General features: G+C 55.2%; 40 protein-coding genes. 20 read left to right on the top strand and 20 right to left on the bottom strand.

The window, feature by feature from the left end; genetic code table 11:
• Positions 1-241: 241 nt before the first annotated feature.
• Positions 242-1,600: a glycoside-pentoside-hexuronide (GPH):cation symporter gene (locus HX884_RS11540; protein ID WP_048972790.1), complete on the bottom strand. Its 1,359-nt coding sequence runs from the start codon at positions 1,598-1,600 to the stop codon at positions 242-244.
• Positions 1,601-1,965: 365 nt separating this feature from the next.
• Here HX884_RS11540 and HX884_RS11535 point away from each other — a divergent pair, with 365 nt between their 5' ends.
• Complete coding sequence (locus tag HX884_RS11535; RefSeq protein ID WP_178328182.1) at positions 1,966-3,651, top strand: alpha,alpha-trehalase; 1,686 nt, start codon at positions 1,966-1,968, stop codon at positions 3,649-3,651.
• Between the two features lie 67 nt (positions 3,652-3,718).
• Here HX884_RS11535 and HX884_RS11530 read toward each other — a convergent pair whose 3' ends face one another.
• Together HX884_RS11530 and HX884_RS11525 are read right to left on the bottom strand one after the other, a co-directional pair.
• A complete protein-coding gene (locus HX884_RS11530; RefSeq protein WP_029882291.1) occupies positions 3,719-5,821 on the bottom strand; it encodes a TonB-dependent siderophore receptor in 2,103 nt (700 codons plus the stop codon).
• 113 nt (positions 5,822-5,934) lie between these two features.
• Entirely contained in the window at positions 5,935-6,189 is a 255-nt protein-coding gene (locus tag HX884_RS11525; RefSeq protein WP_013096161.1) for a GlsB/YeaQ/YmgE family stress response membrane protein, read from the bottom strand.
• Between the two features lie 206 nt (positions 6,190-6,395).
• Between HX884_RS11525 and HX884_RS11520 the strand changes: the two genes are divergently transcribed.
• On the top strand, positions 6,396-7,127 hold the full coding sequence (locus HX884_RS11520; RefSeq protein WP_023621730.1) for a flagellar brake protein: 732 nt from the start codon (positions 6,396-6,398) through the stop codon (positions 7,125-7,127).
• A 38-nt stretch (positions 7,128-7,165) separates the two neighbouring features.
• On the opposite strand, the gene emtA is transcribed toward HX884_RS11520, so the two are convergent.
• Entirely contained in the window at positions 7,166-7,777 is a 612-nt protein-coding gene (gene emtA, locus HX884_RS11515) for a membrane-bound lytic murein transglycosylase EmtA (RefSeq protein ID WP_023621731.1), read from the bottom strand.
• A 96-nt stretch (positions 7,778-7,873) separates the two neighbouring features.
• Between emtA and ldcA the strand changes: the two genes are divergently transcribed.
• Together ldcA and HX884_RS11505 are read left to right on the top strand one after the other, a co-directional pair.
• Positions 7,874-8,788, top strand: coding sequence for a muramoyltetrapeptide carboxypeptidase (gene ldcA, locus HX884_RS11510; RefSeq protein ID WP_178328181.1), 915 nt, complete (start codon positions 7,874-7,876; stop codon positions 8,786-8,788).
• A gap of 97 nt (positions 8,789-8,885) precedes the next feature.
• Positions 8,886-10,619, top strand: a complete 1,734-nt coding sequence (locus HX884_RS11505) for a potassium/proton antiporter (RefSeq protein ID WP_178328180.1) — start codon at positions 8,886-8,888, stop codon at positions 10,617-10,619.
• Between the two features lie 47 nt (positions 10,620-10,666).
• Here HX884_RS11505 and dadX read toward each other — a convergent pair whose 3' ends face one another.
• Both dadX and HX884_RS11495 read right to left on the bottom strand, forming a co-directional pair.
• Positions 10,667-11,737 (bottom strand): catabolic alanine racemase DadX, encoded by a 1,071-nt coding sequence (dadX, locus tag HX884_RS11500; RefSeq protein WP_063427275.1) that lies wholly within the window; start codon positions 11,735-11,737, stop codon positions 10,667-10,669.
• Positions 11,738-11,746: 9 nt separating this feature from the next.
• The gene (locus tag HX884_RS11495; RefSeq protein ID WP_014832348.1) at positions 11,747-13,045 is read right to left on the bottom strand and encodes a D-amino acid dehydrogenase; all 1,299 of its coding nucleotides are present in this window, start codon (positions 13,043-13,045) and stop codon (positions 11,747-11,749) included.
• Positions 13,046-13,365: 320 nt separating this feature from the next.
• On the opposite strand from HX884_RS11495, the gene HX884_RS11490 reads away from it, so the two are divergent.
• A complete protein-coding gene (locus HX884_RS11490; RefSeq protein ID WP_013096153.1) occupies positions 13,366-14,898 on the top strand; it encodes a SpoVR family protein in 1,533 nt (510 codons plus the stop codon).
• Between the two features lie 81 nt (positions 14,899-14,979).
• Here HX884_RS11490 and fadR read toward each other — a convergent pair whose 3' ends face one another.
• The gene (gene fadR, locus HX884_RS11485; protein ID WP_013096152.1) at positions 14,980-15,699 is read right to left on the bottom strand and encodes a fatty acid metabolism transcriptional regulator FadR; all 720 of its coding nucleotides are present in this window, start codon (positions 15,697-15,699) and stop codon (positions 14,980-14,982) included.
• Positions 15,700-15,900: 201 nt separating this feature from the next.
• Between fadR and nhaB the strand changes: the two genes are divergently transcribed.
• Positions 15,901-17,439 (top strand): Na(+)/H(+) antiporter NhaB, encoded by a 1,539-nt coding sequence (gene nhaB, locus HX884_RS11480; RefSeq protein WP_045903159.1) that lies wholly within the window; start codon positions 15,901-15,903, stop codon positions 17,437-17,439.
• Between the two features lie 46 nt (positions 17,440-17,485).
• Complete coding sequence (gene dsbB, locus HX884_RS11475) at positions 17,486-18,016, top strand: disulfide bond formation protein DsbB (RefSeq protein WP_028028084.1); 531 nt, start codon at positions 17,486-17,488, stop codon at positions 18,014-18,016.
• Positions 18,017-18,137: 121 nt separating this feature from the next.
• Here dsbB and HX884_RS11470 read toward each other — a convergent pair whose 3' ends face one another.
• The 3 genes from HX884_RS11470 to HX884_RS11460 all read right to left on the bottom strand — a co-directional run bounded on the left by HX884_RS11470 (position 18,138) and on the right by HX884_RS11460 (position 19,653).
• A complete protein-coding gene (locus HX884_RS11470; protein ID WP_178328179.1) occupies positions 18,138-18,578 on the bottom strand; it encodes a YcgN family cysteine cluster protein in 441 nt (146 codons plus the stop codon).
• Between the two features lie 92 nt (positions 18,579-18,670).
• Positions 18,671-19,330 carry a fumarylacetoacetate hydrolase family protein gene (locus HX884_RS11465; RefSeq protein WP_029882294.1) on the bottom strand — a complete coding sequence of 220 codons (660 nt, stop codon included), beginning with the start codon at positions 19,328-19,330 and terminating at the stop codon, positions 18,671-18,673.
• A gap of 47 nt (positions 19,331-19,377) precedes the next feature.
• Positions 19,378-19,653, bottom strand: coding sequence for a YcgL domain-containing protein (locus HX884_RS11460; protein ID WP_013096146.1), 276 nt, complete (start codon positions 19,651-19,653; stop codon positions 19,378-19,380).
• Positions 19,654-19,776: 123 nt separating this feature from the next.
• Here HX884_RS11460 and minC point away from each other — a divergent pair, with 123 nt between their 5' ends.
• The 3 genes from minC to minE are packed head-to-tail and all read left to right on the top strand — an operon-like array spanning position 19,777 to position 21,593.
• Complete coding sequence (minC, locus tag HX884_RS11455; protein ID WP_129252455.1) at positions 19,777-20,484, top strand: septum site-determining protein MinC; 708 nt, start codon at positions 19,777-19,779, stop codon at positions 20,482-20,484.
• A gap of 23 nt (positions 20,485-20,507) precedes the next feature.
• Complete coding sequence (minD, locus tag HX884_RS11450) at positions 20,508-21,320, top strand: septum site-determining protein MinD (RefSeq protein ID WP_013096144.1); 813 nt, start codon at positions 20,508-20,510, stop codon at positions 21,318-21,320.
• A 3-nt stretch (positions 21,321-21,323) separates the two neighbouring features.
• Positions 21,324-21,593: a cell division topological specificity factor MinE gene (gene minE, locus HX884_RS11445; protein WP_008500504.1), complete on the top strand. Its 270-nt coding sequence runs from the start codon at positions 21,324-21,326 to the stop codon at positions 21,591-21,593.
• Between the two features lie 73 nt (positions 21,594-21,666).
• Here the strand turns inward: minE and rnd are convergent, their stop codons facing one another.
• The 5 genes from rnd to HX884_RS11420 all read right to left on the bottom strand — a co-directional run bounded on the left by rnd (position 21,667) and on the right by HX884_RS11420 (position 28,046).
• On the bottom strand, positions 21,667-22,794 hold the full coding sequence (rnd, locus tag HX884_RS11440) for a ribonuclease D (protein WP_029882295.1): 1,128 nt from the start codon (positions 22,792-22,794) through the stop codon (positions 21,667-21,669).
• 71 nt (positions 22,795-22,865) lie between these two features.
• The gene (gene fadD, locus HX884_RS11435) at positions 22,866-24,551 is read right to left on the bottom strand and encodes a long-chain-fatty-acid--CoA ligase FadD (protein WP_072193822.1); all 1,686 of its coding nucleotides are present in this window, start codon (positions 24,549-24,551) and stop codon (positions 22,866-22,868) included.
• 203 nt (positions 24,552-24,754) lie between these two features.
• Complete coding sequence (locus tag HX884_RS11430) at positions 24,755-25,336, bottom strand: Slp family lipoprotein (RefSeq protein WP_013096141.1); 582 nt, start codon at positions 25,334-25,336, stop codon at positions 24,755-24,757.
• A 37-nt stretch (positions 25,337-25,373) separates the two neighbouring features.
• Positions 25,374-26,069 carry a tRNA (adenosine(37)-N6)-threonylcarbamoyltransferase complex dimerization subunit type 1 TsaB gene (gene tsaB / locus HX884_RS11425; protein ID WP_013096140.1) on the bottom strand — a complete coding sequence of 232 codons (696 nt, stop codon included), beginning with the start codon at positions 26,067-26,069 and terminating at the stop codon, positions 25,374-25,376.
• 66 nt (positions 26,070-26,135) lie between these two features.
• Positions 26,136-28,046: an ATP-dependent DNA helicase gene (locus HX884_RS11420; RefSeq protein WP_178328178.1), complete on the bottom strand. Its 1,911-nt coding sequence runs from the start codon at positions 28,044-28,046 to the stop codon at positions 26,136-26,138.
• A gap of 132 nt (positions 28,047-28,178) precedes the next feature.
• Between HX884_RS11420 and HX884_RS11415 the strand changes: the two genes are divergently transcribed.
• The gene (locus tag HX884_RS11415; RefSeq protein ID WP_013096138.1) at positions 28,179-28,523 is read left to right on the top strand and encodes a RidA family protein; all 345 of its coding nucleotides are present in this window, start codon (positions 28,179-28,181) and stop codon (positions 28,521-28,523) included.
• A 5-nt stretch (positions 28,524-28,528) separates the two neighbouring features.
• Here HX884_RS11415 and HX884_RS11410 read toward each other — a convergent pair whose 3' ends face one another.
• Positions 28,529-28,711 (bottom strand): YoaH family protein, encoded by a 183-nt coding sequence (locus HX884_RS11410; RefSeq protein ID WP_178328177.1) that lies wholly within the window; start codon positions 28,709-28,711, stop codon positions 28,529-28,531.
• 61 nt (positions 28,712-28,772) lie between these two features.
• Here HX884_RS11410 and pabB point away from each other — a divergent pair, with 61 nt between their 5' ends.
• From pabB to HX884_RS11390, 4 genes are all read left to right on the top strand, one after another.
• Positions 28,773-30,101: an aminodeoxychorismate synthase component 1 gene (pabB, locus tag HX884_RS11405; protein WP_178328183.1), complete on the top strand. Its 1,329-nt coding sequence runs from the start codon at positions 28,773-28,775 to the stop codon at positions 30,099-30,101.
• A 3-nt stretch (positions 30,102-30,104) separates the two neighbouring features.
• Entirely contained in the window at positions 30,105-30,683 is a 579-nt protein-coding gene (locus HX884_RS11400; RefSeq protein ID WP_013096136.1) for a CoA pyrophosphatase, read from the top strand.
• Between the two features lie 184 nt (positions 30,684-30,867).
• The gene (sdaA, locus tag HX884_RS11395) at positions 30,868-32,232 is read left to right on the top strand and encodes an L-serine ammonia-lyase (RefSeq protein ID WP_038419892.1); all 1,365 of its coding nucleotides are present in this window, start codon (positions 30,868-30,870) and stop codon (positions 32,230-32,232) included.
• A gap of 130 nt (positions 32,233-32,362) precedes the next feature.
• The gene (locus tag HX884_RS11390) at positions 32,363-33,961 is read left to right on the top strand and encodes an EAL domain-containing protein (RefSeq protein ID WP_178328176.1); all 1,599 of its coding nucleotides are present in this window, start codon (positions 32,363-32,365) and stop codon (positions 33,959-33,961) included.
• Positions 33,962-33,967: 6 nt separating this feature from the next.
• Here HX884_RS11390 and yoaE read toward each other — a convergent pair whose 3' ends face one another.
• Together yoaE and HX884_RS27640 are read right to left on the bottom strand one after the other, a co-directional pair.
• Entirely contained in the window at positions 33,968-35,527 is a 1,560-nt protein-coding gene (yoaE, locus tag HX884_RS11385) for a CNNM family cation transport protein YoaE (protein WP_013096133.1), read from the bottom strand.
• The gene (locus tag HX884_RS27640; RefSeq protein WP_372588456.1) at positions 35,515-35,673 is read right to left on the bottom strand and encodes a hypothetical protein; all 159 of its coding nucleotides are present in this window, start codon (positions 35,671-35,673) and stop codon (positions 35,515-35,517) included. The genes yoaE and HX884_RS27640 overlap by 13 nt, the downstream gene beginning before the upstream one ends.
• 315 nt (positions 35,674-35,988) lie before the next feature.
• Between HX884_RS27640 and manX the strand changes: the two genes are divergently transcribed.
• The 5 genes from manX (at position 35,989) to mntP (ending at position 40,141) form a co-directional block, all read left to right on the top strand.
• Positions 35,989-36,954: a PTS mannose transporter subunit IIAB gene (gene manX / locus HX884_RS11380; protein ID WP_038419895.1), complete on the top strand. Its 966-nt coding sequence runs from the start codon at positions 35,989-35,991 to the stop codon at positions 36,952-36,954.
• A gap of 47 nt (positions 36,955-37,001) precedes the next feature.
• The gene (manY, locus tag HX884_RS11375) at positions 37,002-37,802 is read left to right on the top strand and encodes a PTS mannose transporter subunit IIC (protein ID WP_003859914.1); all 801 of its coding nucleotides are present in this window, start codon (positions 37,002-37,004) and stop codon (positions 37,800-37,802) included.
• 12 nt (positions 37,803-37,814) lie between these two features.
• Positions 37,815-38,666, top strand: a complete 852-nt coding sequence (locus tag HX884_RS11370; RefSeq protein WP_006175979.1) for a PTS mannose transporter subunit IID — start codon at positions 37,815-37,817, stop codon at positions 38,664-38,666.
• 54 nt (positions 38,667-38,720) lie between these two features.
• Positions 38,721-39,179, top strand: a complete 459-nt coding sequence (locus tag HX884_RS11365) for a DUF986 family protein (protein WP_013096131.1) — start codon at positions 38,721-38,723, stop codon at positions 39,177-39,179.
• 395 nt (positions 39,180-39,574) lie between these two features.
• A complete protein-coding gene (mntP, locus tag HX884_RS11360) occupies positions 39,575-40,141 on the top strand; it encodes a manganese efflux pump MntP (RefSeq protein ID WP_013096130.1) in 567 nt (188 codons plus the stop codon).
• On the opposite strand, the gene rlmA is transcribed toward mntP, so the two are convergent.
• On the bottom strand, positions 40,138-40,953 hold the full coding sequence (rlmA, locus tag HX884_RS11355) for a 23S rRNA (guanine(745)-N(1))-methyltransferase (RefSeq protein WP_013096129.1): 816 nt from the start codon (positions 40,951-40,953) through the stop codon (positions 40,138-40,140). The genes mntP and rlmA overlap by 4 nt on opposite strands.
• Positions 40,954-41,020: 67 nt before the next feature.
• The coding region (gene ftsI / locus HX884_RS11350) for a peptidoglycan glycosyltransferase FtsI (RefSeq protein ID WP_178328175.1) at positions 41,021-42,644 on the bottom strand (1,624 nt) is incomplete at its 5' end.

Raw genomic sequence — 42,644 nt, 5'->3', positions numbered from 1 at the left:
GATGCGTGATCTGATCCTTCAACTCAGCAAAAGTTCGATTTATTCAACAAAGTCCAGTTTATCTTCCAGACGTTGGGTATCATTTGCTGCCATTGCTGCGGTAGAACAAAACGCACTGACGAGCAGTGCAATATTTTTCACTTTCATCGACTCCATCCTCGTGAGTTAATCATTATTTCCTGACGGACACAGAGAACCTCACCGATAATTCAAATGAATTATCGGCTTACTGCTTCAACTATTAAGAGTTAGCGAATTCGCCTTTGTTTAAATCACTCACCACGCCATTCATGACGTTTTCAGTTAATTTATAAAATTTGATCGAGAATGCGGTGAGTAAATAAAAGAGTGATGGGATTAACGTGAACAATAAAATAACGCCCTGAATGGCGGATTCTGACTGTACTGTACTGTTCGACTGGTAATTAAACCAGGCCAGCACCCAACCCAGAATGGCACCACCGACGGCGACACCCAACTTAATCACGAAAATATTGGCCGCAACATTCATACCTGTAATACGACGTTGGGTTTTCCATTCACCGTAATTATTTGCATCAGTGATCATTGACCACTGCAACGCGCCGTTACCGCCCTGGACAATCTGAATGAGCACATGGGCAATCAGTGGAATGCCCCAGAACTCCAGCGGCAGCCAGAAGCAGGCCACGCCTAACGCAGCGTTGAGAATATTGATCCAGAACGAGAGTTTAACCTTGCAAAAACGGGTACCGAACGGCTGCGCCAGAACCGAACCAAACATCGAGGCCAGCATCCCGCCCAGCATAAAGAACGAGATGACGTCAGCCCCCTTGTTGAGAACAGTGTTCACGTAATAGACCACTGCGCCACCGCGGATCACCACCGCCACCAGCATCATAAAGTTGTAGATCGAGAGAATGCGCCACTGATCGTTACGAAAGAGGATTTTAACGTCCCGGGCGATGTTCAGATTTTCCTCTTTGATCGGCTGGACACGCTCTTTGGTGGTAACAAAACAAATGATAAACATCACGCAGCCGATTGCGCCAAAAAGCGCCATCGCCACCTGGATGCCGGTCGCCCTGTCGCCGGGGTAGAGATAGTCCGCCAGGGGCAGAATCAGCGCGGTGCCGAGCGCCCCGCCAATTGGCGTAATGGCAAAGCGCCAGGACTGCAACGAGAGGTTTTCACGCGGATCGGACGTTAGCGCCGCCCCCAGAGAACAATACGGGATATTTATGGCGGTATACATCAGGGTCATAAATATATACGCGCCAACGGCATAATAAATTTTCCCGGTTTCAGTAAAATCAGGTATGGAATATACCAGCACGCAACTCACCGCAAAAGGAACGCATATCGCCAGCAGCCAGGGACGAAAACGTCCCCAGCGTGTGGATGTTGCATCGGCAATCGCTCCCATAACGGGGTCGGTAATGGCATCTAATAAGCGGACCAAAAGAAACATGGTTCCCATTACGGCCGGGGGTAAGCCATAAATATCCGTATAGTAATACGCCAGAATGGCGACCGAGGAGTCAAAAACAATATGACTCGCGGCATCTCCAAGGCTGTAGCCTATTTTTTCCCGGACCGGAATTTTTTCACTCACTGACATCACGTTACTCCTTATTGATGAAACCGGTTTCTGCTTTGGCAATAATTTCGCCTGAGCGCAACGAGGCGATCCATTATGTTTTTTCACCATGAAGTTATGTTTTTTGCTTTATGTGATCGGGATAATTAAAAGAAAGCCTTTATCCGGAAAATTATGCGTAACGGATCGCAATTTATTTTCTCGCCTACAGCCATTCACAATATCAATATTTCAGCCGCGCCACCGGGGCATTAAACGCAACGGTAAATTGTCTGGATTTGTGCAAAGTGCGATGTTCGACACGCGAAGCGCGGAATATTCGACTAAGGTTTTCTGGTGAATGATTACAGCGTGACCGCTGCTCAGCGAAATAAGGAGAAGCACCGATGATAACACCTCAAAAGCTGCGCCCTCGCCTCTTACCTCTGGTTCTGGGCAGTGCGCTGCTCGCGGTTGCCGCGACAGGCAACGCGGAAGAGATGAACTCTGGCCAGACAAATTCACCGGATATCTTGCTCGGCCCTCTTTTCAACGATGTCCAGAGCGCCAAACTCTTCCCCGATCAAAAAACCTTTGCCGATGCCGTACCAAAAAGCGATCCCCTGACGATCCTGGCCGACTACCGCATGCAGCGTCGTCAGTCCGGGTTTGATTTACGCCATTTTGTTGATATGAACTTCACGCTTCCCGCGGAAGGGGACAAATATGTTCCTCCTGCGGGGCAGAGCCTGCGTGAGCATATTGACGGGCTGTGGCCTGTGCTGACGCGTACCACCGATAAAGCCAGTAACAAATGGGATTCACTCCTGCCCTTACCGAAATCCTACGTCGTGCCGGGCGGGCGTTTCCGCGAGGTCTACTACTGGGACAGCTATTTCACCATGTTAGGGCTAGCGGAAAGCGGCCACTGGGACAAAATCAGCGATATGGTGGACAACTTTGCCTACGAGCTGGATACATGGGGGCACATTCCGAACGGCAACCGCAGTTACTATCTGAGCCGCTCCCAGCCGCCATTTTTCTCGCTGATGGTGGAACTGCTGGCCACGCACGACAGCGAGGCGCTGAAGAAATACCGTCCGCAGATGGAAAAGGAGTACGCCTACTGGATGGAGGGCGCAGATGCGCTGCAGGCCGGAGAGGCCAACAAACGCGTGGTGAAGCTGGAGGATGGCTCGCTGCTTAACCGCTACTGGGATGACCGCGACACGCCGCGTCCGGAGTCGTGGCTTGACGATATCACCACCGCCAAAAGCAACCCTAACCGCCCGGCAACCGAAATCTACCGCGATTTGCGCTCTGCGGCGGCCTCAGGCTGGGACTTCAGCTCCCGCTGGATGGACGATCCGCAAAAGCTGGGCACCATCCGCACCACCAGTATTGTGCCGGTGGATCTGAACGCCCTGATGTTCAAGATGGAAAAACTGCTCGCCCGGGCAAGCCAGGAGAGCGGCGATGCCGCCAGCGCGAGCAAATATGAAGCCCTGGCCACGGCGCGCCAGAAGGCGATGGAGAAGTATCTGTGGAACGATAAAGAGGGATGGTATGCGGATTACGACCTGAAGAGTAAGAAGGTGCGTAATCAGCTCACGGCTGCAGCGCTCTTCCCGCTGTATGTGAAGGCCGCGGCACAGGATCGCGCGGATAAAGTGGCTGCAGCGACGTCCTCACGTCTGCTGAAACCGGGCGGCATCACCACCACCACCGTCAACAGCGGCCAGCAGTGGGATGCCCCCAATGGCTGGGCGCCACTGCAGTGGGTAGCCACGGAAGGGTTGCAGAATTATGGACAGGACAAGGTCGCGATGGATGTCACCTGGCGCTTCCTGAAAAATGTTCAGCATACCTACGATCGCGAGCAGAAACTGGTGGAGAAATATGATGTCTCCTCCACCGGTACGGGCGGTGGCGGCGGTGAGTATCCGCTACAGGATGGATTCGGCTGGAGCAACGGCGTGACGCTGAAGATGCTGGATCTGGTCTGTCCGAAAGAGAAACCATGTGACAGCGTGCCGCAGAATCAGCCTGCGGCGAATGATGAGGCTGCGCCGGTGAAAAGCACGGCGCAGTAAGTGAACAATGCCGGGGGGCGCTAACGCCTACCCGGCCTGCATTCCCTTCGGGAGAGGGAAACGATAATCAGAAGCTGTAGCTCGCCCCCAACTGATACGTCCGGTCACGCCCAATCCAGCAGTTTGTCGCGTCGTAGCAGGTCAGCGTCTCTTTGTTGGTGATGTTTTGCGCGCTGGCTTTCAGCGTCAATCCCTCCAGCGACGGCAGGATTTCCCCCATACGATAGGAGGCCGCCAGATCGTACTGCATGGTGCCGCCCAGTTTGCCCGCATCGTTGTTCGGTGAAATTTCCATTGGACCGGTGTAGCGCGCCCCTGCCCCCAGCATCAGCCCTCTCAGCGGCGTGTTGTCAAAGGTGTAATCCCCCCACAGGTTGAACGCGTTCTCCGGTACCTGCGTTGGCCGTTTGCCCTGGTATTTGTCATCTTCGGTATTGATCAGATGGGTGTAGGCATAGTTGGCAATCAGGGTCACGTTATCCGCTGGGCGGCTGACGATTGAGAGCTCAGCCCCTTTAGATTCCACTTCTCCGGTCTGGCTGTAATTCAGGAAGCCCGGATCGGAGGTGACGACATTTTTCTGACGGATATTAAATACCGAGGCGGTAAAGGTTGTGGCGTAATCCGCCAGCAGGTATTTCACCCCGCCTTCCACCTGCTTGCTGGTGGTTGGCTTCACATCTTTAGCCGTGAGCGTACCCTGCGGCGACACCGGGGCAAACCCTTCGGAGTAGCTGATGAACGGTGAAAGCCCATTCTCAAACGCGTAAAGCGCGCCCAGGCGTTTGGTCACGCGGTCCTGCGAGACCCACGCCTTGTCGCCATTCTGCATATAGTTGGTGGTTACCGAGCGGTAATCGTCATAACGCAGGCTGGCCAGCAGATTTAATCCGCCAAACTCCACCTGATCCTGCAGGTAATAGCCGTTTTGCTGATAGCTCAGACGATTTTTTTGCCCCGTATACAACCCGAGATCGCGTTCATTGATCTGCGAATAGTCAGGATTTCGCATATCGATGCCAGGCGTTGTTGAGGCATAACGGTAGTAGAAGTGAGAGTCCATCTTTTGATAGTCAAACCCGGCCAACAGGTGGTGTTTCCACTCTCCCAGCGCCACGGTTTTGGTTACCTGGTTATCGATGTTGAAGCTCTTCAGATCTTCATCCGTGGTGTAAGCAAACCGGTTAAGCTGGTAGACCGCGCTCCCCGTCCCCGTGGCATAAACGCTGCGCTGGTGGGTGTCGACATCAAAGTACCGTGCCTTCTGGTTAAAGCCCCAGCCACTGTCAAACTCATGTTCAAAGCTGTAGCCCAGCATCCACTGACGCTGTTTGAAACCGCTCCACTCATCCCCGGCATAATCCCGGCGGTCGGCATATTTCGAGCGCAGATAAGCAAGCGGCAACGGGTTGGATGGAGACAGGCTCGGGGAGTTTTGCGCCAGTGCATCAACCGTAAGACGCGTTTTGCTGTCCGGCTCCCAGGTCACGGACGGGGCAACCAGATAATTTTCATAGCGCGTGGTATGGGGCTGATCGTCATTTTCCGTGGCTTTGCCCAGCAGGCGGTAGTTCCAGTCGCTGTCGGCAATTTGTCCTGTCGAGTCGAGATAACCCTCCTTCAGATTGCGATTGCCGGTGTTGAAACCCAACTCGGTATGGGCGGTTTTTTGTGGCTTTTTACCCTGAATATTCACCAGCCCCCCCGGGGAGCCACCGCCGTAGAGCACAGAAGATGGCCCTTTGAGGATATCAACGCTTTCAATCAGCAGTGGATCGATGCGTGCTTTGGTATTTCCGGTGACGTTATACGGCAGTTGCAGTCCGTTGTAGAACTCCTGGTCAACGGAAAAACCACGGATTTTATATTCGCTCATGTAGGTGGTATTGCCACGCAGCTCTGTCGAAACACCCGGAACATAGCGCAGGATTTCGTTCACGGAGTTGGCATGGCGTTGCGCGATCTGCTGCGCAGAGACGGTATCGATCACCTGCGGCGTTTTACTTTCGGCAACGGCCGATTTGGTTGCGCTGTTTGTCCATGCGGGGAGAACGCTGCCCTGCTCAGAGCCGGTGACAAGAATGGTGGATTCTTCAGCAAATGCCTGTGCCTGTAATGCCAGCGTCACGGCTCCTGCCAACGCGCATACTGCAAAACGTGAGGTGTTCATAATGTCGTCTTGTGATTATATGTAACTAGGAACAACAATTATTATCATTTCGATTAGCAAATCAATATCACGACAAAAAAAACGGCCCTGTCGCGAGAGCCGTTTTGTGTCATCTATGCCCGTCGGAGCAACCTGAATATGCCCAGGACAACAATGGCGCCCACCACAGCCACAAGGAAACTGTGCAGGTCGAATCCACTAATGTCGCCCCCAAAGCCAAACATGGTCGCCAGCCAGCCGCCGACAACCGCACCAACAACCCCGAGCACACAGGTCAATATAAAGCCGCCGCCATCATTTCCCGGCATGATGAGTTTAGCGATAGCCCCGGCAATAAGACCAAAGATGATCCACGCGATAATACCCATAGCGATGCCCTCTTGCAGGTTTAACGCATGCGCAGAAAACCCTCCGCGCAGGTAACGTAAGTATAGGTCATCACGGTAAAACCGATTTCATCTCACCGACTTAACTTCTCTGTACTGCGAAAAAAACTCACCGGTTTGTATTAAGTTTCGTTTCACGCTGCCGATAACGCAGAGACAGTCTGTCATTTATCAAGGAGCCATCCGGCGTGAGTAATTACAGTGAGCAGTTCCTGAAGCAAAATCCGCTGGCTGTATTAGGGGTATTGCGCGACCTGCAAAAAGGCGAGGTGCCGCTGCGCATCAGCTGGTCAAACAATCAGTTCATCAGCAAGATCCTGGATGCTTCTGCAGAGAGGCTGGTCATTGACCTGGGCAGCCAGGAGCATGAAAACCGCGCCGCGCTGCGGGCGGAGAAAATCTCGGTGATGGCAGAAACGCACGGCGCAAAAGTGGAGTTTGTCCTGCCGCGCCTGGAGTTGAGCGAATACGGTGGTCTTCCGGCGTTTGTCACCCCGCTGCCGGCCAACCTCTGGTTTGTTCAGCGCCGTGAATATTTTCGTATCAGTGCCCCGCTTCACCCTGCCTATTTTGGTAAGGCCAAAATGCCGGACAAAAAAGAGATCCGCTTTCGCCTTTTTGACCTCTCCCTGGGCGGCATGGGTGCGCTGATGGATACGCCAAAGCCTGACGGACTGGTTGAAGGCATGCGATTTACCCAAATCGAACTGGATATGGGGGGCTGGGGGCGTTTTTACTTTGATGCGCAGCTGATAGCCATCAGCGAGCGTAAGGTGGTCGACAGCAAAAATGAAACGATCGTCACGCCGCGTCTGAGCTTCCGCTTCCTGAACGTCGGGCCGGGCGCAGAGCGTGAACTGCAGCGGATTATCTATTCTCTGGAGCGAGAGGCGCGGGAGCGGGCGAATAAAGTGTTGTGACAGGAGCCGGGCAGCAAACAGGCCGCCCGACAACGGCATTACATGGCATCCATTGCTTTCTGAACTTTCCAGATATAACGCGGAGCCTGTGGTGCCGGATGATTTTTCACCACGTGTTCAAAGAACTCGTCTTTGTCCATGTCGTTGATCTCTTCTATCGCCTCTTTACGGTCCGATGAGAACGTCCTGAGCAGCGCACCCGCACCGTTCACGTAAGAGACCACCAGCGCATACTGCATCACTTCAGGATCCTCGATTCCCTTCAGCACGCCGTGTTCCAGAATGCTCAAATAGGCCGTGCCCATGGAGATGTTGCGTTCCGGGTTTTTCAGCTCGCTGGTTGACGGCTGACCACGCCAGCCCATATAGCGGTAGACCTCTCTCCCTGCGGTTGAGGCCTTAAGCTGCATCAGCCCCACGGCGTTAGATTTGCTGACAAGCGTTGGGTTACCGCCGGATTCCACGGCAATGATCGCCGTGATCAGTCGCGGGCTGACGCCCCAGGCCTTGCCTGCCTGTTCACTGATCGGCATCCACTGCATGGCCCGTTTTACAGGCACTTCCGGGTTCCATGCCGGGTTTTGATAGTCATGTTTTGAACTACAGCCAGCCAGCAACACAATCAAAAAAGCAAACCATCTCAATTTCACGTCATCTATCCTTATAGCCGGTCATCGCCCTTGAAGCAGGCAACGTATAAGCGGCATGATATAGACAATTAGATTCTCATTCAGCAAGGAATTGCCATGTCTCAGTTTCATCTTATCGCGCCGTCCGGGTACTGCATCAACCAGGAGGCGGCACAGCGGGGCGTTGAGCGCTTACTGGAACTCGGTTACCCGGTAGAAAATCAGACAATTATCCCCCGCCGCCAGCAGCGTTTTGCCGGTACGGAAGCGCAAAGGCTGAATGATATCAACAGCCTGGTGAACCTGCAGGGTGAGAACAATATCGTGCTGGCGGTGCGCGGCGGCTATGGTGCGAGCCGGTTGCTGGAGAGTATTGACTGGCAAGGGCTGGCAAAGCGTCAGCAGCAGGATCCGCTGCTTATCTGCGGCCACAGCGACTTTACCGTAATCCAGCTCGGGCTGCTCGCGCTGCATAACGTGGTGACCTTCAGCGGCCCGATGCTGGCCGGTAATTTCGGGGCACCCGAGCTTGATCCATTTACGGTGGAACACTTCTGGCGCGCCCTGAAAAACCCGACCTACAGCGTTGAGTGGCGGGGCAACGGGCCGCACTGGTCGTGTGAAGGACAACTCTGGGGCGGAAATCTGGCAATGCTGGTGTCGCTCATCGGGACGCCATGGCTGCCGCAAATTGACGGCGGCATTCTGGTGCTGGAAGATATCAATGAACATCCGTTCCGCGTCGAGCGCATGTTATTGCAGCTGTATTACGCCGGTATTCTGGAACGTCAATCCGCGGTTATTCTTGGCAGTTTTACCGGTGCCGCGCCGAATGACTATGACGCAGGATACTCGCTGGAAACGATGGTCGATTTCATCCGCTCACGCCTTGATATTCCTGTTATTACCGGGCTGGACTTCGGCCACGAGCAGCAAACCGTCACCCTGGCGTTAGGCGCGCAGGCCATCCTGAAGCATGATGAAACGGGCAGTCGTTTAACGATTGGGGGTCATCCGGTCTTAAAGGCATAAAAAAGCCGTTAATCCCCCTCAATAAACCGCTGTTTCCGTCGTTAATATGTTAGGGTTTTAGTAACAGCATTAACATTGAGGTGGGAGTAAGACAACATTGGATGCCACAGCGATAATCAGTCTTTTCATTCTGGGTTCTGTGCTCGTAACCTGTAGTATTTTATTAAGTTCATTTTCATCGCGTCTCGGCATACCTATTCTTGTTATTTTCCTTGCCATCGGCATGCTGGCGGGTGTCGATGGTATCGGCGGTATTCCTTTCGATAACTACCCTTTCGCTTACATGATCAGTAACCTTGCGCTGGCGGTGATCCTGCTCGACGGCGGGATGCGCACCCAGGCGAGCTCATTTCGCGTGGCGCTGGGGCCCGCCCTGTCGCTGGCGACGGTCGGGGTGTTAATTACCTCCGGTCTGACCGGCATGATGGCGGCGTGGCTGTTCCATCTCGATCTGATGGAAGGTTTACTGATTGGCGCGATTGTTGGCTCAACCGACGCGGCGGCGGTGTTTTCCCTGCTGGGGGGCAAAGGGTTGAACGAACGCGTCGGCTCCACGCTTGAGATTGAATCCGGCAGTAACGATCCGATGGCTGTATTTCTCACCATCACGCTGATAGAGATGATCCAGCAGCATGAAACAGGCTTAAGCTGGATGTTTGTCCTGCATATCCTGCAGCAGTTCGGCCTGGGGATTGCGCTCGGCCTGGCCGGGGGTTACCTGCTTCAGCAGACGATCAACCGGATATCGCTGCCTTCGGGGCTCTACCCGCTGCTTGCCCTGAGCGGCGGCATTCTGATTTTTGCCGTCACCACTGCGCTGAACGGCAGCGGGATCCTCGCGGTTTATCTCTGCGGCTTCCTGCTGGGCAATCGCCCTATTCGCAACCGTCACGCCATTTTGCAGAACTTCGACGGGCTGGCCTGGCTGGCGCAAATCGGGATGTTCCTCGTGCTGGGCCTGCTGGTGACGCCGTCAGACCTGCTGCCGATTGCCGTTCCGGCGCTGATTTTATCGGCGTGGATGATCTTCTTCGCACGCCCCCTGTCGGTGTTTGCCGGTCTGCTGCCGTTTCGCGGCTTCAACCTGCGCGAACGGGTCTTTATCAGCTGGGTGGGGCTGCGCGGCGCGGTGCCCATTATCCTGGCTGTCTTCCCGATGATGGCCGGACTGGATAACGCGCGGCTGTTCTTTAACGTCGCCTTCTTCGTGGTTCTGATCTCGCTGCTGTTCCAGGGAACCTCGCTCGGGTGGGCGGCGAAAAAAGCCAAAGTGGTGGTTCCTCCTGTGGGCTGGCCGGTTTCCCGCGTGGGGCTGGATATTCACCCGGAAAACCCGTGGGAACAGTTTGTTTACCAGCTCAGCGCTGATAAATGGTGCGTGGGGGCATCGCTGCGCGATTTGCACATGCCTGCGGAAACGCGAATTGCCGCCCTGTTCCGCGATAATGTCCTGCTGCACCCAACCGGCAGCACCCGGCTACGCGAAGGCGATATTCTGTGTGTGATTGGCCGCGAGCGGGACCTGCCCGCCCTGGGTAAACTGTTCAGCCAGTCGCCTCCGGTGGCGCTGGATCAGCGTTTCTTCGGCGATTTTATTCTGGAAGCCAGCGCCAGGTTTGCGGACGTGGCCCTGATTTATGGGCTGGATGAAGGTGCTGAAGGCGACGATAACCAGCAAACGCTGGGCGAAATCATCCAGCTGCGCCTTGGTGCGGCCCCGGTTGTGGGTGACCAGGTGGAGTTTGCCGGGATGATCTGGACCGTAGCAGAGAAAGAAGATAACGCAGTGCGGAAAGTCGGTTTGCGGCCGATGGAAGAGGACGTGGAGTAGTGGTTTTTTGCCGGGTGGCGCTAACGCTTACCCGGCACACAGACACGTTACACCGTCACAACCGGCACTCTCGGTGCCAGCGCGCACATCAGTTCATACCCTACCGTCCCCGCCGCGGCAGCCACGTCATCAATTTTGACTTCGTTACCCCACAGCTCGACCGGGGAACCAATGCCCGCCTGCGGACATGGCGTGAGATCAACGGCCAGCATATCCATGGAGACGGTGCCCACCGTTCCCGTACGCACCCCGTCTACCCAGACTGGCGTGCCGCTCGGCGCGATACGCGGGTAGCCGTCAGCATAACCGCCCGCCACAATACCAATCCGTTGCTCGCCCGTCGCCCGGTAACGGCTGCCATAGCCCACCGTGTCGCCGGCCTTCAGCGTCTGCACACCGATGATTTCGCTGCGCAGGGTCATCACCGGCTTAAGGCCGCTGTTGGCGATATCCTGCCACTGGCCTGAGGGAGAGGCGCCATAAAGGACAATGCCAGGACGCACCCAGTTATAATGCGCCTCAGGATGCCACAGCGTGGCCGCTGAGTTGGAGAGCGAACGTGGGCAATCCAGCCCTTCTGCTGCCTGCTCAATGCGCACCATCGCATCGGCAATACCGTCCGGTTTTTCCGCATAGGCAAAATGCGCCATCAGCGTCATTTCGCCCACGTTCTTCAGGGCGCGCAGCTGTTGCCATACCGTATGGACCCGCTCAGGCTGGAAGCCCAGGCGGTTCATACCGCTGTTCACCTTGAGATAAATATCTAGCGGCGCATGCAGTTTTGCATCCTGAATCGCTTTAATTTGCCAGTTGCTGTGAACGCTGGTGGTCAGCCGGTACTTATCCAGCAGCGGCAGATCGTCGGCATGGAAGAACCCCTCAAGCAACAGAATGGGCCCTTTCCAGCCGCGCTCGCGCAGCAGAATGGCCTCTTCCAGATTCAGTAACGCAAAACCGTCGGTGGCGCTGAGCGCACTCCAGATACGATCGATACCGTGGCCGTAGGCATTGGCTTTCACCACCGACCAGACGCGTGAACCTGGCGCCGCCCGGCGAACAATTTGCAGGTTATCCTTCAGGGCCTGCAAATCGAGCTGAGCCAGAACAGGACGGGACATGACAACTCCTTAGTTATGCGCGCCGTGCAGGTGCTGTGGACGCGAAGGGGTAAACCCCGATTGATAGCGTGCGGCACTTAAATCGTCAAACGGAATTGCCGGCGTGCGCCCGGATATCAAATCGCTAAGCAGCTGGCCAGAGCCGCAGGCCATTGTCCAGCCAAGCGTACCGTGGCCGGTATTGGTCCACAGGTTTTTGAACGGCGTACGGCCAACAATTGGCGTGCCGTCTGGCGTCATTGGACGCAGCCCGGTCCAGAAGGTTGCCTGCTCGACAAAACCGCCACGCGGGAACAGGTCGCCAACCACCATCTCCAGCGTTTCACGGCGCGGCTTCAGCAGCTCGGTGTTAAAGCCGACAATCTCCGCCATCCCGCCAACGCGGATGCGGTTATCGAAGCGGGTAATGGCGATTTTGTAGGTTTCATCCAGAATGGTGGAAACTGGCGCCCCGCTGTCCTCTTTTACCGGAATGGTCAGGGAGTAGCCCTTCAGCGGGTAAACCGGAATGTCGAGAATGCCCTTCAGCATCGCGGTGGAATAGGAGCCAAACGCCATGACGTAGGCATCCGCTTTAATGACTTCATCGCCACACTTCACGCCGTAGATACTGCCGCCTTCTGACAGCAGTTTGTCGACCGCGGTATTAAAGCGGAATTTCACCCCCGCCTGCTCGCACATCTGCGCGAGACGCTGCGTAAACAGCTGGCAGTCGCCGGTTTCATCATTCGGCAAACGCAGGCCGCCCGTCAGCTTGTGCGACACTTCTGCCAGCGCCGGTTCAACCTGCCCAAGCTGGCTGGCTTCGAGCAGTTGATACGGTACGCCCGCATCTTCCAGCACGGCAATATCACGAGTGGCGTTTTCATACTGTTGCGCCGTGCGGAACAGTTGCAGCGTGCCGCCCTGACGACCTTCGTACTCAATACCGGTGGAGGCGCGCAGTGCTTTCAGGCAGTCACGGCTGTATTCCGCCAGACGCACCATCCGACCTTTGTTTTCCATGTAGTGCCGGGTGTCACAGTTGCGCAGCATCTGCCACATCCACTTCAGCTGGAACTGGGTGCCGTCGAGGCTGATGGCCAGCGGCGCATGGCGCTGGAACATCCACTTAATTGCCTTCAGCGGAACGCCGGGTGCCGCCCACGGCGCGGCATAGCCCGGAGAGATCTGTCCGGCGTTCGCCGCACTGGTTTCCAGCGCAGGCCCTGACTCACGATCGATAACGGTCACGTCATGTCCCGCCTGACTTAAATACCAGGCGCTGGTTACGCCAACGACACCACTTCCCAGTATGACAACACGCATAGCCACTCCATATGTGCAAAAGAACAATCTTCTAATTACAGATTGATAACCTAGTTGAAAATATTATTCAACATACGACTTTTTTATGGTGACTTACCTCACACATCCCCCAACATCAGGGGATGAGGCGAATTTGGGATCTCCTGCTGCGCGTTATTTTTAACCAGTATAAAATTCTGTGAAGACCGCTTTTTTTGCCGCATCAAAAACGGGAAATCGCAAAGAAAAAATTTCTGCTCCAGCACGCTTTTTAACACGGTGATCTATGCTTATCAGGAGGCTCTCCAGACAGAGAGAGCTCCCACAACGAGGGCGCGCTAATGGCTACTATTGATTCCCTGAATAAGGACAGCACACGTCTGAGCGATGGACCCGACTGGACCTTCGAGTTGCTGGATGTCTATCTCGCCGAAATCGACCGGGTGGCAAAACTGTATCGTCTGGATACTTATCCCCATCAGATTGAAGTCATTACGTCCGAGCAGATGATGGACGCCTACTCCAGCGTCGGGATGCCGATCAATTATCCGCACTGGTCGTTTGGTAAAAAATTCATTGAAACGGAGCGCTTATATAAGCACGGCCAGCAGGGGCTGGCGTATGAGATCGTGATCAACTCCAATCCGTGTATCGCCTACCTGATGGAAGAGAACACCATTACCATGCAGGCGCTGGTGATGGCGCATGCCTGCTACGGGCATAACTCGTTCTTCAAGAATAACTACCTGTTCCGCAGCTGGACGGATGCCAGCTCGATTGTCGATTACCTGATCTTCGCGCGTAAGTACATTACCGACTGCGAAGAGCGCTATGGCGTGGACGAAGTGGAGAAACTGCTCGACTCCTGTCACGCGCTGATGAACTACGGCGTTGATCGTTACAAACGTCCACAGAAAATCTCCCTTCAGGAGGAGAAAGCGCGGCAGAAAAGCCGCGAAGAGTATCTGCAAAGCCAGGTGAATATGCTGTGGCGCACCCTGCCGAAACGTGAAGAAGAGAAAGCGGTTGCCGAAGCGCGTCGCTACCCGTCTGAGCCGCAGGAAAACCTGCTCTATTTTATGGAGAAAAACGCGCCGCTGCTGGAGCCGTGGCAGCGTGAGATCCTGCGCATCGTGCGTAAGGTCAGCCAGTATTTCTATCCGCAGAAACAGACCCAGGTGATGAACGAAGGCTGGGCCACCTTCTGGCATTACACCATCCTTAACCATCTGTACGATGAAGGGAAAGTCACCGAGCGGTTCATGATGGAGTTCCTGCACAGCCATACAAACGTGGTGTTCCAGCCGCCTTACAACAGCCCGTGGTATAGCGGCATTAACCCGTACGCGCTCGGCTTTGCGATGTTCCAGGACATTAAACGCATCTGCCAGTCGCCAACGGAAGAAGATAAATACTGGTTCCCGGATATCGCCGGCTCTGACTGGCTGGAAACGCTGCATTTCGCGATGCGTGACTTTAAGGATGAGAGCTTCATCAGCCAGTTTATGTCGCCGAAGATCATGCGTGATTTCCGCTTCTTCACCGTGCTGGATGACGACCGCAATAACTACCTGGAGATTTCTGCGATCCATAACGAGGAAGGTTACCGTGAGATCCGCTCTCGCCTCTCCTCCCAGTACAACCTGAGCAACCTTGAACCCAACATTCAGGTATGGAACGTGGATTTACGCGGCGATCGCTCCCTGACGCTGCGCTATATTCCGCACAACCGGGCCCCGCTGGATAAAGGACGCAAAGAGGTGCTGAAGCATGTGCATCGCCTGTGGGGCTTTGATGTGCTGCTGGAGCAGCAGAATGAAGATGGCAGCGTGGAGCTGCTGGAACGTTGCCCGGCGCGGTTGAATACGTTGTAATGGTTTTTGCCGGGTTTTGTAGGCCCGGTAAGCGAAGCGCCACCGGGCGAAAAAAACCTCTCACTTGAGAGGTTTTTTATTTCAGCGGCCCTGAATGGCTAAATCACCCGGCAGTGTTTTCTGCATCCGGTGCCAGATTTCACCGGAATCGTGGCCGTAGCGGCGCACCGTTTCATACACCTGATCGTGCAGGCCTTCAGTACAGAGCTTGCTGAGCTTATGGTAGAAGCCCAGCGCCAGGCTGCGCGCCTCAGGGTTGGCAAAGTAGTGGCGACCGATACGGGTATACAGCCCTTTCATGCCGTTCAGGATCAGACCGTACACCGGGTTACCGGAGGCAAACGCCAGTCCGCGGAAAACGTTGTAATCGAGCGTGGCAAAGGCATCCGCGTGATCTTCCACTTCGTTCGCGCTGGCAAGCACCTGCAGCGCGTCTTCCGGATGCTGACGAAAAGCGGTACGAATAAAGATTGTCGCAATGTTGGTACGCACCGAGAGCAGATTATCAATCAGCTGTGGCACGCTTTCGTGATCGAGGCGCGCCAGCGTTTCAAGAATGTTCAGCCCGGAAGTTTCCCAGAAGTTGTTTACTTTCGTTGGCTTACCGTGCTGGATCGTCAACCAGCCATCGCGCGCCAGTCGCTGGAGCACTTCACGCAGCGTGGTGCGAGTGACGCCAATCAGTTCAGAGAGTTCGCGTTCAGCCGGAAGAATGGATCCCGCAGGGAAGCGATTATTCCAGATGCTTTCAATGATGTACTCTTCCGCGAAACCCGCCGGGCTCTGCGCCTTAATGACCATAGTGAGATTTCCATTACACAGCTTTTGCAAATTGCACTCATCATACCAGAGGCATGCAGTGGCAGGTAGCGCGTGAAAGAGAGAAAAGAGGGATCGCTGTTTTATTTTCGTGAAATTTACAATACACGCTTATCCGCCTCTGCCCCGCGTTTTTTGCGTATACTGATGTTTTGTTTTACCTGACGGGGAAGGACGTCTGTTGTGGAAATTTCTTTTGGGCGCGCGCTGTGGCGCAATTTTTTAGGCCAGTCTCCTGACTGGTACAAACTGATACTTCTGGTTTTCCTGGTTGTTAATCCCATTATTTTTAGTATCGCTCCGTTCGTCGCCGGGTGGCTGCTGGTGGCGGAGTTTATCTTCACCCTGGCCATGGCGCTGAAATGTTATCCCCTGCTGCCGGGTGGTTTGCTGGCTTTTGAAGCCGTGGTTATCGGCATGACGAGCGCAGAACATGTCAAAGCCGAGCTGGCATCCAACCTTGAAGTGCTTCTGCTGCTGATCTTCATGGTGGCCGGTATCTACTTTATGAAACAGCTGCTGCTGTTTATCTTCACCCGCCTGTTGCTCAGCATTCCGTCTAAAACGATGCTGTCGCTGGCGTTCTGCCTTGCTGCCGCATTCCTTTCGGCCTTCCTGGATGCGCTAACCGTCGTGGCGGTGGTCATCAGCGTTGCCGTCGGGTTTTACGGCATTTATCACCGCGTGGCATCGTCCCGTCCGGGCGAGGATTTGCAGGACGACAGCCACGTCGAGGCGCATAACCGTGAGGTGCTGGAACAGTTCCGCGCGTTTCTGCGCAGCCTGATGATGCACGCGGGCGTCGGTACCGCATTAGGTGGCGTGATGACCATGGTAGGTGAGCCGCAAAACCTGATCATCGCCAAAGCGGCTGAGTGGCATTTTGGCGAGTTTTTCCTGCGCATGGCACCGGTCAGCCTGCCCGTGTTCGTCTGCGGGTTAGCGACCTGTATCCTGGTCGAGAAATTCAACGTTTTCGGCTACGGTGCGCAGTTGCCTGAGCCAGTTCGCAAAGAGCTGCATAAATTTGACGAGCAGAACCGTACGCAGCGCACGCGCCAGGAGACGCTGCGTCTGATTGCGCAGGGGATCATCGGTATCTGGCTTATCGTCGCGCTGGCTTTCCATCTTGCCGAAGTCGGGCTGATTGGTCTCTCGGTTATTATTCTTGCGACGACCTTTAGCGGGGTAACGGATGAACATGCTATCGGTAAAGCCTTTACCGAAGCCCTGCCGTTTACCGCGCTGCTGGCGGTCTTCTTTGCGGTGGTGGCGGTGATTATCGACCAACACCTGTTCGCCCCGATTATTACTTTTGTACTGCAGGCGGCGCCCGACGCGCAACTGTCGCTCTTCTATCTGTTCAACGGCCTGCTGTCGTCCATCTCCGATAACGTTTTTGTCGGCACGGTCTACATCAATGAAGCCAAAGCGGCGATGGAAGAAGGCATTATCAACGCCGGGCAGTTCGAGCTGCTGGCGGTTGCCATTAATACCGGCACCAATCTGCCGTCGGTGGCGACGCCAAACGGACAGGCCGCGTTCCTGTTCCTGCTGACCTCGGCCCTCGCGCCACTCATACGTCTTTCTTATGGAAAGATGGTCTGGATGGCGCTGCCCTATACGCTGGTTCTCACCATTGTGGGATTGCTTTGCGTCAAAATTACCCTCATTCCCTGTACGCAATGGCTGATACAAGCGGGTATACTTGCGGCGCATTAAAATTCGTTTACACTGCGCTTTCTAAGCATGTTCCAGGGAAATGATTATGTTGAGATTTTTAAACCAGTGCTCCCGCGGTCGCGGAGCATGGTTGTTAATGGCCCTGACCGCCTTTGCGCTGGAAATGGTCGCGCTGTGGTTCCAGCATGTGATGGGACTCAAACCCTGCGTGCTCTGTATCTACGAGCGCTGCGCACTGTTTGGCGTCATGGGCGCGGGTCTGTTGGGTGCGATTGCACCTAAAACACCGCTCCGTTACGTCGCTATCGCGGTCTGGCTGTACAGCGCCTGGAAAGGGATTGAGCTTTCCTGGCAGCACACCATGATGCAACTGCACCCGTCGCCGTTTATGACCTGTGATTTCGCTGCCCGCTTCCCGAGCTGGTTGCCGCTGGATAAATGGCTGCCGCAGGTGTTTGTCGCTTCCGGTGACTGCTCTGTACGTCAGTGGGAATTCCTGTCGCTGGAGATGCCGCAGTGGCTGGTGGGCATTTTTGTGGCCTACTTCGTGGTCGCGCTGCTGGTGCTGATTGCTCAGCCGTTTAAGCCGAAGAAGCGCGATCTGTTCGGAAGGTAAAAGCAAAACGGCAACGATAGTTGCCGTTTTTAGTTTTTGCGCCCTCTCCCGTGGGAGAGGGTTGGGGTGAGGGCATCAGGCCGCACCCCAATAAAAACCCGCCTCGGCGGGTTTTTATTTATCACCGGGTCGGGTGTTTCATAATGTGGTCTTCCCAGTCCCGCACCTCGGACTCTTTCACCGCGATGTGACGCACAGAGATACGCTCGCCGTGCATGGCCGCTTTAGACCCGGTCAGCAAGGGGTGCCATGTCGGCAGATCCTTCCCTTCCGCCAGCAGGCGATACGCGCAGGTATGCGGCAGCCATTCAAACGTCGGCAGGTTCTCACGGGTGAGCTTAATGCAGTCCGGCTCGAACTCGAAGCGGCGCTCGTAGTTGCGGCACTGGCAGGTTTTGATGTTTAACTGCTTACAGGCAACGTTGGTGAAATAGATTTCATCAGTGTCTTCATCCATGAGCTTATGCAGGCAGCACTGCCCGCAGCCGTCACATAACGACTCCCACTCCACGTCTGTCATTTCGTCGAGAGTTTTGCGTTGCCAGAAAGGGATGTCGTTCATCAGAATGTCCACACGTCAAAAGAAAGCGCACCTTATAACGAGTCTGGCACGTTGATGCAAGTTTTGCCGCCCTGAGGGGCGGCAAAATGCGTTTACAGTACGCGGGTTTTCAGTGACAGGCCGTTAAAGCTCACTTCCAGTTCGTCTCCACCGTTAAGAGGGCCGACACCTTCTGGCGTACCGGTCAGGATCACATCCCCCGGCTTAAGGGTAAAGAAGCGGCTCATATAGGCAATCAGCGGCACGATCTTATGGATCATATCTGCCGTGGTGCCCTGCTGGCGGATCTCACCGTTCACTTTCAGGCTGAGGGACGTGTTCTGTGGATCGCCGGTAAATTCGCCGACCGGAACAAAACCCGAGATCGGGCAGGCATTATCAAAGCCTTTGGCTTTTTCCCACGGCTGCCCTGCTTTCTTCAGCTTGCCCTGTACCTCACGCAGCGTCAGATCCAGCGCCACGCCGTAACCGGCGATAGCTTTTTGCACATGCTCTTCGGAGGCCTGGCGTAGCGTCGCGCCAATCAGCACCGCCAGCTCCACTTCATGATGCACAGAACCCAATCCCTGCGGCAGTGCCAGCGGCTGGCGGATATCGCAAAGCGCGGTTTCCGGCTTAATGAACAGCACCGGCTCTTCTGGCGTCGCGCTGCCCATCTCCTGAATGTGTTTGGCATAGTTGCTGCCCACGCAAACCACTTTGCTGACGGGATAATCCAGTAATGCACCTTGCCAGTTATGATGTTGATACATGGTCGACCCCTAAACGGTTGATGTGTTATGCCCGAAAACAGGTGAGGCTATTTTTTACCGGTCGCCTCAAGATGCTGTTTTAATAAATTCTCGGGAGGTGGCGGAAGCTGTAAATAATAGCCTTGCTCCGTTAAGGCCGTTTTAACTTTTTCCAGATCGGCGTTAACCAGTTTCTTACGACCGTCGAGCGGCAGCAGCATCGCCAGCTGAGGTCGGCCAAAGCTCTTCATTAATTCTTCTGGCACACGGGAAAAATCGTCTTTCTTTTCGACATAAAGATAGGTCTGGTCGCGGCTTGTACTTCTGTAGATCACACAAAACATGTTTTTACTCTGAATTCATAGGTGGTTGCTTGCCTCAATATACTCCTGACTATAACATGCCTGATACTCTTCGGAATATCGCAGCGAGTGGTTGCGGTTAATAGCAAATTGAGTAAGGCCAGGATGTCAAACACGCCCATCGAGCTTAAAGGCAGTAGCTTCACCTTATCAGTGGTACATTTGCATGATGCAAAACCCGAGGTTATTCGTCAGGCGTTAGAAGACAAAATCGCTCAGGCTCCCGCCTTTCTGAAACACGCCCCTGTTGTTATCAATGTCAGCGGTCTGGAATCCCCGGTTAACTGGAAACAACTCCAGCAGGCCGTCTCCTCTACCGGTCTGCGCATTGTGGGCATCAGCGGCTGTAAAGATCCTGAGCTGAAAGCGGAAATCGACCGTGCGGGACTGCCTCTTCTGAACGAAGGCAAAGAAAAAGCCCCACGTGCGGCCCCCGTTGCCGTTGAAACGCCCCCACCTGCGGTACAAAACGTTACCGCCCTCACAAAAACGCGAATGATTGATGTGCCGGTTCGTTCCGGACAGCGCATTTATGCACCAAACTGTGATCTAATTGTTACAAGCCACGTCAGCGCTGGCGCTGAGCTGATTGCAGATGGCAATATTCACGTTTACGGTATGATGCGTGGGCGTGCACTCGCCGGGGCGAGTGGCGATCGGGACGCACAAATATTTTGTACTCACCTGACTGCGGAACTGGTGTCCATCGCAGGTGAATATTGGCTGAGCGACAAGATCCCAGCCGAATTTTATGGCAAAGCGGCTCGTCTGCGACTGGCAGACGACGCGTTGACCGTTCAACCGTTGAATTGATCCCTTTTTAACAAGGAATTTCTATGGCACGCATTATTGTTGTTACTTCGGGTAAAGGAGGCGTTGGCAAGACCACCTCCAGCGCGGCCATCGCTACTGGTTTGGCCCAGAAGGGAAAGAAAACCGTCGTTATCGATTTCGATATCGGTCTGCGTAACCTCGACCTGATTATGGGTTGCGAACGTCGCGTCGTGTATGACTTCGTAAACGTGATTCAGGGCGATGCCACCCTTAACCAGGCGCTGATTAAAGACAAGCGCACCGAGAACCTTTATATCCTCCCGGCCTCTCAGACGCGTGACAAAGACGCCCTGACCCGCGAAGGGGTTGAAAAGGTGCTCGATGAGCTGAAAAAAATGGAGTTCGACTTCATTGTCTGTGACTCCCCTGCCGGTATCGAAACCGGTGCCCTGATGGCGCTCTATTTCGCTGATGAAGCGATCATCACCACGAACCCTGAAGTGTCATCCGTCCGTGACTCTGACCGCATTCTCGGGATCCTCGCATCCAAATCCCGCCGTGCGGAAAATGGCGAAGATCCGATTAAAGAGCACCTGCTGCTGACCCGCTATAACCCGGGCCGCGTAAACAAAGGTGACATGCTGAGCATGGAAGACGTGCTGGAGATCCTGCGCATTAAACTGGTGGGCGTCATCCCGGAAGACCAGTCCGTGCTGCGCGCCTCTAACCAGGGCGAGCCAGTGATCCTTGATACAACAGCAGATGCCGGTAAAGCGTATGCGGATACGGTTGACCGTCTGCTGGGAGAAGAACGTCCTTTCCGCTTCATTGAAGAAGAGAAGAAAGGTTTCCTCAAACGCCTGTTCGGAGGATAAGTTATGGCATTACTGGACTTTTTTCTCTCGCGGAAAAAGAACACCGCCAACATCGCAAAAGAACGACTGCAAATCATCGTTGCGGAGCGTCGTCGTAGCGACGCCGAGCCTCACTACCTGCCGCAGCTGCGCAAGGACATCCTGGAAGTGATCTGCAAATATGTGCAGATTGACCCGGAGATGGTCACCGTGCAGCTGGAGCAAAAAGACGGGGATATTTCGATTCTGGAGCTGAACGTTACGCTCCCGGAAGCGGAAGAGTCGCGTCCGTAGTTTTTGATTTCGTAGCCCCGGTAAGCGCAGCGCCACCGGGGGAATATGCCGGGTATATCGCCCGGCATATTTATTATCGTGGATACCCTTCCAGCAACGTATTCAGGCGATCGGCCATCAATTCCCCGCGCCAGCCCGCCATCATTTCCGGTAAGCCATTCTGCGGTTTCAGCTTCCAGTGCCAGTTCAAAAGCTGGTTTATCTGACGACGTGATGCCAGCAATTCCGCACTCAGTTTGCTTTCTGCCGCCACAGCCTGCACCAGCGCTTTAATATCTTTAAACGCTTTACGGTAGCCCGGCATATCCATCAGATTCAGCAGCGGCTCTGGCAGTGCGTCATCCGGTATCTGCTGCGCTTTGGCCACCAGCGCGAGCAGCGTTTTTCCGTGAAAGCGGATTTCGCTGCCTGAAAGCCCAATGCTGTCCAGCTCACCCATGCTGCCTGGCATATAGCGTGCGACCGCCCACAGGTGCTCTTCGCGTACCACAAAGTTAACGGCCAAATCGCGTTCGCGCGCTTTACGCAGGCGCCAGTCGGCTAATAATTGCAGACAGGCCAGCTGACGCGTACGCAGCTGCCACGCGTTGCTGATATCGCGCCAGGCCTCTTTCGGGTCAGCGATTTCCTGGCGACGCTGCTGCGTCATGCGGCACTCATCCAGTGCAGCAGGCAGCCAGCCGGAGGCTTCTGCCTCTTTCATCAGTTGTCCGGCAATCGGCAGCAGGTAAAACACATCTGCCGCAGCGTAGTCCAGCTGACGCTCTGTGAGCGGTCGCGCCAGCCAGTCAGTACGGGATTCACTTTTATCCAGGGTCAGGCCGGTGTACTCCTCAACCATGGCGGCAAAGCCCCATGAAAGCGGACGATTGCTGAACGCGGCGAGGATCTGCGTGTCAATCAGCGGCTGCGGCATGATGCCAAACGTATTCAGAAAGACTTCCAGATCTTCACTGCCTGCGTGCAGGTATTTGGTGACCGCAGTATCAAGCAACAGATCACGCATCGGCGTCCAGTCGGTAATGCCGAGCGGGTCAATCAGCGACACGTGTTTGCCGTCGTACATCTGAATCAAACCCAACTGCGGATAATACGTCCGGGTACGGACAAACTCGGTATCCAGGGCGATGGCAGGAAAGTCGCGCGTCACTTCGCACAGCGAAGCCAGCTCGTCGTTGGTCGTGATCATCTGGTAATTCAAAACGGTTTCTCTTTTGTTTGCGCCCATAAAAAACGCCGGCTAAACCGGCGTCTGGGCGATTAGCGTAAAGCTCAGGCCTTATTGTCCACTTTGGCACGGGCTTCGTCACGTAATTCTCGTCGTAATATCTTCCCGACGTTCGATTTCGGCAGCTCATCGCGGAACTCCACCAGCTTCGGCACTTTATAGCCGGTGAGCTGACGGCGGCAGAACGTGATGAGCTCCTCCTCGGTAAGAGAGGCGTTTTTCTTCACCACAAAAATCTTCACTGCCTCGCCGCTGCTGCCGGAAGGTACGCCAACCGCGGCAACTTCAAGCACGCCGCTATGCTGCATCACCACATCTTCGATCTCATTCGGATAGACGTTAAATCCCGAGACGAGGATCATGTCTTTCTTACGATCGACAATGCGCAGGAAGCCCTCTTCGTCCATCACCGCGATATCACCGGTGTGTAGCCAGCCGTCTTTGATGATTTCGTCGGTGGCATCAGGACGCTGCCAGTAGCCCAGCATCACCTGTGGCCCTTTAACGCACAGTTCACCCGGCTCGCCCGGTGCAACTTCGTTGTCGTCATCATCCACCAGTTTGGCTTCCGTCGACGGTACGGGCAGACCGATACTGCCGCTGTGATAGTCGATATCATGCGGATTGACGCTGACCAGCGGGGCGCATTCGGTCAGGCCATAGCCTTCGAGTAAATACTGGCCGGTGAGTTTCACCCAGCGCTCTGCCACCGCCTGCTGAACCGGCATTCCGCCGCCCGCAGAGAGGTGCAGTGTGGAGAAATCAAGCTGCTGGAACTCTTTGTTATTAAGCAGCGCGTTAAAAAGGGTATTGACCCCGGTCATGGCGGTGAACGGGTATTTCGCCAGCTCTTTAACCAGCCCCGGAATGTCGCGTGGGTTGGTGATCAGCACGTTCTGACCGCCCAGCTCAATGAACAGCAGGCAGTTCATGGTCAGCGCAAAAATGTGATAAAGCGGAAGCGCGGTGATGACCACCTCTTTGCCCGGATGCAGCAGCGGCCCGTAGGTCGCATTCACCTGCTCAAGGTTCGCCAGCATATTGCGGTGAGTCAGCATGGCGCCTTTGGCCACGCCGGTAGTGCCACCGGTGTACTGCAGGAACGCAAGATCCTCTGACACCACTTCCGGTTTAACGTATTGCATACGATACCCGGCATGCAGCGCGCGGCGGAAGGAGATGGCATCCGGCAGATGGTATTTCGGTACCAGACGTTTGATGTATTTGACGACAAAGTTAACCAGTGTGCCCTTGGCGGTGGAGAGCTGATCCCCCATGCGCGTCAGGATGACGTGTTTCACCTGGGTTCTGTCGACCACTTTCTCCAGCGTGTGGGCAAAGTTTGAGACGATCACAATTGCGGTCGCGCCGCTGTCGTTCAGCTGATGCTCCAGCTCACGTGGGGTGTAGAGCGGGTTGACGTTGACGACAATCATCCCGGCCCGCAGGATACCAAACAACGCGACCGGGTATTGCAGCAGGTTCGGCATCATCAGCGCGACGCGATCCCCTTTTTGCAGCCCCAGCCCTTCCTGCAAATAGGCCGCGAACGCCCGACTCCGCTCCTCAAGCTTACGGAACGTCATCACCTCACCCATATTGATAAACGCGGGCTGATCGGCGTAACGCCTTACCGAGTGTTCAAATAATTCAACCAGGGATTGATAACGGTCAGGATTGATCTCCGCAGGCACATCTGCGGGATAACGGTTAAGCCAAACCTTGTTCAATGCATCACCTCTGAATTGAGTGTTCGTCGTCATCACAACCCCGATAATAAACAGTTTGTTAACATTATATTAACTCAGCGTACCAGTTTATTAATTGCCCAGATTTAAGGTTGCGAAGCGCGTCACTCTTTTTTTTCGTTTTAGCCGTAAAAAAACAGAGACAGCGGCTGAGCCGCTGTCTCTTTTCTAACAATAACAGTAAGTTACTCAGTAACGATCGTCTGTACCTGCGCCGGACCCGGGTTATACCAGCCCCAGCCGGGGTAGCCGTAACGATACGGGTGTGGGCCCCACATCCACGGATCGACAGGCTGAGGCGGCATGATCACCTGCTGTGTCAGCCGCCAGCGTTTGTAGCCGTTAACCTGCATGGTCATAAATTTGTAAGGCGTTGTGCCGATTTTGCCCTGTGTCGTGCCGGTAATCGGCCCGACGACGGTCACCAGCTGTCCACGGAAATCAACCGGGTCGAGGAAGCCGCTGACATCGGCAAAAATGCGCCCGCGCGAGGTTTCGCCGAGGATCGGCCGCGCGCCGCTATCCAGTGGCACGGTGGCGATCTCCAGCCGGGTTTTCCCCTGCTGGTTTTGCACCTCAATCACCTTCCCGCCGAAGCGCGCTTCCTGACCGACGTAAAGCTCAGGGGCATTCATCACGCGAACCAGATCCTGCTGTGGCGTAGGGCTACTGCCCTTAATCGCATCAGGAACGGAAACGCATCCGCTCAGTGCTATGGCCACAGCGCCTGCCATAATTAGGCGTACTACTTTAGTCTGAACCGCCATGATGCGACTCCTTTTTCTCAGTTCCTGTTACTGAGATTCACTCGCGGCCTGGAAGTTTCTTCCACGCGACGGTGTTTCGCAAATAAACCGGCTCGGCATGTTCAACAGCCACGGTTTTTCCTGCTGCGAGCAGCTGGCAGGCCAGAGGAAGCATATCCTCTGCGGCAGGCAGAAGCATATTGCCGTCCACCAGCGTTACGCCGGTACCGTTTGCCATGTCAGGCCATGCCGCCCAACCGGTCCCTACCGTCGCCCACTCACCGGAGAGGTTCTGCAACCGTTCGGTTACCGCTTCCGGCTTGAGCACCGCTTCCGTCTCTTCGCCGTGCCACACGCCCTGCTCGTCGCGGGTGTATTCAGCCCAGTAGACTTCGCCCATGCGGGCATCAATCGCTGCCAGCACACGGGTAGCACCGGTCATACGCCACGCGCCCTGCGCCATCGTCGCCAGGGTGGAAACACCGATCATCGGAAGGTCAGCGCCAAGCGCCAGCCCCTGCGCAATACCGATCCCAATGCGTACACCCGTAAAGCTGCCGGGGCCACGGCCAAAGGCCAGCGCATCGAGGTCGGTTAAGGTGGTGTTGCCCTGGGTCAAAATCGCTTTCACCAGGGGCAGAATACGTTGGGTGTGTTCTCGTGGGCACTCTTCGAAATGAGCAGAAATAGCACCGTCGTTCCACAGAGCAACGGAACACGCCTCTGTAGCGGTATCAATAGCCAGAATTCGCATCAGTCGTCGCGCTCTCGCAATGGTCAGTCACAAAATGGCGCGCATCTTAGCACACTCCCGGGCAAATTACTCCGCCGTTGGGTTGGCCAGGAAGCGAACCGCGCGTTTAATGTCCCGCGTACGCGGCGCGGGCGGCAGGCTGGCGAGGAAGGTCGCACCGTAGGGGCGCATCACCAGCCGGTTATCACAGATTACGAGCACGCCGCGGTCGTCCACGTCGCGGATCAGGCGTCCTACCCCCTGTTTGAGGGTGATCACCGCGTCCGGCAGCTGTACCTCGTCGAAAGGATCGCCCCCGCGCAGACGGCAGTCTTCCATTCGCGCTTTGAGCAGCGGATCGTCCGGCGAGGTAAAAGGCAGTTTATCGATAATCACCAGCGACAGGGTATCGCCCCGCACGTCTACGCCTTCCCAGAAGCTGCTGGTTGCCACCAGAAGCGCATTTCCGGCACTGACAAACTGCTGTAACAGTTGCCCTTTGCTGGTTTCCCCCTGCAGCAGCACAGGCAAGGTCATGGTGGCGCGGAACTGTTCTGCCAGGTCGCGCATCATGGCGTGAGAGGTGCAGAGCATAAAGCAGCGGCCATTGTTGGCCTCAATCATCGGCTTCAGCATGGCTGCCAACAGGCGTGCGGCGCCGGGCTGGTTGGGTAACGGCAGATTACGCGGCACGCAGAGCAGCGCCTGTTTTTCATAATCAAACGGGCTCGGCAGCAGCAGTGACTCCGCCTGTTCAATCCCGAGACGCTCGGTGAAGTGGTGCAGATCGTCATTCACCGACAGGGTCGCGGAGGTAAATATCCAGCTCCCCGGTTTTTGCGCCATCACATCTTTGAATTTGTCTGCCACCGTCAGCGGCGTAAGCGCCAGGGTAAAATGACGCGAGGTACATTCATACCAGTAGCTGTACCCCGGCTGGTTGATCTCCTTCAGCCGTTTCAGCCGCCCGCGATAGAGCGTGGCGCGCTCGAAGGCAGCGTCCAGCAGCGCAGAACGGCCAAGCGACAGTTTCGCCACGTCGTAACAGAGTTCCAGCGCATCATCCAGCAGCAGTAGCGCGCGCTGGATATTATTGTCCGCCAGCAGCTCGCGCAGATTGCCGCGGTAACCCGGCTCGCCAAGCTGCAGGCGAAAATCCTGCGCGCTTTGCGCGAGGCGATCGGCACATTTTTGCAGCTGCTGGGTATCTTTTAATTCAGTGCGATAAGCAATGGTGAAATCTTTCGCCAGATCCAGCAGCTGGCGGCTGGAGAGCGACTGGCCGAAATACTGGCTGGCGATATCCGGAAGCTGATGGGCTTCGTCGAAGATCATCACTTCCGCTTCAGGAATAAGTTCGCCAAAACCGCTGTCTTTCACCACCATATCCGCGAGAAACAGATGGTGGTTGACCACCACCACATCTGCATCCATCGCCGTTTTACGCGCTTTGACCACAAAACAGTCTTTATACAGCGGGCAGTCGCTGCCCAGGCAGTTGTCATTGGTGCTGGTCACCAGCGGCCAGGCGGGAGAGTCTTCCGCCACGCTCGCGCAGGTGCTGATATCCCCCTCTTCCGTCTGGTTAGCCCAGGCGCGAAGGATGATCACATCACTCAGGGTCTGCACCGGCAGGTCGCCGCCCGCCAGCGCCTGCTGTTCAAGACGCTCCAGGCAGAGATAGTTGGAGCGCCCTTTCAGCAACGCCAGCCGCCCTTTGTATTTCAGCGCTTTTGCCACCGTCGGCAAATCACGGCTGTAGAGCTGATCCTGCAACGCCTTCGAGCCGGTAGAGATGATCACCTTCTTTTTCGCGCGCAGCGCCGGTGCAAGGTAAGCGTAGGTTTTTCCCGTGCCGGTTCCGGCCTCGACCACCAGCGGCTGTGCCTTATCGATGGCGCGAGCGACGGCATGCGCCATCTGACGCTGCGGTTCACGCGGTTTAAAACCGGGAATAGCCTGTGCTAACTGCCCTTCAGGGGAAAAATCGTCTGCCACGGTGTTCTCTCACTGTATTTTTGCACAGGGATTATGTCAGCCCATCCTCTCCTGTGCCACCCCAAATAGTGACGACGGCGAAACAATATGGCAGTCTTGCCGCCTGATGACGAAAGTAACGAGGAAACGTTTATGACAATTGTGCGCATTGATGCCGAAGCCCGCTGGTCTGATGTAGTCATTCATAACCAGACGCTCTATTACACTGGCGTGCCGTCCAATCTGGATGCGGATGCCTTTGAACAAACAGCTGACACCCTGGCGCAGATCGATGCGGTGCTGGAAAAGCAAGGCAGCGACAAATCGCGTATTCTGGACGCCACCATTTTCCTGGCGAATAAAGACGATTTTGCGGCCATGAACAAAGCCTGGGATGCGTGGGTGGTGGCGGGTCACGCGCCTGTACGTTGTACCGTACAGGCCACGCTGATGAAGCCGGAATACAAGGTAGAGATTAAGATTATCGCGGCTGTGTAAGCCGGTTACTCTTCATCTTCATCCTCGAAACGCGCCACGATCCGCTCGCCGGTATGGGTGGCGCGAAGTTCTTCCGCCACCTGAGAAATGGCCTGCCCGCTGCTCATCCCCTGGGACAGCAGCTCCTGGATCCGCTCAACCGCTTTCTGCTGTTGCTCGTGGCTCAGAGAAGGTAAACCTGCAAACATCGTCAACTCCTGCTAAATTATTCGCGCTAATTATTTCACGCTGCCCGGTAGTATGCCACACATGAACATGCGCTTCCCCACTGTTATTACCCTGCCGTGGCGTACTGACGCCGCTGAATTCTGGTTTGCTCGTCTGAGCCATCTTCCCTGGGCGATGCTGCTGCATTCCGGCCATGCGGACCATCTTTACAGCCGCTTCGACATTGTGGTTGCTGACCCGGTGCGCACGGTGACATCCGAAAACCAGCCCTCCACGCACGATCCGTTGATCCAGCTTCAGGAGGCTATCGACGAGCTGGGTTTGTCTGCCACGCCTAACCCGGATCTTCCCTTCCAGGGCGGTGCGCTGGGCGTGTTTGGCTATGACCTTGGTCGCCGCTTTGAAACGCTGCCTTCCGTTGCGAAGGCAGATATTCCGCTGCCGGATATGGCGGTGGGACTTTACGACTGGGCGCTGATTGTCGATCACCTTAAACAGGTGGTCTCCCTGCTCAGCCATTCGGATGTGGAGGCACGCCTGGCCTGGCTGAACGCGCAGCAGCCCGCAGCCGCGCCGGATTTCCGTCTGACCTCTGCGTGGCGTTCAAACATGACCCCGCAGACCTATGCGGAAAAATTCGCACGCGTGCAGGCGTATCTGCAAAGCGGCGATTGTTATCAGGTGAACCTTGCCCAGCGCTTCCAGGCAACGTATCAGGGCGATGAATGGCAGGCCTTTACTCGCCTCAATGCCAGCAACCGGGCACCTTTCAGTGCGTTTATCCGTCTCGATCAGGGCGCGATCCTGAGTCTTTCGCCTGAGCGGTTTATTCATCTGGCGGAAGGCAAGATCCAGACACGCCCGATTAAAGGGACCTTGCCGCGCCTGAGCGATCCGGCTGCCGACCGCCAGCAGGCGGAAAAGCTCGCCGCGTCACCGAAGGACCGCGCCGAAAATTTAATGATTGTCGACCTGATGCGCAACGACATTGGCCGGGTGGCGGTACCGGGCAGCGTTCGCGTGCCGGAGCTGTTCGTCGTCGAGCCTTTCCCGGCGGTGCACCATCTGGTCAGCACCATTACTGCACAGCTGCCGGCTTCGCGTACCCCCTGCGATCTTCTGCGCGCCGCGTTCCCGGGTGGCTCCATCACCGGCGCGCCAAAAGTGCGGGCGATGGAGATTATCGATGAGCTGGAACCGCACCGTCGCAACGCCTGGTGCGGCAGCATTGGCTACGTTAGCGTCTGCGGCACGCTGGATACCAGCATCACTATTCGCACCCTGACGGCCTGCGACGGCCAGCTTTACTGTTCCGCAGGTGGCGGGATTGTTGCTGACAGCCAGGTCGAGTCGGAATATCAGGAAACCTTTGATAAAGTTAACCGTATCCTGCAACAACTGGAGAACTGACGGGTGGAGAGAGAGAACCTGACGCTGGATGATTTTCTGTCGCGCTTTCAGCTTTTGCGGCCTCAGGTGAGCCGCGAAGCGCTTAATCAACGTCAGGCGGCGGTGCTGATCCCCGTGGTGCGTCGTGAGCAGCCCGGTTTGCTGCTGACTCAGCGCTCCCCTCATTTACGCAAACATGCCGGTCAGGTCGCTTTCCCCGGCGGCGCGGTAGACAGCAGCGATGCCTCGCTGATTGCCGCGGCGCTGCGTGAAGCGCAGGAAGAGGTGGCGATCCCACCGGAGGCCGTCGAGATTGTCGGCGTCCTCCCGCCGGTGGACAGCGTGACCGGTTTCCAGGTGACGCCGGTGGTGGGCATTATCCCGCCCGGCCTGCAGTATCACGCCAGTGTTGATGAGGTGTCTGCGGTGTTTGAAATGCCACTGGAAGAAGCCCTTCGCCTGAGCCGCTATCACCCGCTGGATATTCAGCGCCGTGGACACGATCATCGGGTCTGGTTGTCCTGGTATCAGCATTATTTTGTCTGGGGCATGACGGCGGGCATCATTCGTGAACTGGCTCTGCAAATCGGCCTGAAGCCTTGACTATACTTTACATTCCACCCTCTTTTGTCAGGTTTGCGATCGGCGTCGCGCTATTAGCAAAACCATCGTTAACCATTAGTTTAATTCATGTGAATAGTTAAGCCGAGGTCGATGTTCCCTCTTACACTATGCGCAGTTATAACATCGTTACTGGAACCCCGGTAACCCTGTCAGGAGTGTGAAAGTGATTAGTATATTCGACATGTTCAAAGTGGGAATTGGCCCTTCGTCTTCCCATACTGTTGGGCCGATGAAGGCCGGTAAACAGTTCGTCGATGATCTGGTCGAAAAAGGATTACTGGAAAGCGTTACCCGTGTCGCCGTGGATGTCTACGGCTCACTGTCATTAACGGGTAAAGGCCACCACACCGATATCGCCATTATTATGGGTCTGGCAGGCAATATGCCGGACACTGTAGATATTGATGCCATCCCGGCATTCATCCGTGACGTGGAAGCGCGCGGTCGCCTGCTGCTGGCTAACGGCCAGCACGAAGTGGATTTCCCGCAGGATGACGGGATGCGTTTTCGTAGCGACAACCTGCCACTGCATGAAAACGGCATGACCATCCATGCCTGGAATGGCGAAAAAGAGATTTACAGCAAAACGTACTACTCCATCGGCGGTGGATTCATCGTGGATGAAGAGCATTTCGGTAAAGAGAGCACCGGCGACGTCAACGTCCCGTATCCGTTCAAATCGGCCACCGAGATGTTGGGTTATTGCAAAGAGACCGGCCTGTCGCTGTCCGGCATGGTGATGCAGAACGAACTGGCACTGCACAGCAAAAAAGAGATCGAAGACTATTTTGCAAACGTATGGCAGACCATGCGCGCCTGTATCGATCGTGGGATGAACACCGAAGGTGTGCTGCCGGGTCCGCTGCGCGTACCGCGTCGTGCCTCTGCCCTGCGCCGCATGCTGGTGACCACCGATAAATTCTCCAACGACCCGATGAACGTGGTCGACTGGGTGAATATGTTCGCTCTGGCGGTTAACGAAGAAAACGCCGCCGGTGGCCGCGTGGTTACGGCACCCACCAACGGTGCGTGCGGTATTGTTCCGGCGGTGCTGGCTTATTACGATCACTTTATTGAACCTGTTACGCCAGATATCTACATCCGTTACTTCCTGGCGGCAGGTGCCATCGGTGCGCTGTACAAAATGAACGCCTCTATCTCTGGCGCTGAAGTAGGATGCCAGGGTGAAGTGGGTGTGGCCTGTTCCATGGCGGCCGCTGGTCTGGCTGAACTGCTGGGCGCAAGCCCTGAGCAGGTTTGCGTGGCGGCGGAAATCGGTATGGAACATAACCTGGGCCTGACCTGTGACCCGGTTGCCGGGCAGGTGCAAGTACCGTGCATTGAGCGTAACGCCATTGCGTCGGTGAAAGCGATTAACGCCTCCCGTATGGCAATGCGCCGTACCAGCGAGCCTCGCGTGTCGCTGGATAAAGTTATTGAGACCATGTACGAAACCGGTAAAGACATGAACGCGAAGTACCGTGAGACTTCCCGTGGTGGTCTGGCCATTAAGGTACAGTGCGACTAATACCTCCCCTCGCCCATCTGCAACGGATGGGCGAAATTTCCTTCTGATTCTCGTCGCCTTTCACTTTCCCCACTACACTTTCACTGTTGCGTCTGGCTTTTGGGGCTGGAGGTGTATCAGGCGACCGTTCATGCAAACCGCACAAACGATCATTAAAAACTATCGCCGAAAACGCGTTATCGTCTGCGTGACGGTTGCGCTCCTTACGCTCATCCTGACGTTGGGCATTCGATTTATTTCACAGCGCAATGTTAATCAACAACGCATTGTCGATTTCGCCAGCCATACCGTTCGCTCACTTGAAAACGTCCTGCTTTCCCTGGATAACCGCCGACCGGAGTTGTTGGGTCTTGTCGGCCAGCCGTGCCCGCAGGCGCATCTGACTCTGCGTAAGCAGGCCGCCATTTTACAGACCGTCCGCTCGATTAACCTGATTAAAGAGGGGATCCTCTACTGCTCCAGTATTTTTGGCAGTCGCGCCGTCCCGGTTCATGAATTATTTCCCGAACTGCCGTCAGGTCTGCCAAAACTGATTTTATCGACCGATAAGTGGCTGCTTAAAGGCAGCCCTATTCTTATCCAGTGGCACCCGACGTCACAACGCGGTGAAGAGGGGGTGATGGAGGTGATCAATATCGATCTCATCACCAGAATGATCCTTGAGCCGCCCCGCCCGCTTATCACTGACGTGGCGTTAACCGTGGGAGATCGCTCTTTACGCTACGGTCAAGGTATTACCGACGCGCTGAAGTTTAATGAGGCTGACTCGCGAATAGAGGAAGTCTCTACACGCTTTCCATTTACCATCACGGTCAGTGGGCCGGGTCCTGGCGCGCTGGCACTTAAAAGCCTGCCGGCACAGCTGCCGCTGGGGTTAATGCTGAGCCTGGTTCTGGGGTATCTGGCCTGGCTGGCCACAGCAAACCGGATGAGCTTCACGTGGGAGATCGATATGGGGATTGCGGCGCGGGAATTTGAGCTTTTCTGTCAGCCGCTGGTGAATGCCAGTACGCAGGAGTGTATCGGCGTGGAAATTCTTCTGCGCTGGAACAACCCGCGTCAGGGTTGGATCTCCCCGGAAGTGTTCATCCTCCTGGCAGAAGAACATAACCTGATTGTTCCCCTGACGCGCTACGTGATTGCCGAGACGGTTCGCCAGATAGGCTACTTCCCCTCCCACCCGGGCTTTCACATCGGTATTAACGTGGCGGCCAGCCACTTCCGTCACGCCGTGCTACTTCAGGATTTGAACCGTTACTGGTTCAGTGCAAACCCGAGCCAGCGGCTGGTTATCGAACTTACCGAGCGTGACGCGCTGGTCGATGCAGATTATCGCATCGTGCGCGAGCTGCATCGCAAAGGGGTCAAACTGGCTATCGACGATTTTGGTACCGGGAACAGTTCGCTCTCCTGGCTTGAAAAGCTTCATCCTGACGTACTGAAAATCGACCAGTCCTTTACCACCGCCATTGGAACCGATGCCGTGAACTCAACGGTGACAGATATCATTATTGCGCTGGGTCAGCGGCTGAATATTGAGCTGGTTGCGGAAGGGGTCGAAACGGAGGAGCAGGCGCGCTACTTACGCCGACACGGTGTTCATACTCTGCAGGGGTATTTCTATGCGCGGCCGATGCCGCTGCGGGATTTTCCACAATGGCTGGCGGAGAGTTCACCTCCGCCAGCGCATCATAACGGGCACATCGTGCCCTTAATGCCGTTGCGTTAAGAAGCGTTACTCATCTTCGTCGTGCACGGATTGCTCTTTAACAATACGCACCATATCAACGCGATAGTCGTTGGCTTCAACAATGGTAATGCTCAGCGGGGGCAGTTCGATCACATCCCCCACGCGCGGGATCTGCCCGTTTACGGCGATGACCAGACCGGCCACAGTGGCAATGTCTTCTTCATCGTTGACCACGTTTTCCAGCCCCAGCGTATGCGAAAGCGCGTGCAGGTCAGTGGTACCTTTCACCAGCCAGCCTTCACCATCGGCCACGATTTCCGGTGTTTCGTCCTCATCCGGGAACTCACCGGCAATGGCTTCAAGCACGTCCAGCGGCGTGACCAGCCCCTGCACCACACCAAACTCGTTGGTGACAATCACGAAGCTGCCGCGGGCACGGCGCAGAACGCCAAGCAGGTTGATGGGGTCCAGCGTTTCCGGTACCACGATAGCCGGTGAGGCGGCGGCGATGGCTTCGACGTCAACGCCCTCTTCCAGCGCGACCAGCATCTCTTTGGCACGCACGACACCGATGATCTCATCCAGCTCACCACGACACACCGGGAACAGGCTGTGCGGCGAAGAGAGCAGCTGCTGACGAATTTCATCAACGCTCAACCGGGAATCTACCCAGCTGATCTCGCCGCGCGGGGTCATGATGCCGCGCAGTGAACGGGAGGCCAGGGAGAGAACACCGTTAATCATATAACGCTCTTCTTCCACAAACGCCCCTTCCGGCACCGGAACCGGGTTACGGTTCTCGGTGTCACTCTGCACATTCACCTGACGGCGACCGCCCATCAGGCGCAGGATGGCATCCGCGGTGCGGGCACGCAGCGGCTGATTGGACTGCTGCTTAATAAAGTTACGGCGTGCAATCTGGTTAAACAGTTCGATCAGGATCGAGAAGCCAATCGCGGCATACAGATAACCTTTCGGAATATGGAAACCGAAACCTTCCGCAACGAGGCTCAGACCGATCATCAGCAGGAAGCTCAGACACAGCACCACGACCGTCGGATGTTGGTTCACAAAGCGGGTCAGCGGTTTAGACGCCAGCAGCATAACCGCCATGGCGATAACCACCGCCGCCATCATCACCGGGAGATGGTTCACCATACCCACCGCTGTGATCACCGCATCAAGCGAGAAGACAGCATCCAGCACCACGATTTGCAGCACCACAACCCAGAAGCTGGCATAGCCTTTGCCATGACCATCGTCGTGCTGACGGTTCTCCAGCCGCTCGTGCAGCTCCGTCGTTGCTTTAAAGAGCAGGAATATCCCCCCGAGCAGCATGATCAAATCGCGGCCAGAGAAGGTGAAATCCATGACGGTAAAGAGCGGTTTTGTCAGGGTCACCATCCACGAGATCACGGACAGCAGCGCCAGACGCATAACCAGCGCCAGCGAGAGGCCGATCAGACGCGCTTTATCACGCTGTTTTGGCGGCAGTTTGTCCGCGAGGATGGCGATAAACACCAGGTTATCAATGCCGAGAACGATCTCCAGCACCACCAGCGTGAGCAATCCCACCCAGATTGACGGGTCCATTAAGAATTCCATGACAAGCTCCTGCTAAAGGAATGACGAAACGGTGCCCCACTCAATGTGGGCAAAACAGCGGTAAAGAGAGTCGATACGTGGCGAGGATCGCCGGTGAAAAAGGCGCGAAGTGGCCTGATAGATGACTGACGTCGGTGACGGTCCATATAGTGGGCTGTAGCCCTATACTCCTGATCAATTAAACGGAGGCTAAACATATCAGAGACATTACGTTTTTAGCAAAGATTTACGTTCCTTTGCAAAAACGTGAAAAGGCAGAATTTGTGTTGAGTAATTTCTGATTTTCGAAACCTAAATTACGGATCTTCATCACATAAATTATTTTTTCACTATCTAAAATAATTCGCGTAAGTCTGAGCTTTTTTAACTCTAACCCTTATCTGAATCGATTCGGTTCGCCAATACGATTCTCAGTACGTCTGCCTGGCAGAGGTATTAATGATAATAAAAGGAGGTAGCAAGTGACCATTGCTATTGTCATAGGCACACATGGTTGGGCTGCAGAGCAGCTACTCAAAACAGCAGAGATGCTGTTGGGCGAGCAGGAAAACGTCGGCTGGATCGATTTCGTTCCCGGTGAAAACGCCGAGACGCTGATTGAGAAATACACGGCTCAACTGTCAAAGCTGGATACCAGCAAAGGCGTGCTGTTTCTCGTTGATACATGGGGCGGCAGCCCGTTCAACGCTGCCAGCCGCATTGTCGTCGATAAAGAGCACTATGAAGTTGTCGCCGGGGTCAATATCCCGATGCTGGTGGAAACCTTCATGGCACGCGACGACAATCCGGCTTTTGATGAGCTGGTTGCCCTGGCGGTCGAAACCGGTCGCGAAGGCGTGAAAGCGCTGAAGGCACAGCCGGTTGAGAAACCCGCACCGGCGGCTGCCGCGGCACCGAAAGCCGCTGCCCCCGCAAAACCGATGGGCCCGAACGATTATATGGTGATTGGCCTTGCGCGCATCGATGACCGTTTAATTCACGGCCAGGTGGCAACGCGCTGGACTAAAGAGACCAACGTTCAACGTATTATCGTGGTCAGCGACGAAGTGGCCGCCGACACGGTGCGTAAAACCCTCCTCACCCAGGTTGCTCCTCCGGGCGTTACCGCGCACGTGGTGGATGTCGCCAAGATGATCCGCGTCTATAACAACCCGAAATATGCCGGTGAACGCGTGATGCTTCTGTTCACTAACCCGACAGACGTCGAGCGCATTGTTGAAGGCGGCGTGAAAATCACCTCCGTGAACATTGGTGGTATGGCTTTCCGTCAGGGCAAAACGCAGGTCAACAACGCGATTTCAGTCGATGCGAAGGATATCGAGGCATTTAACAAGTTGAATGCTCGCGGTATTGAACTGGAAGCCCGTAAGGTTTCCACGGACCCGAAACTGAAAATGATGGATTTGATCGGCAAAGTTGGGAAATAAGCCCGCGCCGGTTTTTCACATAAAGATTATGCAATAGGAGAAGTACAATGGAGATTACCACTCTTCAGATTGTGCTGGTGTTCATCGTCGCGTGTATTGCGGGTATGGAATCCGTACTTGATGAATTTCAGTTCCACCGCCCTCTGGTGGCCTGTACGTTGATTGGCGCCGTTCTCGGTGATATGAAAACCGGTATCATCATCGGTGGTACCCTGGAAATGATCGCCCTTGGCTGGATGAACATCGGTGCGGCGGTTGCGCCCGATGCCGCGCTGGCGTCCATTATTTCAACCGTGCTGGTTATTGCCGGTCATCAAAGTATCGGTGCCGGTATCGCTCTGGCTATTCCGCTGGCCGCCGCAGGCCAGGTACTGACCATTATCGTTCGTACTATCACCGTGGCTTTCCAGCACGCAGCGGATAAGGCGGCCGAAAACGGCAACCTCACGGCGCTCTCCTGGATCCACGTCTCGTCCCTGTTCCTGCAGGCGATGCGTATCGCTATTCCGGCCGTTATCGTCGCTATCTCCGTAGGGACCAGCGAAGTTCAGGGCATGCTCAACGCCATCCCTGAAGTGGTCACCAGCGGTCTGAACATCGCCGGTGGTATGATCGTGGTGGTTGGTTATGCGATGGTCATCAACATGATGCGCGCAGGCTACCTGATGCCATTCTTCTACCTGGGCTTCGTAACCGCGGCGTTCACCAACTTCAACCTGGTTGCTCTGGGTGTGATTGGTGCGGTAATGGCAATTCTCTACATCCAGCTCAGCCCGAAATATAACCGCGTTGCGGGCGCCCCAGCGCAGGCTGCTGGTAATAACGATCTCGATAACGAACTGGACTAACAGGTGAGCGAAATGGTTGATATGACTAAAACTACCCCTGAGAAGAAACTCACTCCGGGTGATATTCGTGGCGTGTTCATCCGTTCTAACCTGTTTCAGGGTTCATGGAACTTCGAACGTATGCAGGCCCTGGGCTTCTGCTTCTCCATGGTACCGGCGATCAAACGCCTCTACCCGGAGAACAACGAAGCACGTCGCCAGGCGATTAAGCGTCACCTGGAATTCTTTAACACCCATCCTTACGTAGCGGCACCGGTACTGGGCGTTACCCTGGCGATGGAAGAGCAGCGTGCAAACGGCGCAGAGATCGACGATGGTGCCATCAACGGTATTAAAGTCGGTCTGATGGGTCCGCTGGCAGGCGTAGGTGACCCGATCTTCTGGGGTACCGTTCGTCCGGTCTTTGCAGCGCTGGGCGCGGGTATCGCGATGAGCGGTAGCCTTCTCGGTCCACTGCTGTTTTTCATCCTGTTCAATGCGGTGCGTCTGCTGACCCGTTACTACGGCGTGGCGTACGGTTACCGTAAAGGGGTGGATATCGTTAAAGATATGGGCGGCGGCTTCCTGCAAAAACTGACAGAGGGGGCGTCAATCCTCGGCCTGTTTGTGATGGGGGCGCTGGTTAACAAGTGGACGCACGTGAACATCCCGCTGGTGGTTTCAACCATCACCGGACAGGATGGGCAAACCCGTGTGACCACCGTGCAGACCATCCTTGACCAGTTGATGCCTGGCCTGGTGCCGCTGCTGTTGACCTTCGCCTGTATGTGGCTGCTGCGTAAGAAAGTGAACCCGCTGTGGATCATCGTTGGCTTCTTCGTCATCGGTATCGCGGGCTACGCTGTTGGTCTGTTGGGCCTGTAAAGCTTTATGTTATACGCCGGGGGCTTGCCCCCGGTTTTTTTATCTGGAGGATGAATGACTGTCACGGACACCGTACTGGTTTTGTTTATTGTTGCCCTTCTGGCTTACGCGATCTATGACGAGTTCATTATGCCTCGCCGCCACGGCGAGACGCTGCTGACCCTTCCCCTCTTACGCCGTGGACGCATTGATGCGTTTATCTTCGCCGGTCTGGTGGTCATCCTGATTTACAATAACGTGACCAGCCATGGTGCAATATTAACCACATGGTTATTATGTGCGCTGGCATTAATGGCGATTTACCTGTTCTGGATCCGTTCGCCAAAACTCATTTTTAAAAAACACGGATTCTTCTTTGCCAATGTCTGGATAGAATATAACCGCATTAAAGAGATGAATTTATCTGAAGACGGGGTGCTGGTAATGCAATTAGAACAGCGCCGCTTGCTCATTCGGGTCAAAAATATAGATGACCTGGAAAAGATATACAAATTACTCATTAAAACTCAATGAGTTATATTTATAGCATCGGCTATATTCCGTGTTAACGTTGCTCACGAAATATAGCCATAGCTATATTCCATTGTTTTTATCCTTCCTATTTTTTAACGCTATTTTTACGAATAAATCTAAATGAAAATCGTTATCAACAAGATAATAAAATAATACCCCACTGTTGTTGTTTTATATTCTCAAAATATGTTAAGGTTGCGCCCGTCGTTGGGGAGTAGCTAATTTCCTGTACTCAGGAAATGTACGTGTCAACATACTCGTTGAAAAACGTGGCGCGTACGGATCGTTTTCTGCACATCATTGTGCGACGGTCAGGCGAGACCATAGATACATCAACTGCTGTTTACTGGGGGCAGTGATGTGTCATATGGATATCTCCCGGTCTGGACGCTTGTATGAACATCTCCGCCACCATTCTTCTCGCTTTCGGCATGTCCATGGATGCTTTTGCTGCTTCCATCGGAAAAGGTGCCACACTCCATAAACCAAAATTTTCTGAAGCGCTGCGCACAGGTCTGATTTTCGGTGCTATTGAAACCCTGACGCCGCTTATCGGCTGGGGCCTGGGTATGCTGGCCAGCCAGTTTGTACTGGAGTGGAACCACTGGATTGCGTTTGTGCTGCTGGTGTTTCTCGGCGGACGAATGGTGATTGAAGGATTCCGTGGCAACAGCGATGAAGATGAAGAGCCTCAGCACCGCCACGGTTTCTGGCTGCTGGTCACCACCGCCATTGCCACCAGCCTTGACGCGATGGCCGTCGGTGTTGGTCTGGCCTTCCTGCAGGTGAATATCATTGCCACCGCGCTGGCCATTGGTTGCGCCACACTGATTATGTCCACCCTGGGCATGATGGTTGGCCGTTTTATCGGCCCGCTGCTGGGTAAGCGAGCCGAGATCCTGGGCGGGATCGTGTTAATCGGTATTGGTGCCCAGATACTCTGGGCACACTTCGCGGGTTAACCTTCGCGCTGCCAGCAGTGGATGCTGAAATCCGTCTGGCAGCGAAACGTGGCCTGTGCAGCCAGCGTCTCCCGGACAGCCGGTTTTGCCCGCCAGGCAAACGGCGTCATTTGCAGTAACGCCACGGCTTCATCCCCTTTCAGATCCATCTCATACGCTACGGTTTCTTCCTGCCTGAGCACAAAACCAGCCAGTTGTTCTGAATGGGGAGCATGCAGGCGAACCTCGTCATAAATCAGCCCTTTAAGCTCCATCAAATGACGTGGTCCAGGCGTGACGGTTATCACCCACCCGCCGGGTTTTACCACCCGGGCCAGCTCTTCTGCCTTACAGGGAGCATAAATACGCACAACGGCATCCATGCTGGCATCTTCAAACGGCAGCCGGTGGCTTGAGGCCACGCAGAACATCACCCCCGCGTAGCGTTTTGCCGCTGCGCGAATCGCCGCTTTCGACACGTCCAGACCCGTCGTCTGCGCGCCCTTCCCGGCGGCAATTTCGGCAAACCTTGCGGTGTAATACCCTTCACCACAGCCGATATCCAGCAGAGCGGAGGCACTCTGCGTCAGCGTGTGGTCCAGCAACTGCGCGACACTCTCCCTTAGCGGTTTGTAATGTCCGGCATCCAGAAAGGCACGTCGCGCCTGCATCATCTCTGCGCTGTCGCCCGGATCGCGGGAGCGTTTATGCTGCACCGGCAGAAGATTCACATACCCCTCTTTCGCCATATCAAACTGATGTCCCTGCGGACACGCATAACTTTTCTCAGAACGCGTCAGGCGCGCGTGACAAAGGGGGCAACTGAAGGGCATGACAACTCCGGGGCATAAATCAAAGGGCGAAGTGTACCGCTATTCGCCCCGTTATAAAACGCCAGGGTTAACGCATGACGATAAGGTGGCCGGAATCAGCCGGCAGGCCATCCGGTTTCACGTTCTCCAGGCGCAGCACATTCCCCATGATCTCACTGAAAACGGGCGCTGAAACGGCACCACCATAATAGGCACCGTTCTGCGGATCGTTTATGACCACCACCAGCGCAAAACGCGGGTCGCTGGCAGGCGCAACGCCTGCGGTATAGGCGACATACTTATCGACGTACTTGCCACTGTCATCAATCTTTTTCGCCGTACCGGTTTTGACCGCCACCCGGTAATCCCGTACGGCGGCCTTCACTCCTCCACCGCCCGGAAGCGCCACGCTTTCCATCATGTGTTCCACTTCATGGGCAATCTTTTCTGGCATGACTCTGTGGCCTATCACCGGCGGGTCGATACGGGTGATCGAGAGCGGGCGCTCAAGCCCATACCCGCCAATGGTGGCGTAGACATGGGCCAGTTGAAGGGGCGTCACCATCAGGCCGTAGCCGAAGGCAAAGGTTGCCCTGTCGAGTTGACTCCAGAATTTACGCTGCGGCAGTAACCCTGAGCTTTCGCCCGTTAAACCCAGCCCGGTATTGGTGCCAAAGCCAAAGTTCCGGTAGGTATCGATAAGATGCTGGATGGGCATCGCCAGAGAGAGACGGGAAACACCGGTGTCGCTCGATTTTTGCAGGATCCCGGTCATCGTCAGTTCCGGATAGTAACCCACATCACGGATACGGTGACCGTCAAGAGTATACGGATGGGTATCAATGACGCTGTCCGGTTGCACCAGCCCCTGCTGCAATGCCGTCATCAGAACCAGCGGCTTAACGGTGGAGCCGGGTTCGAAGGTATCGCTAATGGCACGATTACGAAAATCGTTTAACGTTGCACCTTCACGGTTGTTCGGGTTGAAATCGGGATAGCTCGCCATGGCGAGTATTTCCCCTGTGGGGATATTGATCAGGACCGATGCACCCGACTCGGCTTTATTCCAGGCCACCGCATTATCAAGCGCGTCCTCGGTGATGGTTTGCAGACGCTCGTCAATGCTCAACTGGATATTATGCGCAGGAACGGGCGCCACTTCGGTCAGGTTTTCCACCACGCGTCCATAGCGGTCCTCCCTCACCTGCCGGACCCCGGCCTTCCCCATCAGCTGCGCGTTGAAGCTCTTCTCTACGCCTTCAATCCCCTGACCATCAATATTGGTAAAACCAATAAGGTTTGCGGCCACATGACCTGCCGGATAAAAACGCCGGGACTCATCGCGCAGGTTGATGCCCGGCAAATTGAGTTTATCGATCCACTGCGCCTGAGCAGGATCCACCTGACGGGCAAGGTAAATGAAGCGCCCCTGTGGATTACTGTTAATGCGCGATGCCAGCGTGCTAAGGGAGAGATGCAGCGCACTGGCCAGCGCCTGCCAGCGGTCATCAAACCCAACCCCACCTTTTGCCAGCACCGTTTTGGGGTCGGCCCACACGGCCCTGACGGGCACACTCACCGCCAGCGGACGACCTTCACGGTCCATGATCATGCCACGCGGTGCATCAATCGCCACCTCACGCAGCGATCGCATATCTAATGAGATGGTCACTCCCTCCTTCCCGGTACTATGCTGAGGACAGGCTTTCATT

Origin of the sequence: Enterobacter sp. SECR19-1250 (genome assembly GCF_013391025.1) — a bacterium.
GTDB lineage: Bacteria > Pseudomonadota > Gammaproteobacteria > Enterobacterales > Enterobacteriaceae > Enterobacter > Enterobacter cloacae.
Note: the sequence above shows the minus strand (reverse complement) of the source record. Positions and strands in the feature narration are given on the sequence as shown.

Excerpts from the sequence above, each read along its gene's own strand:
- mntP (WP_013096130.1), top strand. The coding sequence starts at position 39,575 with ATGAACATCTCCGCCACCATTCTTCTCGCTTTCGGCATGTCCATGGAT.
- fadR (WP_013096152.1), bottom strand. The coding sequence starts at position 15,699 with ATGGTCATTAAGGCGCAGAGCCCGGCGGGTTTCGCGGAAGAGTACATC.
- minC (WP_129252455.1), top strand. The coding sequence starts at position 19,777 with ATGTCAAACACGCCCATCGAGCTTAAAGGCAGTAGCTTCACCTTATCA.
- HX884_RS11470 (WP_178328179.1), bottom strand. The coding sequence starts at position 18,578 with ATGAACGACATCCCTTTCTGGCAACGCAAAACTCTCGACGAAATGACA.
- HX884_RS11495 (WP_014832348.1), bottom strand. The coding sequence starts at position 13,045 with ATGCGTGTTGTCATACTGGGAAGTGGTGTCGTTGGCGTAACCAGCGCC.
- HX884_RS11525 (WP_013096161.1), bottom strand. The coding sequence starts at position 6,189 with ATGGGTATTATCGCGTGGATCATCTTTGGTCTTATTGCCGGGGCTATC.
- HX884_RS11530 (WP_029882291.1), bottom strand. The coding sequence starts at position 5,821 with ATGAACACCTCACGTTTTGCAGTATGCGCGTTGGCAGGAGCCGTGACG.
- HX884_RS11365 (WP_013096131.1), top strand. The coding sequence starts at position 38,721 with ATGACTGTCACGGACACCGTACTGGTTTTGTTTATTGTTGCCCTTCTG.
- HX884_RS27640 (WP_372588456.1), bottom strand. The coding sequence starts at position 35,673 with ATGGACCGTCACCGACGTCAGTCATCTATCAGGCCACTTCGCGCCTTT.
- HX884_RS11540 (WP_048972790.1), bottom strand. The coding sequence starts at position 1,600 with ATGTCAGTGAGTGAAAAAATTCCGGTCCGGGAAAAAATAGGCTACAGC.
- dsbB (WP_028028084.1), top strand. The coding sequence starts at position 17,486 with ATGTTGAGATTTTTAAACCAGTGCTCCCGCGGTCGCGGAGCATGGTTG.
- minD (WP_013096144.1), top strand. The coding sequence starts at position 20,508 with ATGGCACGCATTATTGTTGTTACTTCGGGTAAAGGAGGCGTTGGCAAG.
- ldcA (WP_178328181.1), top strand. The coding sequence starts at position 7,874 with ATGTCTCAGTTTCATCTTATCGCGCCGTCCGGGTACTGCATCAACCAG.
- minE (WP_008500504.1), top strand. The coding sequence starts at position 21,324 with ATGGCATTACTGGACTTTTTTCTCTCGCGGAAAAAGAACACCGCCAAC.
- HX884_RS11390 (WP_178328176.1), top strand. The coding sequence starts at position 32,363 with ATGCAAACCGCACAAACGATCATTAAAAACTATCGCCGAAAACGCGTT.
- HX884_RS11430 (WP_013096141.1), bottom strand. The coding sequence starts at position 25,336 with ATGGCGGTTCAGACTAAAGTAGTACGCCTAATTATGGCAGGCGCTGTG.
- yoaE (WP_013096133.1), bottom strand. The coding sequence starts at position 35,527 with ATGGAATTCTTAATGGACCCGTCAATCTGGGTGGGATTGCTCACGCTG.
- tsaB (WP_013096140.1), bottom strand. The coding sequence starts at position 26,069 with ATGCGAATTCTGGCTATTGATACCGCTACAGAGGCGTGTTCCGTTGCT.
- HX884_RS11490 (WP_013096153.1), top strand. The coding sequence starts at position 13,366 with ATGGCTACTATTGATTCCCTGAATAAGGACAGCACACGTCTGAGCGAT.
- rlmA (WP_013096129.1), bottom strand. The coding sequence starts at position 40,953 with ATGCCCTTCAGTTGCCCCCTTTGTCACGCGCGCCTGACGCGTTCTGAG.
- pabB (WP_178328183.1), top strand. The coding sequence starts at position 28,773 with ATGAACATGCGCTTCCCCACTGTTATTACCCTGCCGTGGCGTACTGAC.
- HX884_RS11370 (WP_006175979.1), top strand. The coding sequence starts at position 37,815 with ATGGTTGATATGACTAAAACTACCCCTGAGAAGAAACTCACTCCGGGT.
- HX884_RS11415 (WP_013096138.1), top strand. The coding sequence starts at position 28,179 with ATGACAATTGTGCGCATTGATGCCGAAGCCCGCTGGTCTGATGTAGTC.
- dadX (WP_063427275.1), bottom strand. The coding sequence starts at position 11,737 with ATGTCCCGTCCTGTTCTGGCTCAGCTCGATTTGCAGGCCCTGAAGGAT.
- HX884_RS11535 (WP_178328182.1), top strand. The coding sequence starts at position 1,966 with ATGATAACACCTCAAAAGCTGCGCCCTCGCCTCTTACCTCTGGTTCTG.
- HX884_RS11465 (WP_029882294.1), bottom strand. The coding sequence starts at position 19,330 with ATGTATCAACATCATAACTGGCAAGGTGCATTACTGGATTATCCCGTC.
- HX884_RS11410 (WP_178328177.1), bottom strand. The coding sequence starts at position 28,711 with ATGTTTGCAGGTTTACCTTCTCTGAGCCACGAGCAACAGCAGAAAGCG.
- HX884_RS11460 (WP_013096146.1), bottom strand. The coding sequence starts at position 19,653 with ATGTTTTGTGTGATCTACAGAAGTACAAGCCGCGACCAGACCTATCTT.
- manY (WP_003859914.1), top strand. The coding sequence starts at position 37,002 with ATGGAGATTACCACTCTTCAGATTGTGCTGGTGTTCATCGTCGCGTGT.